The sequence below is a fragment of the Rhabdochromatium marinum genome, assembly GCF_016583795.1.
Classification (GTDB): Bacteria; Pseudomonadota; Gammaproteobacteria; order Chromatiales; family Chromatiaceae; genus Rhabdochromatium; species Rhabdochromatium marinum.
Map to the genome: position 1 here is coordinate 1 of NZ_NRRS01000019.1, position 57671 is coordinate 57671.

The 57671-nt window shown below is 60.9% G+C and carries 45 protein-coding genes (1 of these 45 running past the window's edge); 19 read left to right on the forward strand and 26 right to left on the reverse strand.

Annotated features, from left to right (window positions below; all coding sequences use genetic code 11):
• Positions 1-452: 452 nt before the first annotated feature.
• The 4 genes from aprA to sat all read right to left on the reverse strand — a co-directional run bounded on the left by aprA (position 453) and on the right by sat (position 4970).
• Complete coding sequence (aprA, locus tag CKO36_RS07895) at positions 453-2315, reverse strand: adenylyl-sulfate reductase subunit alpha (RefSeq protein WP_200283031.1); 1863 nt, start codon at positions 2313-2315, stop codon at positions 453-455.
• Positions 2315-2797, reverse strand: coding sequence for an adenylyl-sulfate reductase subunit beta (aprB, locus tag CKO36_RS07900; protein WP_200283034.1), 483 nt, complete (start codon positions 2795-2797; stop codon positions 2315-2317). Before aprB ends, aprA begins: the two co-directional genes overlap by 1 nt.
• A 10-nt stretch (positions 2798-2807) precedes the next feature.
• Complete coding sequence (locus CKO36_RS07905; RefSeq protein ID WP_200283037.1) at positions 2808-3650, reverse strand: adenylyl-sulfate reductase; 843 nt, start codon at positions 3648-3650, stop codon at positions 2808-2810.
• A gap of 132 nt (positions 3651-3782) precedes the next feature.
• A complete protein-coding gene (gene sat, locus CKO36_RS07910; protein WP_200283041.1) occupies positions 3783-4970 on the reverse strand; it encodes a sulfate adenylyltransferase in 1188 nt (395 codons plus the stop codon).
• Positions 4971-5226: 256 nt separating this feature from the next.
• Here sat and CKO36_RS07915 point away from each other — a divergent pair, with 256 nt between their 5' ends.
• The 7 genes from CKO36_RS07915 (at position 5227) to CKO36_RS07945 (ending at position 16650) form a co-directional block, all read left to right on the forward strand.
• A complete protein-coding gene (locus tag CKO36_RS07915) occupies positions 5227-8073 on the forward strand; it encodes a valine--tRNA ligase (RefSeq protein WP_200283058.1) in 2847 nt (948 codons plus the stop codon).
• Positions 8074-8091: 18 nt separating this feature from the next.
• Positions 8092-9174, forward strand: a complete 1083-nt coding sequence (locus CKO36_RS07920; protein ID WP_200283061.1) for a diguanylate cyclase — start codon at positions 8092-8094, stop codon at positions 9172-9174.
• Positions 9175-9401: 227 nt separating this feature from the next.
• Complete coding sequence (glgB, locus tag CKO36_RS07925; RefSeq protein WP_242469459.1) at positions 9402-11684, forward strand: 1,4-alpha-glucan branching protein GlgB; 2283 nt, start codon at positions 9402-9404, stop codon at positions 11682-11684.
• A 46-nt stretch (positions 11685-11730) separates the two neighbouring features.
• A complete protein-coding gene (locus CKO36_RS07930; protein WP_242469460.1) occupies positions 11731-13704 on the forward strand; it encodes a glycogen synthase in 1974 nt (657 codons plus the stop codon).
• A 77-nt stretch (positions 13705-13781) separates the two neighbouring features.
• Positions 13782-14882 (forward strand): Re/Si-specific NAD(P)(+) transhydrogenase subunit alpha, encoded by a 1101-nt coding sequence (locus tag CKO36_RS07935; RefSeq protein ID WP_200283067.1) that lies wholly within the window; start codon positions 13782-13784, stop codon positions 14880-14882.
• A 22-nt stretch (positions 14883-14904) separates the two neighbouring features.
• Complete coding sequence (locus CKO36_RS07940) at positions 14905-15189, forward strand: proton-translocating transhydrogenase family protein (RefSeq protein WP_200283070.1); 285 nt, start codon at positions 14905-14907, stop codon at positions 15187-15189.
• 12 nt (positions 15190-15201) lie between these two features.
• Positions 15202-16650, forward strand: coding sequence for an NAD(P)(+) transhydrogenase (Re/Si-specific) subunit beta (locus CKO36_RS07945; protein WP_242469461.1), 1449 nt, complete (start codon positions 15202-15204; stop codon positions 16648-16650).
• Between the two features lie 82 nt (positions 16651-16732).
• On the opposite strand, the gene leuB is transcribed toward CKO36_RS07945, so the two are convergent.
• From leuB to CKO36_RS07995, 10 genes are all read right to left on the reverse strand, one after another.
• Complete coding sequence (gene leuB, locus CKO36_RS07950) at positions 16733-17818, reverse strand: 3-isopropylmalate dehydrogenase (RefSeq protein ID WP_200283073.1); 1086 nt, start codon at positions 17816-17818, stop codon at positions 16733-16735.
• A 5-nt stretch (positions 17819-17823) separates the two neighbouring features.
• On the reverse strand, positions 17824-17976 hold the full coding sequence (locus tag CKO36_RS07955; protein WP_200283076.1) for a hypothetical protein: 153 nt from the start codon (positions 17974-17976) through the stop codon (positions 17824-17826).
• Positions 17977-18011: 35 nt separating this feature from the next.
• Positions 18012-18650 carry a 3-isopropylmalate dehydratase small subunit gene (gene leuD / locus CKO36_RS07960; protein WP_200283145.1) on the reverse strand — a complete coding sequence of 213 codons (639 nt, stop codon included), beginning with the start codon at positions 18648-18650 and terminating at the stop codon, positions 18012-18014.
• A gap of 9 nt (positions 18651-18659) precedes the next feature.
• Complete coding sequence (leuC, locus tag CKO36_RS07965; RefSeq protein WP_200283079.1) at positions 18660-20075, reverse strand: 3-isopropylmalate dehydratase large subunit; 1416 nt, start codon at positions 20073-20075, stop codon at positions 18660-18662.
• A 12-nt stretch (positions 20076-20087) separates the two neighbouring features.
• The gene (locus CKO36_RS07970) at positions 20088-21389 is read right to left on the reverse strand and encodes a hypothetical protein (RefSeq protein WP_200283082.1); all 1302 of its coding nucleotides are present in this window, start codon (positions 21387-21389) and stop codon (positions 20088-20090) included.
• Between the two features lie 38 nt (positions 21390-21427).
• The gene (locus CKO36_RS07975; RefSeq protein WP_200283084.1) at positions 21428-22909 is read right to left on the reverse strand and encodes a glycogen synthase; all 1482 of its coding nucleotides are present in this window, start codon (positions 22907-22909) and stop codon (positions 21428-21430) included.
• Positions 22910-22969: 60 nt separating this feature from the next.
• Positions 22970-23773 (reverse strand): hypothetical protein, encoded by an 804-nt coding sequence (locus CKO36_RS07980; RefSeq protein WP_200283085.1) that lies wholly within the window; start codon positions 23771-23773, stop codon positions 22970-22972.
• A 23-nt stretch (positions 23774-23796) separates the two neighbouring features.
• Positions 23797-24936, reverse strand: coding sequence for an MFS transporter (locus tag CKO36_RS07985; RefSeq protein WP_200283087.1), 1140 nt, complete (start codon positions 24934-24936; stop codon positions 23797-23799).
• 73 nt (positions 24937-25009) lie between these two features.
• A complete protein-coding gene (gene aroC / locus CKO36_RS07990) occupies positions 25010-26113 on the reverse strand; it encodes a chorismate synthase (protein ID WP_200283095.1) in 1104 nt (367 codons plus the stop codon).
• Positions 26114-26161: 48 nt separating this feature from the next.
• Entirely contained in the window at positions 26162-27571 is a 1410-nt protein-coding gene (locus tag CKO36_RS07995; protein WP_242469462.1) for a TolC family outer membrane protein, read from the reverse strand.
• A 194-nt stretch (positions 27572-27765) separates the two neighbouring features.
• Here CKO36_RS07995 and CKO36_RS08000 point away from each other — a divergent pair, with 194 nt between their 5' ends.
• Positions 27766-28152, forward strand: a complete 387-nt coding sequence (locus CKO36_RS08000; protein ID WP_200283097.1) for an Mth938-like domain-containing protein — start codon at positions 27766-27768, stop codon at positions 28150-28152.
• A 14-nt stretch (positions 28153-28166) separates the two neighbouring features.
• A complete protein-coding gene (locus CKO36_RS08005) occupies positions 28167-28874 on the forward strand; it encodes a hypothetical protein (RefSeq protein ID WP_200283099.1) in 708 nt (235 codons plus the stop codon).
• Here the strand turns inward: CKO36_RS08005 and CKO36_RS08010 are convergent.
• Positions 28830-30713: an RNB domain-containing ribonuclease gene (locus CKO36_RS08010; RefSeq protein ID WP_242469463.1), complete on the reverse strand. Its 1884-nt coding sequence runs from the start codon at positions 30711-30713 to the stop codon at positions 28830-28832. The genes CKO36_RS08005 and CKO36_RS08010 overlap by 45 nt on opposite strands.
• Before the next feature lie 42 nt (positions 30714-30755).
• Positions 30756-32093: a transposase gene (locus CKO36_RS08015; protein ID WP_242469464.1), complete on the reverse strand. Its 1338-nt coding sequence runs from the start codon at positions 32091-32093 to the stop codon at positions 30756-30758.
• Between the two features lie 711 nt (positions 32094-32804).
• On the opposite strand from CKO36_RS08015, the gene ygfZ reads away from it, so the two are divergent.
• Positions 32805-33881, forward strand: a complete 1077-nt coding sequence (gene ygfZ / locus CKO36_RS08020) for a CAF17-like 4Fe-4S cluster assembly/insertion protein YgfZ (protein WP_200283101.1) — start codon at positions 32805-32807, stop codon at positions 33879-33881.
• A 63-nt stretch (positions 33882-33944) separates the two neighbouring features.
• Here ygfZ and CKO36_RS08025 read toward each other — a convergent pair whose 3' ends face one another.
• Positions 33945-34556 carry a response regulator transcription factor gene (locus CKO36_RS08025; RefSeq protein WP_200283103.1) on the reverse strand — a complete coding sequence of 204 codons (612 nt, stop codon included), beginning with the start codon at positions 34554-34556 and terminating at the stop codon, positions 33945-33947.
• Positions 34557-34627: 71 nt separating this feature from the next.
• Between CKO36_RS08025 and CKO36_RS08030 the strand changes: the two genes are divergently transcribed.
• A complete protein-coding gene (locus CKO36_RS08030; RefSeq protein WP_200283106.1) occupies positions 34628-36388 on the forward strand; it encodes a methyl-accepting chemotaxis protein in 1761 nt (586 codons plus the stop codon).
• On the opposite strand, the gene CKO36_RS08035 is transcribed toward CKO36_RS08030, so the two are convergent.
• The gene (locus CKO36_RS08035) at positions 36380-38524 is read right to left on the reverse strand and encodes a hypothetical protein (protein ID WP_200283108.1); all 2145 of its coding nucleotides are present in this window, start codon (positions 38522-38524) and stop codon (positions 36380-36382) included. The genes CKO36_RS08030 and CKO36_RS08035 overlap by 9 nt on opposite strands.
• A 188-nt stretch (positions 38525-38712) precedes the next feature.
• On the opposite strand from CKO36_RS08035, the gene CKO36_RS08040 reads away from it, so the two are divergent.
• Positions 38713-40680: an amylosucrase gene (locus CKO36_RS08040; RefSeq protein WP_200283111.1), complete on the forward strand. Its 1968-nt coding sequence runs from the start codon at positions 38713-38715 to the stop codon at positions 40678-40680.
• A gap of 11 nt (positions 40681-40691) precedes the next feature.
• Here CKO36_RS08040 and trxC read toward each other — a convergent pair whose 3' ends face one another.
• The 5 genes from trxC to CKO36_RS08065 all read right to left on the reverse strand — a co-directional run bounded on the left by trxC (position 40692) and on the right by CKO36_RS08065 (position 45010).
• A complete protein-coding gene (gene trxC, locus CKO36_RS08045) occupies positions 40692-41126 on the reverse strand; it encodes a thioredoxin TrxC (RefSeq protein WP_200283113.1) in 435 nt (144 codons plus the stop codon).
• Between the two features lie 257 nt (positions 41127-41383).
• Complete coding sequence (locus CKO36_RS08050; RefSeq protein ID WP_200283153.1) at positions 41384-42301, reverse strand: efflux RND transporter periplasmic adaptor subunit; 918 nt, start codon at positions 42299-42301, stop codon at positions 41384-41386.
• Positions 42298-42507: a DUF1656 domain-containing protein gene (locus CKO36_RS08055; protein ID WP_200283115.1), complete on the reverse strand. Its 210-nt coding sequence runs from the start codon at positions 42505-42507 to the stop codon at positions 42298-42300. Before CKO36_RS08055 ends, CKO36_RS08050 begins: the two co-directional genes overlap by 4 nt.
• A complete protein-coding gene (locus tag CKO36_RS08060) occupies positions 42504-44537 on the reverse strand; it encodes an FUSC family protein (protein ID WP_200283117.1) in 2034 nt (677 codons plus the stop codon). The genes CKO36_RS08055 and CKO36_RS08060 overlap by 4 nt, the downstream gene beginning before the upstream one ends.
• A gap of 5 nt (positions 44538-44542) precedes the next feature.
• A complete protein-coding gene (locus CKO36_RS08065; protein ID WP_200283119.1) occupies positions 44543-45010 on the reverse strand; it encodes a MarR family transcriptional regulator in 468 nt (155 codons plus the stop codon).
• A 399-nt stretch (positions 45011-45409) separates the two neighbouring features.
• Here CKO36_RS08065 and CKO36_RS08070 point away from each other — a divergent pair, with 399 nt between their 5' ends.
• From CKO36_RS08070 to CKO36_RS08080, 3 genes are all read left to right on the forward strand, one after another.
• Positions 45410-45577 (forward strand): hypothetical protein, encoded by a 168-nt coding sequence (locus CKO36_RS08070; protein WP_200283121.1) that lies wholly within the window; start codon positions 45410-45412, stop codon positions 45575-45577.
• An 848-nt stretch (positions 45578-46425) separates the two neighbouring features.
• On the forward strand, positions 46426-47751 hold the full coding sequence (locus CKO36_RS08075) for a toll/interleukin-1 receptor domain-containing protein (protein ID WP_200283122.1): 1326 nt from the start codon (positions 46426-46428) through the stop codon (positions 47749-47751).
• Positions 47748-50576, forward strand: coding sequence for an nSTAND1 domain-containing NTPase (locus CKO36_RS08080; RefSeq protein ID WP_200283124.1), 2829 nt, complete (start codon positions 47748-47750; stop codon positions 50574-50576). Before CKO36_RS08075 ends, CKO36_RS08080 begins: the two co-directional genes overlap by 4 nt.
• 60 nt (positions 50577-50636) lie before the next feature.
• Here the strand turns inward: CKO36_RS08080 and CKO36_RS08085 are convergent, their stop codons facing one another.
• The 3 genes from CKO36_RS08085 to CKO36_RS08095 all read right to left on the reverse strand — a co-directional run bounded on the left by CKO36_RS08085 (position 50637) and on the right by CKO36_RS08095 (position 52605).
• The gene (locus CKO36_RS08085) at positions 50637-50975 is read right to left on the reverse strand and encodes a cation:proton antiporter domain-containing protein (RefSeq protein WP_200283156.1); all 339 of its coding nucleotides are present in this window, start codon (positions 50973-50975) and stop codon (positions 50637-50639) included.
• A gap of 359 nt (positions 50976-51334) precedes the next feature.
• Positions 51335-51886: a flavodoxin gene (locus CKO36_RS08090; protein ID WP_200283126.1), complete on the reverse strand. Its 552-nt coding sequence runs from the start codon at positions 51884-51886 to the stop codon at positions 51335-51337.
• A complete protein-coding gene (locus CKO36_RS08095) occupies positions 51883-52605 on the reverse strand; it encodes a DUF4880 domain-containing protein (protein ID WP_200283128.1) in 723 nt (240 codons plus the stop codon). The genes CKO36_RS08090 and CKO36_RS08095 overlap by 4 nt, the downstream gene beginning before the upstream one ends.
• Positions 52606-52880: 275 nt before the next feature.
• On the opposite strand from CKO36_RS08095, the gene CKO36_RS08100 reads away from it, so the two are divergent.
• The 4 genes from CKO36_RS08100 to CKO36_RS08115 form a co-directional block, all read left to right on the forward strand.
• On the forward strand, positions 52881-53063 hold the full coding sequence (locus CKO36_RS08100) for a hypothetical protein (RefSeq protein ID WP_200283131.1): 183 nt from the start codon (positions 52881-52883) through the stop codon (positions 53061-53063).
• Positions 53064-53172: 109 nt separating this feature from the next.
• Entirely contained in the window at positions 53173-54978 is a 1806-nt protein-coding gene (locus CKO36_RS08105; protein ID WP_200283133.1) for a sensor domain-containing diguanylate cyclase, read from the forward strand.
• Positions 54979-54997: 19 nt separating this feature from the next.
• Complete coding sequence (locus CKO36_RS08110; RefSeq protein WP_200283135.1) at positions 54998-57517, forward strand: FtsX-like permease family protein; 2520 nt, start codon at positions 54998-55000, stop codon at positions 57515-57517.
• Positions 57517-57671: the beginning of a lipocalin-like domain-containing protein gene (locus CKO36_RS08115; RefSeq protein ID WP_200283137.1), read on the forward strand. 1057 nt of this gene lie beyond the right edge of the window; only the first 155 of its 1212 coding nucleotides appear in the window; its start codon is at positions 57517-57519; its stop codon lies off the right edge, out of view. The genes CKO36_RS08110 and CKO36_RS08115 overlap by 1 nt, the downstream gene beginning before the upstream one ends.

Consider the following 57671-nt stretch of genomic DNA (forward strand, 5'->3'; position numbering starts at 1 on the left):
AGCCATTTCAATTCCTGCCCTTACGGGCCTAGTGACGGAGCCTTGCGGCTCGCTCCCCTCGGGAAGGTCTGCAACCGGCTCCCGCCTCACGGCAGCGATCAGAACCTTCGGCGCTTTGCCTTTCACCCGCATGATCCTGATCTTCCAGTGTCCGGAACTGAGGAAGCATTCCGGAGTGGGTCTTGGCGACCTGTTGCAAACGCAGCGGGTTTTCACCGCTTTCCCTGGTCAACCCAGCTTGTCTTCACAAGCTCCGCCCTTCAAGGCGGGGTAGTTGACAGCAAAGGTTTAAACGCACAAAAAAAGACCGACAAGGGTTGTCGATCTCTCTTTCGCCAAGGATAAAGCACCTGACACCGGCCGGAACCCCCGGATCAATCACGCAGATCAATCACGAGGATCACTCTCAATCAGGGGGTTCCGGGCCTTAGGTTAAGAACGCGCTGAATCCTCTAGGCCTCGACCAAGTGGTAACAGGGCGCCTTTTCCATGGTGTATTCACCGGTCTCGGGATCGCGACGCGAAACGGTCAGTACATGCCAGTTCTCGTCGTCCACCTTCATCGCATCACCGCGATAGTAGTAGCCCGGCCAGCGGGTTTCCTTACGGAACAGGGTGTGCTGCATCACCGCCTCGGAGGTGAGATGGCGGTGCTTGAGTTCCCAGGCCCGCAGCAGCTCGTGGATGTTCTCCGCCGCGATTTTTTCCAAATCCTCTTCGAGGATTTTCATTTTCTTCAGACCAATGTTGAGCAGCTTCTCGTTGGTCATGTAGCTGACAGTCACACCACCGCAGTACTCGTCCATCAGCTTCTGCAGACGATCGAGGCCCTGACGTGGATTGATGTAGTTCGGATTGACCGAGCCGGCGGTGATCTCATTGCGATAGACCCGGTAGTGTTCCATCGGCTTGTAGATCTCTTCGCGACGGCGATTAATCTGCTCGTCGGACACGCGAATGCCCTCAGCCTTGCCATCGTCGATGTACTTGCACGCCGCCTTGGCCGCCAGACGCCCCTCGGTAAAGGAACCGGAAGAGAAGGCGTGCGGGGTGCCGCCAGCGGCATCACCGGCCCCAAACAGCCCCTCGACCGTGGTCATACGGTTGTAGCCCCAGAAGTACTCGGGTGGGGAAATATCCTCGGGGCCGGAGCACCAAGCGCCACAGCCGGTGGCGTGGGAGCCCATGACGTAAGGCTCGGAGGTGGTCAACTCGGGATTCTCGTTCTTCGGATCCACATCGGTAGCGGCCCAAAGCACCGCCTGACCGACAGTCATGCCGAGGAAGTTGTGCCAACCAATTTCTTCCAGATGCGGATCCTGGAAGGCCTCCATGGTGACCATGTGAATCGGGCCGCGACCGGCATTGACCTCGTTGATCAGCGCATGGTTGCGCAGACAGGTCGGGATGGGGCGATGGGTGCGATGAGAGGCTTCTGGATCCAGATACTCCTTGCCAACCATTTCCTGCAATTGCGGCCACCAGTTGGACTCATACTCCTCGCCATTGCAGTTCTGAGTATAGGTCTTCAGATGCAGGAAGTAGGCACCAACCGGGCCATAGCCGTCTTTGAAACGCGCCAGCACGATGCGGTTTTCCATCTGGGTCATCTTGGCACCGGCACCGATCAGCAGACCATAAGCCGAGCCGGAGGACCAAGGCGCGTACCAGACGCGACCGGCACCTTCGCCGACCGAACGCGGCTTGTAGATGTTGGAGGCACCGCCGGCAGCCACAATCACTGCCTTGGATTTGAAGACGTGATAGTTGCCGGTGCGGACATTGAAGCCCACAGCACCCGCCACGCGGTTGGCCTTGCCTTCATCCATCAGCAGATGGGTGACGCAGATGCGGTTGAATACCTTGTCAGCCGACTTCTTGGCCGCTTCGGCGACAATCGGCTTGTAGGATTCACCATGAATCATGATCTGCCAGCGACCTTCGCGCTGATAAGCGCCGGTCTTGGGATTGCGCATCAGCGGCAGGCCCCATTCCTCGAACTGATGCACGGTGGAATCGACGTGGCGCGCCATGTCAAACAGCAGATCCTCACGTACCATGCCCATCAGGTCGATGCGCGCATAACGCACATGATCTTCCGGGTTGTTCTCGCCGAAACGAGTGCCCATGTAACAGTTAATGGCGTACAGACCCTGAGCCACGGCACCGGAGCGATCGATGTTGGCCTTCTCGGCAATGACAATCTTTTTGTTCTTGCCCCAGTAGCGTGCCTCGAACGCAGCGCCCGTGCCGCCCAGTCCGGCGCCAGCGACCAGGATGTCGATGCCGTCTTCGATAATTGTTTGATAAGCCATCAGTAGTACACCCCGTCTTTCATCTTCAGGCCATTGGATTCGAGCGTGTGCAGATCGCCATCATCAAGACGAATGTACTTGGGCTCGTTGAACAGCAGCTGGCTGTCGCGCATCTCCTGGCTGGGTTCGGACTGATCCGCAAGCTGGGGAATCTCCTGCCCCCAAGGCTTGGTGGTGATGGGCGCGAGCAGGTTCATGTCCTTCTCGCCATTGCGGAAGATAATCCGCCAGGCAATGACGCCCTTTTCCTCGTCGCGGCGCACCCGCACCGAGTGACCCAGTGGAGCAAAGTCGGCATAGCCGCGCACATCAATGGCGTTGTGCGGACAGGCCTTGACGCAGGAGTAGCACTCCCAGCACATGTTGGGTTCAATGTTGTAGGCACGGCGGACAACATCGTCAATGTGCATGATGTCCGAGGGGCAAATATCGACGCACTGGCCACAACCGTCGCAGCGAGTCATATAAACAAATGTTGGCATCTTTTTGTCCTCAGTAGTGGTTCGGCGCTTCGCGCTTGATTCCCAGACCCATGTAAGGCGGTTTCTCGCCCATGTATTCAGGAATGTCCGGATAGCGCTCTTTCACGACCGGATCGGTCAGCTCAGGTAGCTCAGGCAGTTTGTCGAGCGAGCCATCGGCCTTAGCCACTTTTTTCTGGAAAGCGGCGGCGGGCTTGAAGAACATATGCGCGAACTTGGACCACAGCACGGTGCTAAACAGGGTTGTCGAAGCTGCAATAAAGAAAAAGCAGGCGATGCCACCGATGACGCCCAGACCGAACAGTGACCAGATCAGGGCAAAGCCGGCCATCAGCAGCAGCGAGACGATGAAGATGTCAGACTGATGCACTTCGTACCACTGGTGGCCCTCGGAGCGTACATCGGCGCGAATCTTGAACCAGAACCAGTAGCCACCCACGCAGATGGACACTGCACCTGCATGCCACAGCAGTGAGGTGAGCGCCCAGGATTGCCCCTCGGCGGCTGGCAGGCCAAAAATCATTGAAGCGGTCGTCAGCACAAAGACGATAAAGCCATACATCATCATCAGATGCGATTTGCGCCGATCCGGATTTTCGAATTCGCCTGAGGACAAGACCTCGTGCTTAATGGTGCCGATAGCGATGCTCAGCTTCTCGGCGCTGCTGACCTCACGCTTGGCCAGCTTTTTAAGCGACTGGCCTTTCTCAAAAAAATACTGTGCGCTTTTTTTATGTTTAACATCGAGCAAGGTGCCGCCGATGACCAGAAGGACCATAAGAACGACATAGGCCTGCATCACGCCAGGCGGAATGATCGTCGCAAGTTCGACGAAAGGATTGCTAGTAATCATTGCTTTGTGGGTCTCCGTTAGCTGCATGCGGTTGCCGCCGCATTATTCTATTACAAATTAACGAAATGCCTATCGACCGAGATCAACTAAATGCCCTGCAAGCGTTGACATCGGCCAACCGCGACTGGGACATCAGCCCAGCGACTGATAGTAGTCCATGAGAATCTGCGCCACCTCAGGTCGGGAGAACTCCGACGGCGGGGCCTCACCCTGGCCAAGCATCTCACGCACCCGGGTGCCGGACAGCAGAACAAAGTCCTCCTTGGCGTGATCCGGCGCGTCGCGCATCATCACCACCCGATCGAGCTTCTTGGAATAGGCAGTGTGATCGGCGCGGAAGATCTCAATCGCCAGCGCATCGGCCGGAACTTCCTCATCGAAAATGCTCTGTGCATCGAAGGGACCATAGTAGTCACCCACCCCGGCATGATCCCGCCCAATAATGAAATGGGTTGCGCCCATGTTCTGGCGGAAATAAGCATGCAACACCGCCTCGCGCGGGCCGGCATAGAGCATGTCGAAACCATAGCCGGTGATCATCACGCTGTTGGGCGGGAAATACAGCTCGGCCATCTTACGAATGGACGCATCGCGCACCGGTGCCGGAATATCACCCGGTTTGAGCTTGCCCAGCAGCATGTGAATGACCACACCATCGGCCTGCACGGCTTCCATGGCCATTTTGCACAGCTCTTCGTGGGCCCGGTGCATGGGATTGCGGGTCTGGAAGGCAACGACCTTGTTCCAGCCATGCTCATGGATCTCGTTGCGAATCTCCACCGCAGTGCGGAAGGTATCCGGGAAATCAGCCTGGAAGTAGGAGAAATTCAACACCTGAATCGCTCCGGAGACCGCCAGCCGCCCCTGGCTGTTAAAGGTCTTCACCCCCGGATGCTCTGGATCGGCAGTGCGATAGACCTTGTCGGTCATCAGCGCCATCTGCTCATCCGAGACCTTCTCGATAGCGGCAACCTCCATCACCGCCAGCACCGGATGCCCTTCGACATTGGGATCGCGCAAGGCGATGCGCTCGGCTCCGGCAATAGCATCGGTGGATTCCAACAGACAGAGAATCGGCACCGGGAAGAAACGCCCATCGGTCATGGTCATGGACTCGGCGACGCTGAGCGCATCGGCCAGATTCATGAAACCCTCGAGCGGACTGAAATACCCAGCCCCCAGCATGACCGCATTGCCGGCGGTCTGGGAACTGACGACCACCGAGGGCAGCGACTCGGCCTCCTGCAGGAGGCGGTGGTGCTGCTCAGGGTCATAGACAAAACGCGGCTGAAGCTCATCGGAGCCGATGGGTTTGATCATGCGTAGCCTCCCGGGAATGGAAAGAATCTTATTTAAGGATGCTCGGAACCTGGTTCCCGATGCCAGACTCTGACAACCAGGCAACATAGCAAAAATCCGGATGATTTGGGTGGGAATTTGCCCTTGGCGGCGTACAGCCTAGCCGTTTCGTTGCATCACTCAGTCCAGCCATAGGTTCGGGCTGGCGCGTCGGTCGGTTATACTTTAGCTTTCCTGACCTCAATCGCTCAGTCCATCCGCCGGTTTTCCATTTAACATGCTCGAAAAAAACTACGACCCCCAGCACATCGAAGGCTCCTGGTACAAACGCTGGGAATCCGCCGGTTATTTTGCCCCCCGTCCTGCAAACGACGACGCCACCGGCCAGCCTTACTGCATTATGATCCCACCACCCAATGTGACCGGCAGCTTGCACATGGGGCATGGGTTTAACAACACCGTCATGGACACCCTGATCCGCTATCGGCGCATGACCGGTGAGCAAACACTGTGGCAACCTGGCACGGATCACGCCGGCATCGCCACCCAGATGGTGGTGGAGCGCCAGCTTGAAGCTGAAGGCAAGACGCGCCATGACCTGGGGCGCGACACCTTTATTGAACGGGTGTGGGATTGGAAGGGCGAATCCGGCGGGACCATTACCCGGCAGCTGCGCCGGCTCGGCTCCTCGCTCGACTGGGAACACGAGCGTTTTACCATGGACGAGGGCCTGTCCACCGCCGTGCGTGAAGTCTTCGTGCGGCTGTTCGAGGAAGGGCTGATTTATCGCGGCAAGCGGCTGGTGAACTGGGACCCGGTGCTGCACACGGCGGTATCCGATCTGGAGGTGCTGTCGGAGGAAGAATCCGGCCATATGTGGGACATCCGCTACCCGCTGACCAATGGTACCGGCAGCCTGACGGTGTCCACCACCCGCCCCGAGACCCTGCTCGGCGACTGCGCCGTGGCAGTTAATCCGGAGGACGAGCGCTACAAGCACCTAATTGGCGAGTTCGTCGAGCTGCCACTGACCGGGCGACATATTCCGGTGATTGCCGATGTACATGCCGACCCGGAGCTTGGGACCGGCTGCGTGAAAATTACCCCGGCGCATGACTTCAACGACCATCAGGTCTGGCTGCGCCATCGCGACGAGAGTGCCATTGCCGATCAGCCCCATGGCGGCCTGATCAATGTGCTGACCGCGAGCGCCGCGATCCGCGACAACACACCCGAGGAAGGCGCGCTGATTCCACCGACCTATGTCGGCCTCGACCGCTACGAAGCGCGCAAGCAAATGCTCACTGACCTGGAAACCGCCGGATTGCTAGCTGCAACTCATAATCACAAGCTGATGGTGCCGCGCGGCGATCGCTCCGGCGCGGTGATCGAGCCTTTCCTGACCGACCAATGGTATGTGCGTGTCGGGCCACTGGCGGAGCCGGCCATCCGCGCAGTCGAGGACGGGCACATTCGCTTTTACCCGGACAACTGGAAGAACACCTATTTCGAGTGGATGCGCAACATCCAGGACTGGTGCATCAGCCGCCAAATCTGGTGGGGCCATCGCATTCCGGCCTGGTACGACGCCGAGGGCAATATTTACGTCGGTCGCAACGAGGCTGAGGTCCGCGCGCGCCATGACCTGCCTGCTGCACTGGAACTGACCCAGGATCCGGACGTGCTGGACACTTGGTTCAGCTCCGCGCTCTGGCCCTTCTCCACGCTCGGCTGGCCCGAGCAGACCGAGCGCTTGCAGACCTTCTACCCCACTGCGGTGCTGATCACCGGCTTCGACATCATCTTCTTCTGGGTAGCACGGATGATTATGATGGGCATGAAGTTCATGAACGCTGTGCCCTTCCGCGATGTCTACATTCATGGCCTGGTGCGGGATGCCCAGGGCAATAAGATGTCCAAATCCAAGGGCAATGTACTGGATCCGATTGATTTGATCGACGGCATTGAGCTCGAGCCCCTGGTGGAAAAACGCACCGGCGGGCTGATGCAGACCCATATCGCCGAGAAAATCGCCCAGCAGACCCGCAAGGACTACCCGGAGGGCATCCCCAGCTTCGGCACCGATGCACTGCGCTTTACCTTTGCCGCACTCGCCTCGACCGGGCGCGACATCAAGTTCGACCTCGGACGCATTGAGGGTTATCGCAATTTTTGCAACAAGCTATGGAATGCGGCTCGCTTCATTCTGATGAACACCGAGAGCCACGACTGTGGCCGCGCCAACGAACCCATCGAGCTGACCAGCGCCGACCGCTGGATTCGCGCACGGCTGAACACCACCACCGCGCAAGTACGTGAGGCGCTGGAGGGCTATCGCCTGGATCTGGCCGCCCAGGCACTCTATGAGTTTACCTGGAACCAGTTCTGCGACTGGTATCTGGAGCTGTGCAAACCGGTGTTGAACAACCCGGAAGCCAGCGCGGCGACCAAACGCGGCACCCGCCAGACCCTGGTGCGCACCCTGGAGGCACTGCTGCGGCTGCTGCACCCCATCATGCCCTTTATCACCGAGGAGATCTGGCAGAAAGTGCATACCCTGGCCGGCCAGCCGGGCGAAACCATCATGCTGGCACCTTACCCCAGCGCGGATGCCAGCCTAGCCGCATCCGACACTGATGCTGGGGCCAGCGCCGAGATCGAATGGGTACAGGCCTTTATTTTGGGGGTGCGCCGCATCAAGGGCGAGATGAACATCCCACCGGGCAAGCCGCTGCCGGTGCTGATTGCCAACGCCAGCGCCAAGGATCGCGCGCGCTTAAGCTCCGCCCGCGCTTATCTGGATTTTCTCGCCCGCACCGAATCCATTACCCTGCTTGAGGATGAAAGCCAGGCACCCGAGGCCGCCATCGCCCTGGTTGGTGAGATGAAACTCCTGATCCCCCTGGCCGGACTGATCGACAAGGACGCGGAGCTCGCGCGCCTGGACAAGGAAATTGCCAAACTCGCAGCCGACTTACAACGCATCGGCGGCAAGCTCGAAAATCCCAACTTCCGGGACAAGGCGCCGGCGGCGGTGGTCGAGAAAGAACGCCAACGCCTGAGCGAGCAACAGGCTGCGCTGGCGCAACTGCAATCCCAGCGCGAGCGCATTGGTCAGTTGTAGACGTCTCCAAACGCCATTGTGAACCTGTCCAAGAACACCTCATCTAGCACGCAAGGCGCTCGATGCATTTCCACCATCACGGTGGTCGATTCGCTCGCCGAGATCACCCGCTATCAGGATCGGGAACTCCTCGAGCGCAGTCTGGCCATTACTCTGTCGGAACTCTTCCCGACTGAGATCTTTCGGCTGTTCCGCATCGCCATGAGCGAGCATCGCATCCGGGCGGCGCTGGCCGCCTATGCTCATGATGGCGTCATCGTCTCGGAACTGAATCAGAAACAGTACCAGCTCTCCGAGTCGCTGCTCAGCGCGGTCGCCAAAGCCATTGAAAGCCGCTCGGTGATTGAACAACCTGAGCAACGCAACGGAGTCATACACATTATATACCCGCTGTATGATAAGCACGAGGATGTCTATGGCGTGCTGCTGCAACTGACCCAAGAACCGAACTTCAACAGTCAGCGCCTGACCTATGGCCTGTTGCGCATCTACTCCAACTATCTCGCGCTGCTTGAAGATAGCCGCAGGGACCGCCTGACTAACCTGCTCAATCGCCAAACACTCGACACCGAAATCACCAAGCGGATCATCGCCTATACCCAACTCGATGAGACAGCGCAGGCCAAGCGCCGCAACGCTGACAAGGTATGCGCCTGGCTAGCGATTGTGGACGCCGACCATTTCAAGCACATCAACGACAACTGGGGACATCTCTATGGCGATGAGGTGCTGATCCTGCTTGCACGTCTGCTCGAAAAGATTTTTCGTCAGGAAGATATGATCTTCCGCTACGGTGGTGAGGAATTTGTAGTGCTCTTTCAGGCTCCTGATCGAGAGACGGCGTTTAATGTCTGCGAGCGTGCGCGGCAGACCATCGAGCAGCACGCATTCCCTGCGGTTGGCTCAGTCACCGTCAGCATCGGCACCACCGCAATTGGCACCCAGGAAGGGGTTTCCATGGTCATTGACGAAGCCGACAAAGCGCTCTACTACGCCAAGGAACATGGCCGCAACCGGGTTTGTTTTTTCACTGATCTGGTTGAGCAAGGGCTGATTGCCGCCAAAGAAGCATTCAGCAGCGGCGGCGTGGATTTTTTCTAGCTGCTCTAGCTGCACATCTCCGGAACAGGTTTCCCCGCGCTCATTGGGCGCTTGCCAAGGCGTTGGTGTCCCTGCCCGAGGGTCGCTGAAACCACCACCCGATGCGATTGGCTTTCCGCTTTGGGGCCGGTATCGCGCATAATGGGCCAAATTCATTTGCGCATGCACGGCATTGCTCCCTTGGCGACGCCTTCTCAGTGCAGCGTCCTTGCGGCAGGATTTATAGGATGCAAAACCTCGAACTGACTGATTCCCTTCGCCTTCTTCTCGATGCTCGCCAGTCCGATCCCTTCAGTGTGCTGGGCCGCCATCCCTGTGACGATGGTGTGGTGGTACGCGCATTTCTTCCCGGAGCTGACAGCGTGCGCATTGTTGAGGCCAATCAGCCGATGACGCGTATTGAGGGCACGGATCTCTTTGTCTGGTCCGGGCCGGCCAGCCTGGTGCCCGAGCGTTATCAACTGGCCTGGACTCTGCAGGACGGGGTAAGCGATCAGGCGCCCACCGGCGAACAGCAGGCGTACGACCCTTACTGCCTGCCGTATCAGTTGCCGGATTTTGATCTGCATCTGTTTGGCGAGGGCAAGCACTGGCATGCCTATCGGCTGCTGGGCGCGCGCACGCATCAGCTCGATGACATCACCGGAGTGCTGTTTTCGGTCTGGGCGCCCAATGCTGAGCGCGTCAGCGTGGTGGGCAACTTCAACGGCTGGGATGGGCGCCGCTATCCGATGCGGGTGCATGGCAACGGCGTTTGGGAGCTGTTCATTCCCGGGCTGGCCGCCGGGGAGATTTACAAGTTCGAGATCCGCGCCCGCAATGGGTCCATTGGCCTGAAGGCCGATCCTTACGGGCGTCAGTTCGAACTGCGCCCGCAAACGGCGTCCATTGTCGCGGCGCCTGACACCTTCAGCTGGCAGGATCAGGACTGGATCGAGCGACGTGCCGAACATGACTGGATGCACGCGCCCATGGCCATCTATGAGGTCCACCTGGGCTCCTGGCAGCATGGCAGCGACGGCGAATTGCTCAATTACCGGGAGCTGGCGCGCCGCTTGGTCGATCACGTCCAGGATCTGGGCTTTAACACCATTGAGCTGCTGCCGATCACCGAGCATCCCTTCGATCTGTCCTGGGGCTATCAATGCACCGGCTACTACGCGCCGACCAGCCGCTTCGGCACCCCGGACGATTTCCGCTGGTTTGTCGATCACTGCCACGCCAATGGCATCAGCGTGATTCTCGACTGGGTGCCGGCACATTTCCCCAAGGATGCCCATGCGCTGGCACGCTTTGACGGCACTGCGCTCTTTGAGCATGAAGACCCGCGTCTGGGTGAGCACCTCGACTGGTCGACGCTGATTTTCAACTTCGGGCGCAACGAGGTGAAAAACTTCCTCATCTCCAGCGCGCTCTTCTGGCTGGAGGAGTATCACATCGACGGCCTGCGGGTGGATGCGGTCGCCTCCATGCTGTATCTGGATTATTCGCGCACCGACTGGGTGCCGAACCGTCACGGCGGACGAGAGAATCTCGAAGCCATTGATTTTTTGCGTGAACTCAATGAGGTCACCCATGCGCAGGTGCCGGGCGCTTTGGTGATGGCGGAGGAATCGACCTCCTGGCCACAGGTGACCCGCCCGACCTATCTCGGCGGCCTGGGCTTTGATCTCAAGTGGAACATGGGCTGGATGAATGACACCTTACGCTATTTTAGCGAGGATCCGGTGCATCGGAAATATCATCAGGACAGCCTGACCTTCAGCATGCTCTATGCGTTCACCGAGAACTTCCTGCTGCCCTTCTCGCACGATGAGGTCACGCACGGCAAGCGCTCGCTGCTGTATCGCATGCCGGGGGATGAGTGGCAGCGTTTTGCCAATCTGCGCCTGCTCTATACTTATATGTACACTCATCCGGGTAAGAAACTGCTGTTCCAGGGCTGTGAGTTCGGCCAGGGTGAGGAATGGGACTGCACCAAGATTCTTGACTGGTATGTACTCGACTATCCGCCCCATCAAGGGATTCGCGATCAGGTGCGCGCGCTCAATCACCTCTATCTGGAGCACGCCCCGCTGCATCAACAGGATTTCGACTGGCAGGGCTTTGACTGGGTCGATTGCCACGATGCCGAGAATTCGGTGCTCATCTACCAGCGCAAGAGCGGCGGCGAGCCCAAAGACCCCGGTGCGGAGCATTTGATTGTGGCGCTTAATTTCACGCCGGTGCCGCGCGATGGCTATCGCATTGGCGTGCCCCTGCTGGGGCGTTACCGTCTGCTGTTCAACTCCGATGCACCGGAGTACGGAGGTTCGGATTATTGGGAGGCGCCCGCATCCATTCAGGCCGAGGCGATGCCCTGGATGAATCGTCCGGCCTCCCTGGTGGTCTCATTACCACCGCTGGCGGGGCTGATTCTGAAACCCGAGCCCATACTTGAGGCTGACGCCAGGGCGCCAGCGAATAAGTCTGGCGATGCGCCCGGCGATGACTCGGGTGATGACGCCTAAACAGCACGGGTTTTTTAGCGATAGTTGAGTTTTCAGGACATTAGTCATGGCAAAGAAGGCGAGCCCCAAGTCTCCAGCAACCCGTGCAACCACGGCACGCAAGGATGAAGCTGCCCCACCACCGGCAGGTGATGAGGCCAAGGCCCCGGCGGCCTCAGCGACTGCGGCCTCAACGCCGGCTGCGACTGCGAACAAGAAGACCAGATCGCGTGCCAGCGCGGCCAGTGGCGCCGCTGGTGCCGCCGATTCTGCAAGTGCCGCCAGTGCCAGTGCCGCTGCAAGCAAACCAGCGCGGGCGGGGGCGAAATCTGAGTCAAAGCCAGAACCCAAGCCGAAGCCGAAACCAGAACCGAAGTCGGAGTCAAAATCCGAGCCTAAGCCAAAATCCGAGCCGGAGCCGACACCAACACCGGAGTCGAAACCTGAGCCAAAGCCCGAGCCGGAGCCGGAGCCGGCAGAGCCAGAACCGACTTCAGCATCTGAACCGGAACCGCTACCGGAGCCCGAACCGGAACCGCCGGTGCCCCATATCCCACCGCGACCGAGCCTGTTTATCGTCCACATCACCCCCGAGATGGCGCCGGTCGCCAAAGTCGGCGGCCTGGCCGACGTGGTCTTTGGGCTGAGCCGGGAACTGGCGATTCGCGGCAATCATGTCGAGATCATCCTGCCGAAATACGACAATCTGCGCTACGATCAGATCTACGAACTGCACCAGGTGTTTGATGATCTCTGGGTGCCTTGGTACGAGGGGGCGGTTCACTGCACGGTCTATTTCGGTTTCGTGCATTCGCGCAAATGCTTTTTCATTGAGCCGCATTCGCAGGATAATTTTTTCAATCGCGGCAGTATCTACGGCTTCACTGATGACATTCTGCGCTATGCCTTCTTCTCGCGTGCAGCCATTGAGTTCCTATGGCAGTCAGGTAAGCATCCGGACATCATTCACTGCCACGACTGGCAAACTGCGCTGGTTCCGGTGTACATGTACGAGTTTTATCAGGCCATGGGCATGACGCATCCGCGCGCCTGCCTGACCATCCATAACTTCAAGCATCAAGGCGTAACTGGCCCGGAGCTGTTGCGTGCGACCGGGCTGCATCAGCCAGAACGCTTTCTGGATCACCTGCGCCTGGGCGATGCCCGTTATCCCAAGGCGCTCAATTTGCTCAAAGGTGGCGTGGTCTATTCCAACTTCGTCACCACCGTCTCGCCGCGCTACGCTTTTGAAACCAAAGATCAGGGACAAGGCTTCGGACTGGAGCCAACCTTGCATGAACACCACATGAAGTATGGCGGGGTGGTCAATGGCATTGATTATGATGTGTGGAACCCGGAGATCGATCACCACATTCCGGTGCGCTACGGTCTTGATACCCTGGATGGCAAATACGACAACAAGCGAGCACTGCGCCATCGCCTGATGTTGGCCGACAACGACAAGCCCATTGTCGCCTTTATCGGCCGACTCGATCCACAAAAGGGCCTGGAGCTGGTGCGTCATGCCATCTTCTATGCCCTGGAGCGCGGCGCTCAGTTCGTGCTGCTGGGGTCCAGCCCGGATCATGGCATCAATAACGATTTCTGGGGCCTGAAGCACATGCTGAACGACAGCCCCGATTGTCATCTCGAAATCGGCTTTGATGAGGATCTCGCGCATCTGATCTATGCCGGTGCCGACATGATGCTGGTGCCAAGCCAGTTCGAGCCCTGCGGGCTGACGCAGTTGATCAGCCTGCGCTATGGCACCATTCCGGTGGTGCGCACCATCGGTGGTCTGGCGGATACCGTATTTGACAAAGATCACTCTGACCGGCCACTGCACGAGCGCAACGGCTACCGCTTCGATAACTACGACGCCCCTGGGCTGGAGTCCGCACTCGGTCGGGCGCTGGCCTGCTACTACGGCTATCCGGAGCACTTCCGCGAGCTGATCAAGAACGCCATGCGCTGCGACTACTCCTGGAATCGCCCGGGCCAAGATTACCTGAATATCTACGATTTCATCCGTAATCGCTAGGTGCAGCCGCCTCGGGGCGGGTTGAGATCAGCCCCGGCAGCACGGATAATAGGGAAATTTTTGCAGGCATTTTGTTTATGAATATCGGAATTCCAACCGAGACACTCGCCGGTGAGCGACGGGTCGCCAGTACGCCGGAGGTGGTCAAGAAGCTCGTTGCCAAGGGTTTGACCGTACAGGTCGAGCACGGCGCCGGTTGCGCTGCCAGCTACCCGGATCAGGCCTATCAGGACGCAGGGGCCGAGCTGGTTGACGCGGGGCAGGCCTTGGCTGCCGAGCTGGTGCTGAAGGTCCGCCGCCCGAGCCAGGAAGAAGCCGAGCGGCTGCAACCCGGCACCACGCTGATCAGCCTGATCGAAAGCTGTGGCGAGGACGCGCTGACGCAATCAACAGTTGCGCGTGGCGTGCATCTGCTGGCCATGGAGCGCATTCCGCGTATCTCGCGTGCACAGTCAATGGACGCGCTCTCCTCGCAAAGCAATATCGCCGGCTATCGGGCGGTGATTGAGGCGGCCGCGCACTATGGGCGCTTTTTGCCGCCGATGATGACCGCCGCCGGTTCGGCCAAGCCGGCCCGGCTGGTAGTGCTGGGAGCTGGTGTGGCGGGCTTGCAGGCCATCGCCACCGCCCGGCGTCTGGGGGCGGATGTGCATGCCTATGATGTGCGCCCTGAAACCAAGGAACAGATCCAGTCCCTGGGCGCCAAGCCGATTGAGCTCGACATCGGCGAGGAAGGCTCCGGCGAGGGCGGCTATGCCAAAGAACTGTCCGACGCCGCGAAAGCCCGCCAGCAGCAGGCGCTGGCCGATGAACTGGCCAAGGCACAGGTCATCATCACCACAGCGCTGATTCCCTGCCGCCCAGCGCCTGAATTGATCACTGCCGAGGTGGTCGAGCGCATGCGCCCGGGTTCGGTCATCGTCGACTTGGCCGCCGCCAACGGCGGCAATTGCAAGCTGACCCAGCCGGACCAAATTGTCGAGCATCACGAAGTGCGCCTGATCGGCCACACCAACTACCCATCCATGGTCGCCGCTGACGCCAGCGCCTTCTATGCGCGCAACCTGCTTAATCTACTGGAGATCATGGTGGAGCCTGGCGACGCTGGTCCGAAGCTCAAGGACTTTGAGTCGGACGAGATTACTCAGGCGATGCGAGTCACCCTGGAAAACGCTTAAACCTCAACCGGAGCCCAACCGGATGTCCGAATCCATCCTCGCCCTTTATGTTTTTGTGCTCGCCTGCGTGATTGGCTACTACGTCATCTGGGGCGTCACGCCATCGTTACACACCCCACTGGTGGCGCTGACCAATGCCATTTCTGGCATTGTGCTAGTCGGCGCCCTGCTGGTCACCGGCGCAGAGAACGCCGGCTGGTTTGCCCAATCGGTGGGCTTTCTGGCGGTGCTGCTGGTGAGCATCAATGTCTTCGGCGGCTTTCTGGTGACCCACCGGATGCTGTCCATGTTCAAGAAAAAGAAATAAGGACGCCGCGCCATGGATTTCCTGCTGCAACTCAAACAGCTGACCGCCGGCCTGTTCACGACCGGACTGTCACATGATGGTCAGGCGCTGGCCTATCTGGTCTCGGCAATTTTGTTCATTTTTGCGCTCAAGGGGCTGACGCATCCGGCCACCGCCCGGCGTGGTAATCTCTACGGCATGCTCGGCATGCTGATCGCCATTGTCGCCACCCTGGCGGGCGCCGAGGTCATGTCCTACGGGCTGATCGCAATCGCGGTGGTCCTGGGGGCGGTGATCGGTATCGTCATCGCGCTGCGCATCCAGATGACCGCCATGCCGCAGCTGGTCGCAGCCTTGCACAGCTTCGTCGGTCTGGCGGCAGTGCTGGTGGCCATCGGCACCTTTTTGAACAAACGCGCCAGCGGTGACCTCAATACGCTGCTGATGGGCGAGCTGTCCGCCGGCATCGTCATCGGCGCCATTACCTTTACTGGCTCGGTAATCGCCTTCGGCAAGTTGCAGGGGCTGATCAGCGGCAAACCGGTCAAGTTCTTCGGCCAGCATCTGCTCAATGCGCTGATCGCCATCGCCACCATCGCGCTGGCGGTGCAATTCGCCAGCACCGGCGCCATCTGGGCGCTGATCCTGATGACCCTGCTGGCCTTTGCTCTGGGCGGCACGCTGATCATCCCTATCGGCGGCGCCGATATGCCGGTCATCATCTCCATGCTCAACAGCTACTCGGGCTGGGCGGCAGCGGCGACCGGTTTCACCCTGCACAACAATCTGCTGATCATCGTCGGAGCGCTGGTGGGCTTCTCCGGTGCCATCCTGTCGTTCATCATGTGCCGGGCGATGAACCGCAGCATCATCAATGTGGTATTTGGCGGCTTTGGCTCTGATGACAGTGGCGGTGACAGCGCCGGTGCGGTGGCGGCGCAAAAGGGCGTCAAATCTGCCTCGGTCGATGATGCGGTGTATTGGATGGAGGATGCCGGTAAGGTCATCATCGTGCCAGGTTATGGCATGGCGGTGGCGCAGGCTCAGCATGCGCTTAAGGACATGATGGAGCTGCTGCAAGCGCGCGGCGTGGAGGTGAAATTCGCCATCCATCCGGTCGCCGGGCGCATGCCGGGGCACATGAACGTGCTGTTGGCCGAAGCCGACATTCCCTATGACCAAGTCCTAGAAATGGACGAGATCAATCCCGAATTCCAGAGCGCCGACGTCGCCCTGGTAGTCGGTGCCAATGACGTGGTCAACCCAGCGGCCAAGGAAGATAGCTCCAGCCCCATCTACGGCATGCCCATTTTGGAGGCCGGCAAAGCGCGCCAAGTCTACTTCCTCAAGCGCTCCATGCGCCCCGGCTATTCCGGCGTGGATAACCTGCTGTTCTACCAAGACAACACCTCACTGATCTTCGGCGACGCCAAGGACACCATCGAAGGTATCGTCGGCGCGCTCAAAGGAGGCGGGCATTAATCGGATGCTGGTCGATCCGATGCCACCTCATATAGACAAGCTCTGAAAGCGCGTCAACGATCCAGTGGGGCCGTTCGATTTATCAACCTGAAGCGCGCAACGCCGCCACCACCGCATCACCCATGGCGGCGGTGCCAACCGTCTTGGTTCCCGGTGAGGCCAGATCGGCACTGCGCAGGCCCTGATCAAGCACGGATTCGACCGCCTGCTCGAGGCGCTCGGCCTGCTCGGGCGCGCCCAGGGAATAGCGCAGCATCATGGCCACCGACAAAATGGTGGCGAGCGGATTGGCCACGCCCTGACCGGCAATGTCGGGCGCCGAACCGTGAATGGGCTCATACATGCCCTGCCCGCTGGCATTCAGCGCCGCCGAGGGCAGCATGCCGATGGAGCCGGTGAGCATGGCGGCGCAGTCGGAGAGAATGTCACCGAACATATTGGTGGTGACCATCACATCGAACTGCTTGGGCGCGCGTACCAGTTGCATGGCGGCGTTGTCGACGTACATGTGGCTGAGGCTGACCTCGGGATAGTCCTGACCAACCTTGATCGCCACCTCACGCCACAGCTCGGTGGCCTCCAGCACATTGGCCTTATCGACTGAGCAGACCCGCTTGTTGCGCTGCATGGCGATATCGAAGGCCACCCGACAGATGCGCTCGATCTCGGATTCGCTATACACCAGGGTGTTGAAACCGCGCCGTTCGCCCGAGTCCAGCGTCTCCACCCCGCGCGGCTGGCCGAAATAAATGCCGCCGGTTAGCTCGCGAATGATCATCAGATCCAGCCCGGCGACCACCTCGGGTTTGAGCGTGGAAGCCGCCGCCAGTTGCGGGTAGAGCAGCGCTGGGCGCAGATTGGCAAACAGCCCCAAGCCGGCGCGCAGCCCGAGCAGCCCCTTCTCCGGGCGCACGGCAATGGGCAATGGCTCCCATTTCGGCCCACCCACGGCACCGAGCAGCACTGCATCGGCCGCCTTAGCCTGGTTCAAAGTGTCCTCGGGCAGGGGCGAGCCGGTGGCGTCATAGGCACAGCCGCCCACCAGGGCTTCCTGCGTCTCAACCGCGAGGCCAAAGTCATCACGCAGGCATGCAATCACTTTCACCGCCTCAGCGATGATTTCCGGGCCAATGCCGTCACCCGGCAAAATCAGAATGGTCTTGGACAAGGGATCTAGTCTCCGTTCGGTTCAGGACTCAGGCGTTGCTGAGTCTGGCATGTCAGCAAAGCGGACATCTTTATAAAAATCGGCCAGCCGCAGTTCAGCACGACATCCGGATAGTAATAGGCCACTCCGACCGGAGCGGCCACCTTCATGTCGTTCATGATTCTTCGGCAGCGAGCATGTTCAGCCTCCGTCTTCAGGCAAACAGCCAAGGCGTCTCGGTGGCGCGGCGCTGCTCATAGGCCGTGATGGCATCGGCATGTTCCAACGTCAGGGCAATGTCATCCAGGCCGTGAATCAGACAGTGATGATGGAAGGGATCAATGTTGATCTCGATCGAAGCGCGTCCCTCAGGGCTGAGCTTGAGGTTGTGCAGATCGACCGCCATGGTCAGGGGCGTATCGCCGCCGGCCAGCGCGAAGAGTTCATCGACCAGCGCCTCGTCAAGCACCACCGGTAGAATGCCATTTTTGGTGGCATTTTGATGGAAGATATCGGCAAAGCTCGGCGCAATCAGCACCCGAAAGCCATAATCAGCCAACGCCCAGGGGGCATGCTCGCGCGAGGAGCCGCAGCCGAAATTCTGCCGTGCCAGCAGGATCTTCGCTCCCTGGTAGCGCGGATCATTCAAGACAAAATCTGGATTGAGCGGCCGGTTGCTGCAATCCATGCCCGGCTCGCCATGATCATGATAGCGCCATTCATCGAACAGATAGGGACCAAAGCCGGTGCGCTGAATGGATTTCAGAAACTGCTTGGGAATGATGGCATCGGTATCGACATTGGCGCGATCGAGCGGCACCACCACGCTGGTAAAATTCTCAAAGGGTTGCATGGGCATGGCTCAAAGCTCCCGTACATCAACAAAATGACCGTGAATGGCCGCAGCCGCCGCCATTGCCGGACTGACCAGATGGGTGCGACCGCCCTGCCCTTGCCGGCCTTCGAAGTTGCGGTTGCTGGTTGAGGCACAACGCTCACCGGGCTCAAGGCGGTCGGCATTCATCGCCAGGCACATGGAACAGCCCGGGTCGCGCCATTCAAAACCGGCGGCGATGAAAATTTGATCCAGTCCCTCGGCTTCGGCCTGCTCCTTGACCAGCCCGGAGCCCGGCACCACCAATGCCTGCTTGATGGAACCGGCCACCCGTTGACCCTTGGCAACCTCGGCCGCTGCGCGCAGATCCTCAATGCGCCCATTGGTGCAGGAACCAATGAAGACCTTATCGAGCGCGATCTGCTTGATCGTCGCCCCCGGCTCCAGCCCCATGTAGGCTAGCGCATGGCGGTAGCTGCCGGCCTTGACCGGATCGGCGATCTCGGCCGGGTCTGGCACCTTTGCATCCACGGGGGCAACCATCTCGGGTGAGGTGCCCCAGGTGACCTGCGGGCGAATGCTAGCAGCATCCAGCTGCACCACTCGGTCGTACTCGGCACCGGGGTCGGAATTCAGACTCAGCCAATACTTGGCGGCGCGCTCGAAATCATCCCGACCGTTTCCATCAGGCGGCGCCAGCGGGCGACCACGCAGATACTCAATGGTTTTCTGATCAATGCCAATCAGCCCGGCACGCGCGCCGGCCTCAATGGCCATATTGCACACCGTCATGCGCCCTTCCATGCTCAGCGCCTCAATAGCATCGCCAGCGTATTCGATCACATGACCGGTGCCACCGGCGGTGCCGATTTCGCCGATGATGGCCAGCACGATGTCCTTGGCCGTCACCCCGGCTCCCAGCACTCCATCGACCCGCACCAGCATGGACTTGGACTTTTTCTGCGTCAGGCACTGGGTGGCCAGCACATGCTCGACCTCTGAGGTGCCCACCCCAAAGGACAGTGCACCAAAGGCGCCATGGGTGGAGGTATGGCTATCACCACACACAATGGTCATGCCCGGCTGGGTAAAGCCCTGCTCCGGACCGACCACATGCACAATCCCCTGGCGCAGATCGTCCATATCGAACAGCTGAACGCCAAACTCACGACAGTTGGCAATCAGAGTTTCCACCTGCACGCGCGACACCGGATCAACAATGCCCAGATGCCGATCACTGGTCGGCACATTGTGATCCGGCACCGCCAGCGTGGCTTGCGGACGACGCGGCTTGCGTCCGGCCAGCCGCAGTCCCTCAAAAGCCTGCGGTGACGTCACCTCATGCACCAGCTGATGGTCGATATACAACAGCGCAGTACCGTGCTCATCCACACGCACCACATGCGCATCCCAAATTTTGTCGTAGAGCGTCCTCGGACTCATTTTCTGCCACCCTCAACTACGGATAATCCCTGAGCATAATCGCGGGTGGCGGACAATAGCAAACCGGCCGCCCCAGCGCACGCCTGTCATGCGCAAATCAAGCGCGCCCAGGGCTGCGGGCGAGAGCCTGTAACCGTGCTCACGCAGCCAGACCGCCGCCTTGCCGGCAATCTGCGGATCCTCGGCGTTCAGCAGGACTTGCATCAGGAGCGCACAATGGTGTTTCGTGCCAATTTTGAACAAACGCGGCAGCGGCTCACTCAGGCTGAGCACCAGCACATCATTGGCATGCCCAAACACCAGCACATCATCGCCACCCGGGCGTTGCAGATCCTGGTGCTGATTGGGGCCAGCCGAGACCAAAACAGCGTGGCCCCGGGCGGTGACTGACAAGCGGTAAGGCGTTTGCCAGGGATCCTGGCGCAGGGACGCCGGCAGGAAAGGGTCCGGATCGACAAAGAGGTCACTACTGGACAGGGATTGACCCATGCGCGCATGCTGCTCAAGCACCACATCAGCCGCCATGCCGGCTGCCTGCAACGCCAACCGGTGCTGGTGCGACAGCGGTGCTGGTACCTCACCCGAGGCATCGGATGCTGTGGCCACCATCGTTGATGGCTTACCCATCTCTCCCGGCGACCAGAACTGCAACAGCAGCCCGCCCGCGCCCAGCAGGCCGCAAGCGCCAAGCCCTAGCCAAAGCCGGCGCGATGCATACCAGGCGCGGTGCGACCGTTCCGCCGGCGCCACACGCAGCGGCTCATCATCGTCATCCCAGACGTCACGCTTAGCCGGCACCGATGTGAGCGCCGATGGGTCATCCGCCAGGTTGTACTTGGCGACAATAATCCCGCACACTGGACATTCACCCATTCCCGCATAGGCGGTAAGTAATGGGTCTGTGTCTTCATGCGCCTGATAGCCACATTTGGGACACTCCGCGATGACTGGCGCAGATTCATGTTCGGGTTCACTCGCTGCCGGGATGGAACTCGCTTCGGTGACAAAAGGCGGCTCCGATGCCGGCGCAGCTGGCTGGCTGGATCTGGTGGTCGGCTGGAACTGGGACTTTAGCCTGAAAGCAGCCGAATCAACGGGGGATGCTCGACACACACCGCCTGCGTCGCGGATGCGGTCGCGTAAGCTCCAGGCTACCTCGGCGGCCAAGCCGGTCTGAAGCACCACCGGCACGCAACTGATCAACTCATCAAGTTCCTGCCTGGAAATCCCAAATAACTGAAGCAGTTGCCAACGCGCCTGTTTCGCATCCACGCCAGGCTTAATCCCGGCAAAAATGATTTGATAATCTTGCACTCACGTTCCCCCTGACCACACCCTTCCCTGAGCTTCGTTCAATCGTTAGCAATCTCAGCACTAAGTCCACGATAAATTGTCAGATACTGCCGCGCCGCCTGTTGCCATGAGCGTTCGATGCGCATGCCGTTCAAACGCAGGGCGGCAAAGTGCTCGGGATAGTGCAACCAGAGTCCCAAGGCCCGATCCAGCGCAAATTCAAGCGCCGCCGGCTCGGCAGTGTCGAAGACAAAGCCATTGCGCTGTTCCGGTGGCAGAACGCAAAAATTGGCATCGAACACTGTATCTGCCAGCCCCCCGACTCGTCGCACAATGGGCACACAGCCATAGCGCATCGCAATCATCTGGGTCAGCCCACAGGGCTCATACAGGCTTGGCACCAGCATCAGATCCGCACCGGCATAGATCAGATGCGCCAGCGCCTCATCGTAACCAAGCTCCAGATGACAATCGGGACTGCCCTGATAGTCATGGCGCAAACGCTCAAAACGCGCCTGAATCTGTGGATCCAGCGCACTACCGAGCAAAACAAACTGCCCTCCCTGAGCTAGAGTGTAGACCATGGCCTGTGCCATGAGTGCAACGCCTTTTTGTTGATCGAGGCGGCTGACGATGGCCAACAGCGGCTTGTTCGCCTCGCGCAGCCCCAGGCGCGCGCGCAAGACCTGGGTGTTGGCTGTCTTGCCCGCCAGCTGCGTGGCATCAAAGGGATGGGGGATCAAGGGGTCTTTACGTGGATTCCAGCTGACCGGATCAATGCCATTCAGCACCCCGGCAAAGCGCTGCGCTTTGTTTGTCAGCACGGTCTGCAAGCCCATACCCTGTTCGGTGCGCAGCACTTCCCAGGCATAGCGGGGCGAAACCGTAGTGACGAAGTTGGCAAAGACGATGCCACCTTGCATGAGATTGGCACGGTCCGGCGCGGCGCCATCCTGCAAGCGATCCGGTGTCATCAGGCGCGCGATATCCAGCCCCAGCGCGCTCAGCACCGCCGGATCCGTCCAGCCCTGATAGCCCAGATTGTGCAGGGAGTAACACACCCGGGTGCGCGTCACGCTGCGGCGCTCGTAATCCTCATACAGCAGCACCGGAACCAGCGCAGTCTGCCAGTCATTACAATGCAGAATATCTGGCCAAGCCTCGGCTTGATGGAAATATTCCAGTGCCGCGCGAACATAGCAGGCAAAGCGCAGCGCATCGTCCGGCTCGCCATAGATGCGGCCACGCTGAAAAAACCCGGCAGGGGAATCGGGCGCCAGCAGGCAACAGCGCAAGCCATCGACCCAGGCGTGCGAGACGCGACAGCGCAGCGGCGCACCGGCAAAGTCGAACCACAGATCATCACGCACCAACTGCCGGCCGGTGATGAGATCCGCCCTCAGGCAGTCATAATCCGGCAGCAGCACCTCAACATCCACCCCCTCGGCGATCAGCGCGCGCCCGAGTCCGTGGATAAAATCGCCCAGCCCCCCAACCTTGGCTACTGGCGCGCATTCAGCGGCGAGCAGCGCAATACGCATCGCACACCTGGACAATGGTCACTAGAGATCTCGGCGTCTGCTCAAACAAAGCCACGAATATCAGTCTTCTTCCCGCGACACCACAGGCAGTGTCGGCAACAGCCGCAACAGCGCATGGATGAGTTGCGGATCTGTGATCTTGACATCAAAGGCAAAGTGCCCACCCGGCCCCACCTGATAGGGATGCCCGCCCAGTTCAAGCGCGCTGCCGGGGGGCGCCTGACCCTGAATGCGCAGATCGCCCCACAGGGCCGTTTTGGCGCTTGCGGCGATGGAACGCAGCGGACCGCTGCCCGCCACAGGAGTCAACCCGGAGTCCTCGTCCGCGCATGCCACCTGCGGATTGGCGATGATCGGCGCGCTGGCAGCAGTCGTGGACAGCATCACCTCCGCTGATTCGCCTGTCACGCGGCTGTCCGGCGCGCGTGGCCGATCAGGTGAACGGTCAGCCAAGCTATGCGGCTCCATCGAGCCGGGCAAGGCCAGGCGATTGGAACGCGCTAGCATCAGCCAGGCGCCCTGTGGGTTGCCAAACCCAATCTCAGCCTGATACCAAGCATCGGTTTGCAAGCCGACCAAGCCCAGGCAGCCTTGCTGCACCGTGGCAACTGGCATCAGATCGCCGCCATCTTCGTCATCGCTGGTTTGGCCGACAAAGCGGCGCAAACGCACGCTAGGCGCGACTGTTTCCTCGGCGGCAATCACTCGATCCGACGCTGCCCCACCGAGTCCCGTAAGCCGCCAGCGCAATTCCAGCGCATCGGCGCGCGCCGGATAGAGCGCAAGAAAATCGCGCGTGCTGGCGATGGGAAAGGGCGCGTCAGCGTCACACTGCAACGTGGCCGGAGCTGCGCCATACCTCATGTTAACAGAACGTATAGCCACGTCTAAAACCGTCGCGACCGATCCACCCAAACCCAGGTGCACAGCCACCCCAGAGCGGCGGCCAGGGCGGCCAGGGCAAAGGTTGGTGCCGCACCCAGGGGTTCCCAGAACTGCCCGCCCAGCAGGCTGCCCGCCCCACCGCCAGCGCCAAAACTCAGGCTGTTGTACAGCGCCTGACCCCGCCCCTGAATAGCCCCCGGAAAATAATGATGCACCAGGTGAATGGACGCGGCATGAAAGGCGCCAAAGGTCGCGGCATGCAACAACTGCGCGACAACCTGCACTCCCAGCGAGGTGGCCAGCAAGCCGATCAGATTCCAGCGCAGCACTGCCAGCAGCAGACTGGCCAGCAGAATCCACCGGGCGCCAAAGCGCTCCAACAGCCAGTGCATCCGCATGAACACCAGCACTTCGGCCACCACGCCCAACGCCCAGAGCGCCCCGATGGTCGCACTCTGGTAGCCGACCGCTTCCAGGCGAATGGAATAAAAGGCATAGTAAATGCCATGACCAAACTGCATCAGAAAGCAGGTCAGCAGAAAACTGATAATCTCCGGGCGCATCAACACCGCACGCATGACGGGCGCCGGTTGCGCATGATGCGGATGCGGACAATCCGGCACCAGCCAGGCGCTGACCCCCACAGCGACAAAGAGCACCAGCACCACGCCGGGGATCACCTGGGTTCCGGCCACACCAACCCACCAGCCCAGCAGCCCGACCACCAGCACAAAGCCCACCGAGCCCCACAGCCGCACCCGGGCATACCGATTGGCCGCTGCCCCCAGGTGGTTAAAGGTGACCGACTCCATCTGCGGCAGAGCGGCGTTCCAGAAAAAACTGAACACCAGCATGACGACCGCCACCGACCACAGGGACTCGGCCCAGAAGATGCCAAGAAAGGTCACCCAGGTCAGCAGCGCAGCGCCCTGCACCAGTGGCATGCGGGTGCTCAGATGATCCGCCAGCCAGCCGCACAAAAGGGGTGCCACCAGCTTGGTCCCCATCAGGATGGCCATGAGCGCGCCAATGGCGGCAGCGGAAAACCCATGGTCTTGCAGATAGACGCCCCAAAAGGGCACCAGCGCGCCCAAGGCGCCGAAGTAAAACAGATAATAGGCCGACAGGCGCCAGTAAGGCATGAGTCAGGGCCGCGCCCCGCCGCCACACCGAGGATCGGTCACCGGATACCCGAGGGAATGCAAAGCGTTCGACTCAGCCCGGCGCCTGCCCGGGCAAGGGCGCAAGCGGCGGCACCACATGCGCATTCTGCCCGCGCTGGCGCAGCAGGTGATCGGTCAGCACCAGCGCCAGCATCGCCTCGGCAATAGGGGTGGCGCGAATGCCCACGCAGGGGTCATGCCGCCCCTTGGTCACCACCTCAGTCGCGGCGCCGCTGGTATCAACCGTGCGGCCCGGCAGCCGCAGGCTGGACGTTGGCTTGAGCGCAATGCGCGCAACAATCTCCTGGCCGGTGGAAATGCCACCCAGTACACCGCCGGCGTTGTTGCTGAGAAAACCCGCCGGGGTCATCTCATCGCGATGCTCGGTGCCCTTTTGGGTCACACTGGCAAAGCCGGCGCCAATTTCCACCCCCTTGACGGCATTAATGCTCATCAGGGCATGCGCCAGATCAGCATCCAAGCGGTCAAACACCGGCTCGCCCAGCCCCGGCGGCAGTCCCTCGGCCAGCACCGTCACCTCCGCGCCGATGGAGTTGCCTTCCTTGCGCAGCGCATCCATAAAGGCTTCCAGCTCCGGAACCAGAGCCGCATCGCCGCAAAAGAAGGGATTGGCATCCACCTGATCCCAGTCAAGCCGTTGCGGGCGCAGCGGCCCGAGTTGCGACAGATAGCCGCGCACCCGCGCACCACACAGAACTTTCAGCACCTGCTTGGCCAGCGCGCCAGCGGCCACCCGCGCAGCGGTCTCGCGCGCCGAGGAGCGACCACCGCCACGATAGTCGCGGCGACCGTATTTCATGGTGTAGCTGTAATCGGCATGCCCAGGGCGAAAGCGCGCGGCGATATCGGAATAATCCCCGGAGCGCTGATCGACATTGTCAATCAGCAGGGCAATGGGCGTGCCTGTAGTCAGCCCCTCAAACACCCCCGAGAGAATTTTAACCCGGTCCGGCTCGCGCCGCTGCGTGGTATGACGTGACTGACCGGGCGCGCGCCGATCAAGATCGACTTGCAGATCAGCCTCGCTCAGCGCAATGCCGGGCGGGCAGCCGTCAACGATACCGCCAATGGCCGCGCCATGGCTTTCGCCAAAGCTGGTAAAGACAAAACTCTTGCCGATGCTGTTGCCGGCCATCGCGCCCGCCTCCTCCGTTTACTGACTGTACCGGACGCGATCCCGGGATCAATACGCCGGCGGCTCTACCAAATCCTGCTCATTTAACCAGGCATTGCCCATAGCCAGCACCTTACGGGTCAGGGTGCTGGTGGCTTGATGCAGCAGGGTGCCGTTGATGATGTAATCGTAGCGGGCCGACAAATACTCAAACTCGGCCTGGAACAGATTGCGCTGTGCATTCAACACATCGACCTGGGTGCGAGTGCCCACTTCCAGCCCGGCCTGGGTGGACTCCAGGGCGCTGCGTGCCGAAACAATGGCGGCCTGCCGCGCCTTGACATCGCTGATGCTGGAGAGGATACCGCGAAAGGCATTATTGACCTGATTGATCACCGCGCGGCGTTGCTGATCGAAGCGATCCTGCGCGGCGCGGAAGTTGTAGCCGGCTTGGCGGGTGCGCGAAGCCACTGCCCCACCCTGGTAGATGGGAACCGTCAAATTGAGCCCGACGTAGCCGCTGTCGGTATCTGAGCCAAACTGGGCGCCGGAGCGCGACAGATCATAGCCCGCCTGTAAATCCACGCTTGGATAGTAGCCGGAGCGTTCGATCTCAATGCCTTTGCGCGCCGACTCGACCGCCTGTTGAGCAGCGATGATATTGAAATTGCGCTTCATGGCCGTTTCGGCCCAGGCCTCAATATCGTTCGGCTCCGGTGGTGCCAGCGGCAGCTTGTCACCCAGACGTGCCAGCGGCTCCGACACTGGCCCGATAATGCGCCGCAACGCCTCCCACTGGTTATCGAGATCATTTTTGGCACTAATGAGATTGGCACGCGAACGGTCATAGGCGGCCTGGCTTTCATTCACATCGGTGATGGCCACCAGCCCCACCTCGAAACGCTGCCGGGATTGTTCGAGCTGGCGCTCATCGGCCTTCACCAGTGCTTCCTGCACGCGCACTGCATCATTGGCACGCAACACATTGAAATAGGCCTGCACGGTGCGCACCATCAGATCAATGCGCGCCGCGTTGTACTGCGCTTCAGCCTGGCCAATGGTGTTATCGGCCTGGCTCAGACGCATCCAGCTCGCGCGGTTGTAAACCGACTGCGACAGATTGGCACCGACCCCTGAGGTTTGGTAGGTGTCGTTGCGATTGCCGGCACTGAACATGTTGGTGCCAGAGGCGCTGTCGGTCTTGACGTTGTTGTAGTTGACGTCTCCCGAAAGCGAAAAATTTGGCAACAGCAGTGCGCGCGCCTGGGGTTTGCTCTCGCGCGTGGCATACAGCACCTGCTCTGACTCGCGCAGGGTCGGATCGCTGTTGACCGCAAGGTCGTAGATACCAAGCAAATCCGCCGCCTGTACACTGGGCAGACTGCATAGCGCGCCAAGCAGCACCGCGCACAGAACGCGCGTGCCGGCGGCTACCGACACAGGTGTATTTGCGTGAGTCGCCTTCATAGGCTGTGACATGACAATGTGAACTCCTCAAGGAGAATCGGACCCGAGCCGGGCCGTAGCAGACCCTCGGCACGGTTGCCGTGAAGCAGAGGCCAGAGGCAAAGTGAAGCTGGGAATGATACCTTTTCCTGATCTGCCTTGCATTGACAGATTTAAGACGCTCCTGCAACGCCAGGTGCAGGCATGAATCCAAGTAATCGATTGCTATGAAATTTTCTGAAATTCTTGACCCTAACAGCCTGCGAATCGAAGCCTATGACGCCACGCACTTTTGCATCAATGGGCGCCGCTTCGAGCACGCGGTCATGCTGCTGCCAGACGCTCGGGTGCAGCCCTGGCCGCTCGGTGTTTCCAGCACGCCCAGTTCCCTGACCCTGGATGACCTAACCGCCCTACTCGACGCCCAGCCGCAGCTTATTTTACTCGGCACCGGCGCCCAGGGACGCATGCCGCCCCCTCCGCTGATTGCCGCCGGAGCCGAGCGCGGCATTGGCATCGAATGGATGCACACCGGCGCCGCCTGCCGCACCTATAATCTGCTCGCCAGTGAAGGTCGGCGCGTTGCCGCCGCTCTGCTGCTGCAAGGCAGCTGAGGCTTTTGTACCCCATGGACCGCCGCATCATCCTGACCACCTTGGCCGCCGCCATCCTGGGCATCGTCGGGCTGTGGCTACTGCTGTCACTAAATCCACCCGCCACACCCGAGGGGCCGCCGCAGCATCCCTGGGATATCGCACGCTCCCCTCAGGGTCAGGTGCAGGTCTTCGGCCTGACGCTGGGTCAGAGCCGGCTGGCGGATTTGCGCACCCGGCTGAACGCTCCGGGCAAGGTCAGCCTGTTCGTCGCACCGGACGGTCACCTCAGCGTCGAAGCCTTTTTTGATGATATTGTTCTGAGTCACATCCGCGCCGACTGGGTAGTCACCCTAGAGCTTCCCGCCGCCGAGCGCGATGCTCTCTATCAGCGCGGCCTGCGCATCAGCACCCTGGGCGATGGCACGCGCAAAGTCACCCTGGCCCCAGCAGACGCCGCCGCCTTGGACAATGCCCCAATACGCAGCCTCACCTATCTGCCTTGGAAGCGACTCGCCGCACGCGATATCGCTGGCAACTTTGGCGAACCCGCAGAGCGCAGGCGCGAAGCACATGGCATTGAGCACTGGCTCTACCCGGAACGCGGTCTTGATATTGCCCGCGACCCCGACGGTGCCGTCGTCATTCAGTACCTGAATCCGGCCGACTTTCGCGCCGCCCGCACGCGACTGCCAGCCTCAGCCCCCGCCAGCGACCCGAAAGCGCACATCCAGCTCCGGTAGGTCCACGCTGGACAACAGCAGCTCCAATTCCTCGTCCAATGGCAGCTCCTGCTTGGCGCGCAAGCGGGCTTCGAGCGCCAGCTCCGGAATTAGCGCCACTGCGCGGCGTTCCTCGCGGGCCACCACCACGGCACGGCCGCGCCAGCCGGGATTGGCGCGCAGCCAAGCGAGCTTCCAATGCAGATTGGACTGCCGCTCGGCCTTGCGCACCGCGACTCCGGCCTGTTCGGCTTGACTGGCGCGAACGCTCACCTCATCGGCCGTCAGCGGCGGCTCGCCCCGCAGGTGCGCGCGCAGCTGTTGATGCACCAGCAAATCAGCATAGCGACGCAAGGGACTGGTCGCGCGTGCATAGAGCGGCAATCCCAGTCCGAAATGCGCGCCCGGCTCAATGGCGGTGCGCGTGGGCTTAAAGAAGCGCCGATAGGCATACATGCCCGACAGGGTGCTCGGCTGCTCGATGCGATCCGGTGCCGGCTGCACGGCATAGGGAATCGCCAACCCCTGTACCTGGGCAAAACGCGCCGCCGCTTCGCCGGCCATGAGCATGGCATCAGCCACCAGCTCGCGCGCAGCCAGACGTTCAATGGACTCAATCCGCACCTGCCCATCACGCAGCCGTACCGAGACTTCCGGCAGATCGATACGTGCCGCCTGATTGGCCGCACGGCGGGCGCGAAAACGCTCGGCCAGACGCTGCATGGACGCCAGCGGCTCCTCTCCAAGCCGCTGCTCAGCCTCGGCATAGCTGAGACGCTCGACCCGCACCCAGCTGGGATGAATCTCAACATCGGTCACTTCGCCCTGCTCGGTACAACGCAAGCCAAAGGACAGCGCTGGGGAAACCTCCTGAAGCCCCACGCCCAGTGCGGCGGTGGCCGCCGCTGGCAGCATGGTCACGGCACCTTCGGGCAGATACAGGGTTGCTCCCCGAGCACGGGCTTCCAAATCCAAGGCTGAGCCCGGCGCCACCAGGGCTGCGACATCGGCCACATGCACCCACAGGCGCTCGCCATCCAGGCTGATAGCGTCATCCGGATCCTGATTGCCGGCATCGTCGATGGCATAGGCCGGCAAGGCGGTCAAATCCAGGCGCGTCTCCTCGGGCAGCTCGGGCAAGGGCAACTCAGGCGCGGTGAGCGCGACGCCGAAACGATGCGGATGCGGATTATAGGTCGGCGGCCAATGCCCGATACGCAGCAGGAACTCATGGGCCTTGGCCGGCTGCTCCGGCACCTCGAAGCACTTGAGAATGCGCGACTGTTCACTGTGCTGATAGGCCAAGCGCTCAACCTCCTGCAAGCGCTCGCCATCTTCGGGTTGCAGGGTTCGATTTTCAACCCGCGCCACAAAAGCCGCCCAGTCCTGCTCGGCACGCGCCTTGGCCTCGCGCTGCGCGCGCTCCTGGGCAATCGCCTCCGCCGAGCGCGGGCGGATCGCTTCCGGCTCGCCTTCAAACAACGGCCCTTCCTGAACCACCTGCCAGGTCGCCCAGACCGCCGCCGGCGAAGCCTCGCCACAGATCAGCTCGGCCAGATCGGCCAGCGTGGTGGTCTCGCCATCAAGCAATTCCCAGGCTTCGCTCACCGGCCCGCTGTCGCTGTGCGGATCCAGCTCCAGACCGGACTTCAGCTCCTCCAGCCGCCGCACGGGGCCAGGATGCAGCAGCCGCACATCCTTGGGGCGCACGCGTTTGCTCTGCCCGCCCTCCAGCTCAAGTTCGATTTTGTCATCGAGCGCACGCACCCGTGCCGGTCGGGTTTTGTAAAGCACGAGCGCATCGACTCGTGGACTGCCTTGATAAATGGACAAGATGTTGCTATCTGCTTCGATTTTCATACTCAAAAGTAATCATTCGACCATTCGCTCTCCGTTGATAGGTCAAGTGACCTGCAACTGGAGTCCTGGCTGGGCAGTACTCAGCCGGAGGCGTTTAGTCCGTTCCAGCAAGATCGTCTTGACCCGCTTGAACGGGGTGAACCGCTCAATGTTCGGGTCGGACAACCGCGCCAGCACGTTTCGCGCAGCGTTCTGATCGGCCTGCAACACAACCCCGTCGGAACAGTAAAATCGATCCCCTTGGCGTTTACCCAGCAGGCATCCGTTGCGGGAATCCATTTGCGATGTGTAAGCAGGATTGACCAGAGCAACCGTCGAACCTCGACGGCTTGAAACACTGTTAAGTGCTTCGGCAATAACACCTTTCGTCCAGGCCGCGAGCCGGCGATTGACGTTCTTGCCGAAGGACTTGCCCGCCATCGGGGCGGTTAAATCTTCTGCCGCGATGACGGCGGCTTTGTCGACGACCTGATGAACCGATTGGAAGACGATATTACGAATCCGCGCATGGGTCTTGTCCATCTGTCGGTCGAGTTTCTTACGGCCCAGGTTGAACTTGCAGATGTGCTCGCGCTTGCGCGGGTTGCGGGTGTTGTTGGCCAGCGCCCGCAATTTGGCGCGGCGCTGGTATTTGGCTTTGAGCCGATCCGATTGCTCGGTCAGCACTTTTCCAAGTTCCCGGCCGTGATGTTCACCATCGGAATCGACCAGCACCTCGGAGTAGCCTTTATCGACACCCAGGGTGCGCTCACCACAGTCTTGGTTGACCTCGACCTCAATGGTGTAGTGGACTTCGATCCGGTCGTCGTCTTTGATGATGAGGCGCAGGGTACCGGTCGGCTCAACGGTGGTATTGAGCGGAATAGCGATGCGCTGACCTTTCACTAAGCCGGGAATTTTGATCCAGGCGCGTCCGCCGAGTTGAAAGGTTGTGTAGTTGTCCGAGCGCACGATGATCTGGTTGTGGGTGTGATTGTGGCCACGTTTCCAGTCTTGGCGCATGATGCGGCACAAATAGGTTTCGCTGGTCCATTCGTTGCGTTTGAGCAAAGTGAACAGGCGTTTTTGCTCGGCCTTGTCCTGAGTGTGTCGCCAGACCCGTCGCCGCGCTTTGACTTTGGCCGCTTCCATGCTAGCGCTGATGTGGCTCTTGGCATCGCGCAACGTCTCTTTCCAAGCATTGGCCGAGACGGGAAAAACGCGCTTGTCCTTCAACCATTGATCGCGAATCTGTCGATCCGACAGACCAAGGCCTTGGATGGAACCAAATCGCTGCCAGACCTCAGAGCGCACTTGACCCAGTCGCCGGGCTTGCTCGCGCAAGGCGTCGATCTTGCCCGGATTGGGTTTTTTGGCGGTGAGGATTCGGGTAGCTTTCATGCTGTGGCTTCCGGGGCTTGTTCTTCGATTTGTTCGCGCAGTCTTTTTTTGTACTTGCGCAGGCCATATAAACGAATGGATAAAGAAATGAATGATCGAGAGGAGGTCTTGGGTCATTTCTTTTTCCGGCGAGAGGCTTTGCGCGTTCATGACCGTGATGGCGCAACCGTGATCCTGACAACACTTTCTTGAACCAGTCGAAACCAAAACACACGAGTCGGTTTCGGTGTGCAATGACGATTTCCGAAATTTCACCGCGTTCAACGCTTTCCATGAGTTGCAAAAAACGCTTGCGCTTGTTATTCAGACCTGATCCAACATCTTCGATGTGTCTCGCCAACAGCATGACCAGATGCCATGCAGAATTGCTCAACAGCGGCTCGCTGCGCGGCTAAATTGTTTTCTGACGGGCATAGGACACACGGCAATCAGTGACAATCCGTTTGGCTGCGGCTTTTTGTCCAATGCACTGAAGATATTGTTTATGTGTCTAGTTGATCACAGCGCGGCCAATCAGTTGGCCAAATTCTTTTGGAGAATATATTTTCTCCATAAAGAAGGAGGATAGCTTATGAATATATATTTTTCGACTATTATTTACTCCCGAACAATAACGGACACCCCAGCCGATCCCGGTGCGATCCGCTCACCATACCACATCACCCGTGCGCGACGGGCCAAAACAGATACCAACAGGCAGGAAAGAATGACATGAATACTCACTGGCAGAACTTCCTCGAATCCCAGGGCGCTAGCCTCGATACCAGCGTCGCCACCACCGCTGAGGTCCAGTTTCCCAACCAACCGCTCGAAGCCGACTGCGCGCTCTGCGCCCTGGGTTCGCTCGGCGTGATTGACATCAATGGCCGCGATGCCACGGATTTTCTGCAAGGTCAGTTCAGCAACGATCTGCGCGAACTCTCCGCTGAGCACAGCCAGCTCAGCAGCCATTGCAACGCCAAGGGGCGCATGCTGGCCAATTTCCGTGTGCTACGCCAGGGGGAGGGCTATCGCATCCTTCTGCCGCGCGAGCACATCGCCACCTTGCTGCCACGACTGAAGATGTTTGTGCTGCGCTCCCAGGTGACTTTGACCGAGCGCAGCGACGCTTTGGTGTGCATCGGCCTGCTGGGCGAGTGCCTCAGCGCGCCGCTGCAGGCCAGTTTCGGCGCCCTGCCGGAGAACGACAACAACATGGTGCGCCAGTCCGACATCCCCGACAACCTGTTGATTCGTATCCCTGGTTCCGTGCCGCGCTGGCTCTTGGTTGGCACACCGGAAATGGCTCAGACTCTCTGGCAGTCCGGCCAGGCCAGCGGCGCGGCTCAGGCCGGCAGTGACCTCTGGGCCCTGCACGACATTCGCGCCGGCCTGCCCACCCTGAGCCCAGCCACCCGCGAGCTGTTTGTCCCCCAGATGGCCAATATGCACCTGATCGACGGGGTCAGCTTCCACAAGGGCTGCTACACCGGCCAGGAAGTGGTGGCGCGCATGCAGTACCTGGGCAAACTCAAGCGGCGCATGTATCTCGGCGAAGTGCCTGGCGATGAAGCCCCCGCCCCCGGCAGCGCGCTCCATTCCGCCGGCAGCCGCTCTGAACAGGGGGCCGGCACCGTCGTCGATGCGCAACGCAACGCCCAGGGTATGTGCGAACTGCTGGCAGTTGCTGAAATCGCGGCTGTCGAGCGTGATGACCTGACCCTGGCTGCGACCGGCACCCCGATTCATTTGCATGCCCCGCCTTATGGCTGGTCGTCGGAGGCTCCCCAGGCGGCAACCGCCTCCTGACCTGCTCTGGCAGATTCTGGCAGACGCCGTCGGTCACGCCATTCGCGCTCAACTCGTTTGCACTCAACTGGTGCCAACCATGATCACCATGCGCACCAGCTCGGCCAACGAAGCCGCGTGCATCTTATCCATCACCCGCGCGCGGTGAACCTCAACCGTCTTGGCGCTTACCTGAAGCGCGGCGGCAATTTCGCGGTTGGACTGACCGTCGGTGACCATCACCATGACCTCGCGCTCGCGCGGGGTCAGTTCCTCCATGCGGGTTTTAATCTCTTCCTGCTTCTCCCGCAGGCGGCGTGCCCGACCATCGTAGTCGAGTGCTTTGCGGATACTGCTCAGCAAGGCATCATCATTAAAAGGCTTCTCGATAAAGTCCATGGCACCGGCTTTCATGGCCCGCACTGCCATGGCCACATCCCCATGGCCGGTGATCAGAATCACCGGTAGACTGTTGGCACGCCGGGCCAAATAGGTCTGCAACTCCAGCCCGCTCATGCCCGGCATGCGCACATCCAGCAACAGACAACCGCGCCAATCGGGCTGATAGGCGTGCAAAAAGGCGCTGGCCGAGTCGAAGGTGCGCACCTGTATGCCAACAGACTCGATCAACCACTGTAAGGACTCGCGCATGGCCTGATCATCATCCACAACATAAACCTGATGCTCTTCGCTCATCAATTACTCCCATTCCGATGTAAACTGCTCATCCAAAAAGAGCTCTTTTATTAACATTCCGGGGCCATCGCATGTCCACCATCACCCTGAAACGTCTGTTTGTTCTGCTAAGCCTGACCGCCGTTGTTTTAATGTCGCTGCTTGCGCTGGCCACCATTCGGCAAATGCAGGTCAACCAGCGCGTTACCGAAGCCAGCAACAATCGCTATCGCTCCTACCTGCTGGCCGATGAACTGCGACAAAGCTCCGACGACCTCACCCGCCTGGCACGCACCTATGTGGTGACAGGCGATGACAAATGGGAGCAACAGTATTTCAGGGTGCTCGACATCCGCAATGGCAAGACACCACGTCCCCAGGACTATCAGCGTATCTACTGGGACTTTCTCGCCGCCGACCAACCGCAGCCGCGCCCCAATGACCGGCGCATTGCCTTGCGTAATCTCATGGAGCAGGCGGGGTTTACCAAGGCTGAATTCGCCAAGCTCAAGGAGGCTGAAAACAACTCCAACGGCCTGGTGCATACCGAGACCGTGGCCATGAATGCCGTCAAGGGGCTCTATGAAGACGCGCAGGGCAATTTTAGCGTGCGCGGCGAACCGGATTCGGCCCGCGCGCGCGAGTTGATGCATAACCTCGATTATCATCGCGAAAAAGCCAAAATCATGACACCCGTCGATGACTTTTTCGTGCTGCTAGATGAGCGCACCCGGGACAATATGGCCGTCGCTCAACAGCAGGCCGAGCAATGGCTGACAATCCTCATCAGTCTGATTGTCGCCATACTGGCGATCTTTCTGGTTGGCCTGTGGCTCGCCTATCGGCAACTGCGCAACACCATCGGCGGCGAGCCGATCACGGTCGCACAGACTTTGCAGCGTATCGCCGCTGGCGACATCAGCCAAAGCCTGGCCAGTGCCGCCCCCGGCAGCGTCATCGCCTGCGCCGAAACCATGCGCCAGAGCCTGGTCAAGGCCATTGCCTCGGCACGCTTTACCGCCGAAACCATCAGTGCTGCCGTCACTCAGCTGCATGCCAACAGCGACGAATCCACCCACAGAGTCGGTCAGCAGGAACAGGACGCTGCCATGATCGCCGACGCCATGGCGCAGATGGTTGAAACCCTGCGTCATGTTGTACAAACCGTTCAGGAAGTCACCGAACTTACGCTGGAAGCCGACCGACAAGCCCAGGAAGGGGCCGATACCGTAGTGGCCAACACCCAATCGATCCAGCGCCTCTCGGGTGAGATCGAACAGATCGCCGACGCCATGAAAACGCTCGAAACCGACAGTCAGTCGATTTACCAGGTCGTCGATGTTATCAATGGCATCGCTGAGCAGACCAATTTGCTCGCTCTAAATGCGGCGATTGAGGCGGCACGCGCCGGTGAACAAGGGCGCGGCTTTGCCGTGGTAGCCGACGAAGTGCGCACCCTCGCCAGTCGCACCCAAAGTTCAACCCATGAAATCCGGGAGATGATCAACAAACTGCAACAAAGCGCCCAGGCCGCCAGTCAAGCCATGAATGAAGGACTGAACCAGGTGCGGGACTCAGCCGAGCAAGCGGATCGCACCCGCCAAACCTTTACAGCCATCTCCGCCTCGGTGGATACATTGGGCCGACGCATTAGTGACATGGCCAATGCTGCCGCTCAACAGGAAAACGCTGCCGAGCAAATCAATAACAACATCAATAACATCAAAGGCTCAATTCACCACTCGACCGAAGATGCACACAAGCTGACCCATGCGGCCGAGTCGCTGATGAGCTCAGTGCACAGCATGCTTAAGGACATGCGACAATTTGAGTTACCAGTGGCCTCAGGCTGAAGCTATGTCTGTGTCCGTGTCACTGAACTCCGGTGGCGCGAGCAGCAGGGAGTCGAGTGCGGCGCGCTGACTTTCGCAGCGGTGGCGCAAGGTCATTTCCGTTGCACGACTGTCTTCAAGAGCGTGTTGCAATTGCTCCGCGCCCAGTTCCAGCACACCGAGCTGGCCGCGCTGATCGGCGAGCGCCTTCTGCATTGGGGCCAGCGACCGCTCGGCGCTTTGAATGGCCCGCCGCAACTGCTTGATCTGGCGCCTGTGACGTTCAAAAGGCCCAAAGCCCCCACTGACGGGGCGCTGATCTTCCAGGATCGCCAGCTCGTCGCGTAACTGGTGCAGCCGGGGCTGCTTGACTTTCACCTCAGCCTCCAGAGTGGCCATCGACTTCTGGCTGGCGCTGATCGCCGCCTCGGTTTCAGCCAACTGGCGGGCCAGACTAAGCTGATGTTCATGCTGCACGCTCAGCTCGGCGCGATAGCTTTCCAGCTCGCTTTGCAAGGCTTGCAGCTGCTGTTCGCGCTGCTCGCGCCGGGCGGTGATTTTGGCATGGATGTGTTGCTCAGCGGCCTGGGCGAGTTGCAGTTTGTCGCGCTCGCGCTGGAGCTCGGTTTCATCGCCGATGCGCACCTGCATCTGTTCCAGACGCATGACCAGTTCACGCTCGCGCGCGGCGAGCTCTGACTCGCGCTTGCGCTGTTCAAGCGCCAGCTGATCCTCAATGCCTTCGCGGCGGCGGCTGAGCAACTCGCGCTCATGTGCCTGATCGGCCTCCATGCGCTCTAAACGGCGCTGGGCTTCAATCTCGGTGTGCTGGTTGGTCACAAAGGCTTCGGGATCCTGCTGCCACTGCTGCCAACGCCGCACGAACGCCCCGGGACTGAGGCGCCGCGTCGGGTCGTCATGATGTTGAAAGCCGGGGATATCGGCCAACCCGCCATTGAGATACTTGGGATATTGATCCTGAATGCTCTCGCTGTAATAGGCCTGCACCGCCGGCGGCTCAAACAGCTTGAGCGCCAGCAGAGCAAAGAACAAAATCCCCAGCGCGGCCTGCGCAAAGCCCTCAACGGTCTCAAAATGCGGCACCCCGTGCTCGGCGGGACTCTCACGCAGGGCGGTCAGCGCATTGGAACGAGCGGCGAAGGTGAGCTTGGGCGGCTCGGCCGGAGGCTGCTCGGCCTCAACCTCAGCGGCGATATCGGCCAGCAGCGCTTGCTGCTCAGCGCGCAGCTCCGCCACTGCATCATTGAGCGTATCGAGGCGTTCGTGCAGTGACTGGATACTGGCATCAATGGGCGCCAGCCGCTCGCTCAGCTCGGCGCGCTTGTCGGCCAGAGTTTCGGCCAGTCGATCGGCGCGGGCGCTCCACTTCTGCGCCTCGGGGCCGAAGCCTTCGCGGCGCCCGTCGCGTCCCAATACCTCATCCCCCACTCGCTGCCGCGCCTGGGCCAAATCCTGCGTCAGCACATCGATTTCGGGCTGATACTCTGCCCGCAACTGCGCACGGCGTTCGCGCTCGGCCTCAATGGCTTCGCGCGTGATCTGCAGCGGTTGTTCCAAGTCCTGAATGCGCGCCTCAAAGGTCGCTCCCTGCTGCGCGGCGCGCGCCTCGACCTGTTGCGTGAGATCGTGCGCGCGCTGATCAAAATAACGCTCAACCTGCGCCTGATGCCAGGCGGCAATATCATCGGCGCGAATCAGCTTCTCGACGAAGGGGGCCGTGACATAAAGCGAGATCGCGACAATGGCCACCCGCACCAGCAGACCGATCAGCCAGCGCAGCAGCGGTGTGACCCCCGCCAGCTTGCTGCTGCCCGCCTGAGTAGTCAGGCTGGGCTTTTCGGACATAATCAGCGAGGCGTCGATGATCCAGATCATCGCAAACATCAGCACAAACAAAAAGACCGCCACCGGTGGTCCCAGCCAGGCCGTGGCCGCCGGCACCATCGACAGACCCACCGCCCCCCAAACGAAGCCCTCAATGCAGGCCATCAGGAAAATCATGACCCGCGCCGAGCCGATCCAGGCAGCGGCCGCCGGAGTCAACAGAGAGTCTTGATAGGGCTTAAGCCGCAGATGATCGATCAGACGCATGGTGACAGCGGAGCGAGTGTAAGGTTGCGGTCGTGGAGGATTCATGCGGCGTATTGGGCGAAGCGTCGGCAAATATTTAGAAAAATGATGGTAGCAGAAGGTTCGCGCCAACATGAAGCCTGAGCACCCGGACGCAAACCCGCAAGCAAGCGCCGGGATGATTTGTATATCATGTCACCTTGGCACAAGAGACTTAGGTCAGCATCAGAGGGCGCGCACCGTTATTTCACGTTATGGAACGCAATACTCAATCCACCGATGAACAATGGCTTGCCGAGCAGGCCGAACACTCACTACGGCGCTTGCGACCGCGCCTGGAGCAGCGGTTTCAATCCTCTGTTGATGAGGCCGAATGGCAAGGGTACCTGGAGCGACTCGAACGTCACTTTCCGCGCCTGTTTCGGCATCTGTTCCGGCTCTACGGTGGCTATTATGATTTTTTCTTCCACCTCGAAAGCATCCTGTCCTCAGCCACCGAGATGTGGATGGAGCGCCCGGCTGAGCTGAAGGCACTCGATGCCATGCGCCGCGCCGATCCACACTGGTATCAGTCCAATCGCATGGTGGGCGCCATGTGCTATGTGGATCTGTTTGCCGGCAATCTCGATGCGCTACGTGAGCGTATCCCTTACTTCAGCGAGCTGGGCATCAGCTACCTGCACCTGATGCCGCTGTTCAAGGAGCCGGAGGGCGACAACGACGGCGGCTATGCCGTGAGTAGCTACCGCGAGGTCAATCCGACCCTGGGCACCATGGACGGCCTCGCCGAGCTGGCCACCGAGCTGCGCCATCATGGCATCTCCCTGACACTGGACTTTGTCTTCAACCACACCAGCGACGATCACGACTGGGCGCTGAAAGCCCTGAACGGCGACCCGCGCTATCAGGCCTATTACCGTATCTTCCCGGATCGTACTCTGCCGGATCTCTATGAGCAGCACATGCCGGAGGTGTTTGGCGAGGATCACCCCGGCGCCTTCACCTACCGCACCCGCATCAAGAAATGGGTCTGGACCACCTTCCACACCTATCAATGGGATCTCAACTACGAGAACCCGGAAGTCTTCAACCGCATGCTGGAGGAAATGCTGTTCCTCGCCAATCGCGGGGTGGAGATTCTGCGCCTGGATGCGGTGGCCTTCATCTGGAAGCGTCTGGGCACCAACTGCCAGAATCTGCCTGAGGCGCACTGGATCATTCAGGCCTTCAATGCGCTGGTGAGCATCGCCGCCCCGGCCATGGTGTTCAAGTCCGAAGCCATTGTGCATCCCGATGAGGTGCGCAGCTATGTGAGCAAGGATGAGTGCCCGCTGTCCTATAACCCGCAGCTCATGGCACTGCTATGGGAGGCGTTGGCCACCCGTGACACCCGGGTGCTGCGCCGCGCGATGGAGCACCGCTTCAGCATTCCACCGGGCTGCGCCTGGGTGAACTATGTCCGCTGCCATGACGACATCGGCTGGGCCTTTGCCGATGACGATGTCGCCGCCTGCAATTTCGATCCCGGCCCGCACCGGCGCTTCCTGACCGATTTCTACACCGGGCGCTTTACCGGTAGCTTTGCGCGCGGTGCGCCCTTTCAGGAAGACCCGGTCACGGGTGACGCCCGCGTCTCCGGCACCTGCGCTTCACTGGCCGGCATTGAGCACGCCCAGGCCATTGGCGATGAACGGGAACTGGACCTGGCGGTCCGGCGCATTTTGCTGATCCACGGCATCATCATCACCATGGGTGGCATTCCGCTGATCTATCTGGGCGATGAAATCGCCACGCTCAACGATCACCACTATGATCAGGATTCGGAAAAGGTCGGCGACTCGCGCTGGCTGCACCGCAGCACCTTCGACTGGGAACGCGCCGAGCAGCGCCGTGATCTCGAAACCGTTCCAGGTCGGGTGTACCAGGGGCTGCTGCGCCTGTTGCAGCTGCGCAGCCAAAATCAGGCCTTCGCGCGTCCGGATACCGAAATCCTCGACACTGGTAATCCGCATGTGTTTGGCTTCACCCGCAGCAACGAGCATTCCGTGGTCTTCGTGCTGGCCAACTTCTCCGAGCGCGATCAACCCCTGGAAGCCCGACGCCTGCGGCAGATGGGCATGCGCAAAACCATGGTCGATCTCTACTCCGGGCGCACCCTGATCGCCACCCAGGAACTGATGCTGGAGCCCTACCAGCTCCTGGTGCTGGCCCGACACGCCTGAGAGCCACCAAATTAGAGCGCGCTCTGTATCCAGCGCTCCAGGCTGGCCTGATCCATGGCCCCAGCACTGCGCGCGACCTCCTGGCCGCGCTTGAACACCGCCAGCGTCGGAATGCTGCGAATGCCAAAGCGCGCCGCCAGACGCTGATCCTTTTCGGTATTCACCTTCGCCAGGCGCACCCGGGGTTCAAGCCGCTTGGCGGCCTGCGCAATCACCGGCGTCATCATCTTGCACGGACCGCACCAGGGCGCCCAAAAATCCACCACCAGCGGCACACCGCTGCGCGAAGCATGGCGATCAAAGGTTTGCTCGGTCAACTCCAGCGGTCGCCCCACAAACAATTTCTCGTGACATTTCCCGCATTTCGCCTCCAACAGCGGACGGTTTGCTGGCACACGGTTGATCGCATCGCAATGCGGACAGACCAGATTCAGGGAATCAGACATGGTTTAACCTCGGTATGGTTAGAGCACTTGGCGACCGGCAGATCGCTGCCGCTCAACGCCTGACGGGCCGCCTACTCGTAAATACGTGGTCATTCTACAATATAGCGAACGGGGCCTATCCGCTGTTCTCCCGTTGGCAAAACCACGGTAACAAGACGCGGTTCAGTTTGTGCGCGCATACAGCGATCACGCGACTCGCGATAGCACAGGATCTCGCCATCGCAATAATCCGGCAGACCAAGGTAGGATTCAACAAGCTACAGCCGCGCCCCCTCCCCCGCCTTGGGCAGCACGATGACCGTCGCCGTGCGCCCGACGACCAAGCCCTCCGAGTCGCCCTTGACATCGTCCAGACTGATGCGCACCGGCACCCGCTGGGCGAGCCGCACCCAGCTGAAGGTCGGATTGACGCTGGGAAGCAGATTATCACCAGCGGCACGGTCGCGGTCCTCGATGCCCATGGCGATGCTCGCGACATGGCCCTTGAGGACGCGGCTCTCGCCCATCAATCGCACCTGCGCCGGCTGGCCGACCGAGATGCGCTGCAATTTGGTCTCCTCGAAATAGCCCTCGACCCGATAGGAGCTGGCATCGATCAAGGCGAGCACCGGTGTCCCGGCGTTGACGTAGTTGCCAACGCGCAGGCTGAGATCGGACAGCGTGCCGTCGGTCGGCGCCTTGACGGTGGTGCGTTCGAGGTCGAGTGCAGCCAGATCCCTGGCCACCTCGGCCCGCTTGAACGCGGCCTCCGACTGTGTCTGTTTGGAATGGCTGTCCTCGCGATCCTCCGTGGAAACCATCTCGCCGAGCGCCTGAGCCCGGGTCGCATCACGCGTGGCCTGCTCCAGCGCCGCTCGACGCGACATCACCTCCGCCTCCGCCTGGCGCAGGGCCAGGACATAGCGGTCACGGTCGATCTGAAACAACGGCTGTCCCTGGCGCACCCGCTGGTCGTTCGAGACGAAGACCTCCGTCACCAGCCCGGAGACGTCCGGCGCGATCTTCACGATGTCGGCGCGGACACGACCGTCCGGCGTCCAGGGTTCCACCTGATAGTGAACCCACAGCCGCTCACCGGCGAGCACCGCGAGTGCCAGCAGCGAAAGGGTCAAGGCGACGCGCCGGGCCTTCAGCAGGGATGGTTTCGAGAACAGGGATCGTTTTACTTGAGTCATAGGGACCACCGGGAGTAGAGCTCGACGACCAAGGCCCAGACGATCACGAACAACGCGACCTCCGCCAAGGCCTGGTGCCAGAAATGGCGATAGACCCCCAGCCGGACCAGGAGCCGGTTGAGGGCGAAGGTGATCACCAGCGCAATCGCACTCGTGACCAGCTCGGATCGCAGGAAGACGCCGAAGATATCGATCTCGCCGCTCAAGCCGCACCCCCGTCCCGGACCGGTTCGAAGCCCGGTGCCTCGGGAAACAGGTTGCGCCGCATTCCCACCAGGGCGCAGATGCCGCGCGCCCCACCGGGGCCGCTCACCGAATCCGTCAGCCGCTCCAGCAGCCGATCGAGCTGGCGCAGCATGCCCGTATCGGCGACGGGCTCACCCAGTGAGAGGGCCCCATAGTGCTCGCCGACCCCGCTCAGCAGGCGGTCGAGATCGGCGGCCGTCGCTGCTGGGAGGCGCCCCCTCAGTTCGCGCAGCGCCACCAGATCCATACCGACACGCAGGTCGGTGAGAATGTCAACACCCGCCAGATCGTGGCGCTTGGCGGCGGCGAGCTTGGGCGCGAGCAGACCCAGCCGATCGACCATTTTGGAGGCGACATCGACCGGGGCGTCGCGTTGCTGACCCCGCGCCAGACGTGCCAGCTGGTGCCAGGTCTGCCGAATCAGGCGCCGGGCACTGACCTCGACACTCATGGAGCGCAGGCTGCTCGTAACGAACACCGCCACGAAGACGCCGAAGAACACCGACAGATTGAGATTGAGGAATTGGGCGAAATCGCTCTGGAAATGGTCTTGAATCACGAGCACGTTCACAAGGTTGACGATGATCGAGAGGCCCGCGAATGCATACCGGGGATCCGGCATCATGGCGCCGACCACGAGCAGCATCGGTGCCAGCACCATGACCAGCATCGCAAAGCTGCTGATGGCGGGCATCAGCACGAACAGATAGAGGGCGCCCAGCGCCAGCGAGACCACCAGGAAGTCGCCGAACTTGCGGATCGCGGGCACCGGGTCGTCGAGCGCAGCGAACAGGCTGCAGGTGATCGCCGCAGTGATGGCGGCCGATTCGCCCTCGTGCCAGCCCGCGCCGATCCAGACCAGACAGCAGACCATGACCGAGATCCAGGCCGAGAGGCCGGACCTGATCGCGAGTCCATGGTCACTGTGAAGCGGGCGAGCCGCCGCATGCGCGACCTGTGCGGCCAGCGACCGGGGCAGCGGCCCCTCGGGCGCACGGACATAGGCCAGGAGCACATGGCCCTCGCTCAGCGCCTCGACCAGATCGCCCAGCCGCAACAGTACACTCAGCCGATTGAAGGCGTACCAGTCGCCCATCGCCATGTCAGCGCGTGCCCGTTCAAGCCGGTCGACCAGCACCCGAGCGCCCCCCATCGGAGCGCCGTCACTGATCCAGTCCGCCACCTCGGTGAGCAGCCGGCGCATCTCAGGGTCCAGTTCGGGCGCGATCCCGCGCAACGCCTCAAGCCGATCGGTGAGGCTCGAGAGCACCGGGATCAGGACCAGCAACCGGTCGCGCAGTAAGTGCACCACCGCCGTCGTCTCGCGCAAGTGGGAGGTATCGAACGGCAGATGCGCCGACATCGCCTGAATCTCGCTGGCGGCGCTGGCCAGCCGCACCCGATCCTGATCCAGCAGCGGCCGCTCCTCGCCGCGCAGCACATCGAGCGCCCATTGGTCGGCGCCCTCGAGCCAGGCACCCAGCCGTGCCCGCAGCGCCTCACCGACTGGACGCGGAAACCACAGGCTATGCACCAGGGTCGCGCAGCTGATGCCCAAGAGGATCTCCTGAACACGCGCCGCTGCGATATCGAAGATGCCTCCGGGATGGTTGACCGCTGGAAACCCGATCATTGCGACGGTGTAACCGGCAAGCATGAACACATAGCTGCGTGGCGAGCGGTCGAGCATTGAGATCGCCAGGCAGGCACCGACCCACAGCGACATGGCCAACGACAGGAGCACGGGCGCATGCACCAGCTTCGGGATCATGAGAACGGCCCCGACCGCTCCGAGGAAGGTCCCCAGGAACCGATAGATGGCCTTCGAGCGCACCGCCGCAGCCAGCGGCTGGCTGACGATGTAGACGGTCATGATCGACCAGTAGGGACGCTCCAGGCCGATTCGCATGGCCAGATAGAGCGCCAGCATCGCCGCCACGAAGCTCTTGATCGAGAAGAGGGCGTTCGCCCCGGTGAAAAAGCTTGGCATCTGGACTACCGCTCGCCCCTGGCGCTATCGGCACGCGCCGCCAACCCATCTTCCAGGACACCGAGCACGCGAACGGCCGTCGCCAGATCCAGGTCCGCAACCGGGGCCAACAGGGACCGACGCACGTGTTCCAGCGCCATCTCGACCTCATCGGCCAGCGAGGCGCCCGCCGCCGTCAGGTGCAAGGTCTTGGCCCGCCGATCGCATTCGTCGTCGCGGCGCTCCACCAGCCCATGACCGCAGAGCTGATCGAGCAGACGCACCAGCGAGGGGCCCTCAATTCCGATCTCCTCGGCGAGCACATTCTGGCGCATCCCACCACCGAAGCGGGCGATGTACAGCACCGGGACCGCCTGGGCATCCGAGATCCCGTAGCCTGCCAGGACGCGATTGACCTCTCTCCGATAGACGCGCGCCAGGCGCACGACCCTCGAGGTCAACAACCGTTCCAAATCCAGTCTGTCTTCGCTCACGAATATTCGATCCAAAAAAAAATAGCCTGCTAAATAATAGTTAGCATCCTATCGATATGTCAATGGTTCGAGACGACGGTTCTCAAAAATCCAGCGATCGACACGCCCGCTCGCTTGCAGATCGCGCCAGTCGGCCCGAATCCCGAGATTCACCCCAGCCGCCTCGACCAGCACTGGGAGCCGCCCTCGCCGTCCAGATCGCCCTCTTCATCAATGCCGGGCCTTGGATCCTCCTGCTCGTCTATTCGCACCTTCGCTGGCGGCGCTTCCGGGTGGGCTGAGAAACGCCATCGGCAGTAGAATGCCCCCAAGCCCTGGGCTCAGGCCGCGCAAGTCGGTCGCTGGGCTCGTGTCGCACATCGGCCGTATCTGGGTAGGCCCGCAACCGAGGAGTCAAAAATGACCGATCCGTGTGTAGCACAGCCTGAAGAACCCGAACCGACACCGACGCCCGAAGAACCCTCGATTCCCATCGGCGGTGATGACATCCAGCCACCGCCGCCCGAGTCCGAGGCTCTCGTCGAGCCTCCGCCCTCGCCCGCCGACGCCACATCCATCGAACCCTAGGCCGAGTCACCGGCCCCCAGGCCGGCCTGGCGCACCTGGCTGCGCTCGGGTTGGGGCAGGCTGGTCTCCTTCCTCGCCATCGCCTCCAGCATCCTCACCCTCGTCGCCTACTGCGAATCCAAGCTCGACGACGGCTCCATCACCAGCCATCAGTTCAGTGCCCAGCTTCGGGGCTCGGTCGAGGCAACCTATCGACGCGAGAAGGAGGTCGCCGATGCTCGCGGCGACCAACAGGCCCTCGCCCGGCATTGGGGCACCATGCTGGCGATCTTCGAAACCCTCTCAGGGCTGCTCGCCTTTAAATCAGCGAGCCAAACTCGTCCGTTGAGTGTTATAAAATGCACTTCATGATGAAAAAATGCTCGAAAATGGGCTCTTTATTAGCTTGCTTGAATATTAGAGAAGTTTGATGCGATAGCCCTGGGTGTAGGGCGGAGAGTGGGCAATGCGCAAGCGCAGGCCAAGCTGCGCGGACAAGGCGATGAGATCGTCTTTGACGCGTCAAATCCCTCAAGCTCGCGCAACGCGCCGTTAATGGTGGCCCGCCAGCCCCATCTCCAAGACCCGAGCAACATAAGCGACGCCGCCATAACCGATCATCTGGGCTCCGACCGCCGCGTAACGGCGCCAATGATTTTCCGGTAGCGAGCGACTGAAGCAACGCATCAGCCTGTTCATGCGCAGGGTCGTAACCTGGAAATTCGTTCATGATGGCCGTTCCTGCAAAGGTTTCACCGACGATCAGCACGCTCGCATCTAATAGTTTATATTTTCAATATGATGCAAGCCTTAAATAAGAATTTTTCGGGTAAAATGTTTAACTCTTTAATTAAAATTAACTAAGAACCATGGAAGCCCTCGACGACCGCGATTGGCGCCGCCTCGTTCACACCATCCAGCGCGGCACATGCATGGTCCTGCTCGGGCCGGATGCGGCGACCGACGCCGATGATCCGAACGGCCTCCCCTTGGCTCAACACCTAGCGGAGACCCTGGCCGCGAAGCTCCCGAAGGGAGCCGCGCCCCCCGATCGGGACGACCTTCCCTCAGTGGCCCAGACCTTCGAGGCGGCACGCGGGCGGATTGAGTTGGAGATGGAAGTGGAGGATTTCTGCGGCAGGTTTTCGAAACGCATCACCCCCCTGCACGAGGACCTCGCCGCCCTGCCCATTCCGGTCTACATCAACACCGCCCCAGACCCCGCCCTCGCCAACGCCCTGCGAGCAGTGGGGCGTGCTCCTCGAACAGCACATTACGACTTCAAGCGCGCCCAGGGGTTCGTCCTACCGGACCCGACCCCCGAGTACCCATGGATCTACGACCTCTACGGCAGCCTGGCTGAGCCCCAGTCCCTGGTCCTGACCGAGCGCGACCTGCTCGACTATCTGGTCAACGTGATCAAGGGTGCCCCGCCCCTGCCCGCCGCCCTGATCTCCCGCTTCCGGGATCCGGACACCAGCCTGCTTTTCGTCTGCTTCGGCTTCCGTCGCTGGCACCTGCGCATCCTGCTGCACGTGCTGCGCTCCTATGAGCCGCCCAATAACCCCAACCTTGCCCTGGAAGATGGAGCCTTCTACACGCAGCCAGATCTCCCCCAAACGGTGGTTTTCTTCGACCGAGCGCACCGCATTTGCTTCCGCCAAGCGGCCTGCGGCGGCTTCGCCGCGAAGCTGCGGGAGCGCTACCAGCCGCTGGCCGAAGAACCGGTCCCGCCCCGTTTGGAGCCGGCCGCAGATGCCCCGGTGCTCTTCCTTTCCTACACCACTGAGGACCATGCCGCAGTCGAGAGGCTGGCGGAGCGGCTACAGGCCGAGGGCTTGCGCATTTGGCTGGACCGCCAGAATCTCCGCGGCGGCGACCGCTGGGAGCAGCTGATTCCGGATGTGATCAAACGGCAAGTAGACTATGTCCTGGTGCTGCAGACGCCCCAACTCCTCGCCCGGGTGGAGAGCTACGTCTACCGGGAGATCGAGGAGTCCCTGGCTCGCCAAAGTACCTTCGCGCCTAAACTCCGATTCCTGATCCCGGTCCGCATGGAGCCCGATGCGCAGATCGACGGCTTATCCCAACTCCATTTCGTCGATCTCACCACACCCCGAGGTCTTGATGACCTGGTGGCCGCCATCCGTGAAGACTGGCAGCGTCGGGCCGGGCGCAAGGGATCCGCACCATGACAGATGCCAATACCCGGCGCGACCGCTACCCGGGGGCCCGCCCCTTCGCGGATGATCCCGTCGACCAGCGGCTATTCTTCGGCCGGCCGCAGGAGGCGGAGGAGCTCTTTCACCGCATCACCGCCGAGCCCCTCCTGGTGGTGTACGGAAAGTCCGGGCTCGGCAAAACCTCCCTGCTCCAGGCGGGGGTCTTTCCGCGCCTGCGGGAGCGGGATCTGCTGCCGGTTCCCATTCGCCTTAACCGCCCGGCGGTTACCCCGCTCGCCGCAGTGCGCGAGGCGCTCCAACAGGCCTGCCTGGCGGAGGGGATCGACTATGAGCCGGACGATGCGCCGGAGCTCTGGACGTTGTTCAAGACTGCGGTGCTGTGGCGCGGCGACGCACTCCAGACCTCTGTGCTGGTGCTGGACCAGTTCGAGGAATTCTTCACCCTGCAAGAGACTGCGGGCCGCCGTCGCTGGGCCGGAGCCTTGGGCGACCTGCTGGGGGGCCGGGTTCCAGAGCCGGTGCGCGCCCGCATCCGGGCCGGGGAGCGGCTACCCTTCGGTGAGGGTCCACCGGCGGTCAAGGTGGTCTTGAGCCTTAGGGAAGACCATTTAGGGGGTCTCGAGGAGCTCGCTGGCGAGTTGCCTGACGTGCTGGAGAGGCGCTTTCGCCTCACCGCCCTCGACCGGGACGCCGCCCGCGCCGCCATCGTAGAGCCAGGGCTCGCCCGTGGGGAGGACCTGGCCAGCCCGCCCCTGCGCTTCAGTGATGGAGCCTTGATGGAGCTGCTGGAATTCCTGGAGGGGCGCAGCGGCATCATCGAGCCCTTCCAGCTCCAGGTCCTATGCCGACACCTGGAGCAGCAGGGCGCTCACCACGCGAAGGGCACCGGCGAGATCACCATCGATCGCACGAATCTCGGTGGGCGCGAAGACATGGAGGCCGTCCTGGGCAACTTCTACCGTAATGCGATAACCGCCCTGCCGCGCAGGAGCAACCGCCAGCACGCCCGCAAGCTGTGCGAGTGGGGTCTGCTCAGCGGGGAGGGTCGCCGGTTGCTCATGGAGCAAAGTGAGATCCAGCGGCGGTTCCGGCTCGGACCAGATGCCTTGCTGCGCCTCGTGGACGCGCGCCTACTCCGTTCGGAGCCTCGTCTAGAAAGCGTTTTCTACGAACTCAGCCACGATACCCTTGCCGAGGCTGTACTCAAACACAGGCGCAGACCTTACCTCCGTTGGGCCATCGCCTTGCTTCTCCCGAGCATTATCGTGGCGGCTGGAGGCACGGTCTGGGTTACTTACAAAACGACAACCCTCATTAATGTCGAGCAAACCCGCAGTAAGCTCCAGCAGTCCGTAGAAACGAACTACGAGCGCGAATTCATGGCCGCCTCGGCGGTCAACGACAGGGCGATGCGTGAGCTCTTGCAACAGACCGCCAAGGCCCAGCGCGACTTCCAGCTCGCACGCATTGATAACCTGCTGACCGACTTCTCCGATAGTGCGTATACCGACGAGGCCACCGGCATTTACAAGGAGCTGATCCGAATCCTGCAAGAGCGAGGCACCAGCGAGGCCCTGGCCTACATGGAGCACCAGATTCCGGGCACCATGGGCAACGTCGACGGTATCGCCGAGGATGCCGAGACCCTCATTCGCACACGCTTGAACCCCCTACTGATCAGCGCCGAACTCTATCGAGTCGAGGGCAACGCCCAGGCGGCCCGCAACCTCTACGCCCAGATCCTTGAGCGCGCCTCGGACTGGCCCGCGGCCCTGCACGACAACGTAAATTTTCTGATCGAGCAGGGGGACCAGGCGGTGATCCGTGGAAGCCTGTTGGATGCAGAGCAGGACTTCCTGGAGGCTCAGGCGCGGTCGGAACACCTTCTGAAGTTGGAGCCCGATAATCCCGAATGGCAGCGCGATCTCGCGGTGAGCCTAGAACGGGTCGGCGACGTCAACTCCGCCCAGGGCGATCTCGCGGGCGCCCGGATCGCCTACGAGCAGAGCCAGGCCATCCGCGAGCGCCTCGCCGTCGCCGACCCCAGCAACGCCGGCTGGCAGCGCGACCTCGCCGAGAGCCTCGGCAAGGTGGGCGACATTGAGGCCGCCCAGGGGGATCTCGAGGGGGCGCTTAAGCGCTACGAGCAGAGTCTGGCCATCGTCAGGCGCTTGGGAGCCTCTGACCCCAACAACGCCGGCTGGCAGCGCGAACTCTCGGTGAGCCTTAATAAGGTCGGCGACATTAAGTTCGCCCAAGGGGATCTCGCTGGGGTCCTCGCCGCCTACAAGCAGAGCCAGGACATCCGCAAGCGCCTGGCCGCCGCCGACCCGAGCAACGCCGGATGGCAGCGCGATCTCTCGGTCAGCCTGGAGAAGGTCGGCGACGTCAAGGCCGCCCAGGGCGATCTCGACGGCGCGCTCGCCGCCTACCCGAGCAACGCCGGATGGCAGCGCGACCTCTCGGTCAGCCTGGAGAAGATCGGCAACGTCAAGGCCGACCAGGGCGATCTCGACGGCGCGCTCGCCGCCTACCAGCAGAGCCAGGACATCCGCGAGCGCCTGGCCGGCGCCGACCTGAGCAACGCCCGATGGCAGCGCGACCTCGCCGTGTCCCATTACAAGCTGGGTACGATCGCCGATGCTCGCGGCGACCAACAGGCCCTCGCCCGGCATTGGGGCGCCATGTTGGCGATCTTCGACACCCTTGATGAGGCCGAGCTGCACATCAGCCCGTCGGACCGAATGGAGCTGGAGACCATCCGCGCGCGTGTCGATCGGGCCGCAGCGGCCGCCCCCAAGCAAGATACGCCCCTGCCCTCATCGGGTGGCGACTGAACGGCGCGCTTGAGTGGCTGCGGTCATTCGCCTGATCAGCAGGCTTCGATTCGAATCGTCCTAACGCCCGAATCGATTGACCGGCGGATTCGCCGTCATTTCATGTGCGACGACACTCAGGATCACCGTGCAGACGACCACCATCGCGAGGAACTGGGCGTTCGGCAGGTCGCTGCCGAGCACGATGATGGCGAACACGATGCTCGCCAGTCCGCGTGGACCGAACCATCCGACGAACAGCTTGGCGCTCGGCTTGAGTCCGGTGCCCGTCAGAGACAGATAGACGGGCAGCATGCGCAGAACGGTCAGGCTGAGCACGGCATAGAGCAGCAGGGTCCAGCTGAACTGGCCGATGGCCTGACCGACGACGGCGGAGCCGATCAGGTTCCAGACAGCCAGCTGCGCCTCTTCGACACAACCGAGCTGGCCAGCGCTCTACGAGCGCATCGCTGTGGAGATCAAGCTGCACCACTATTTCGTCAAGACGCTGAAAAGCTATATGAGCCGGTGGAGTCGAAACCCTACCGCCCGGCTCGGGCGCATCCTCCAAGCCGGGTCAGGGCGGCCGCGAGGCTGAGGGCGGTGGATCGCTTGCGCGTCATCAGGGCTCTTGGTCGTCCGCCGGACATGGACATCGGCCTGGCGCGACCGCCGGTTGGCGGTCTCTCCGCAGGCGGGTGTGATCAGGAGAGGGCGGGGCCGCTCACCCATGTGGGTGAGCATCTGCCCGACGCCTGTCGAGGGTTCTATACGGCGTGCTACGCGGCCTCGGCCTGGGGCTCGCTCTCGGCGAAAGGGAAGTGTGCGCGGATGGCCTCGATCCAGGTGTCGAGACGTCCCTGGGTCTCGTCGCTCTCGTTGACGTCATCGAAGGCCAAACCCACCAATTTGCCGTCGCGCTCGGCGAAGGAGTTCTTGTAGGTGTAGCCGTCGGTGGGAATCGCGCCCACCAGGGTGGCGCCGTATTTGGTGAAGTCGTCGTACAGGGTCCCCAGCGCGCTGACGAAATGCTCACCATGATCCACGCAGTCTCCGGCACCGAACAGGGCGATGGTCTTGCCGGAGAAGTCGGGCTTGTCGACGGACATCTCGAACAGCGGATCGAGCCAGTCGGATTGCACCTCTCCGGCCCCCCAGGTTGAGCAGCCGAAGAGCAAAAAGTCATATTTCAGCATGTCGTCGACGTCATCGAAGTCTTCCTCCATGTTGTAGAGGTCGCAGATGTCTTCGCCAAGACGTTTGCCGATTTTCACCGCCATTGATTGAGTGACGCCGGAGGCGCTGCCGTAAAAAATACCAATCTTGCTCATTGGAAATCTCTCAAAGTGCGTTGTTGGAGGTGCTCTCGCACCGGTATAGGAAACTGTCGAGCCACCCGTCGCAGAAGTACGTCGAGACTCGAGTCGGCCCAGAGCGCACCGAGCCGGGCGTAAGCCAGCACGTGCTGCGGGGACTGCGAGACCCACTGGTGAAACGCGCTTGAATCGACGGGGCCGATCTCGTCGGCGGCCAGCCGCGCAAACCAGTTCAGCGCCGCCTGATGGACGATGTGGCGGCGGCCCTTCATCGAATGGGCGAATAGCCGCAGCAGGCCATGGGACTCGCCGTGCCCGTCGGCCGCCAAGCGCAGATCGTCGCTGGCACAAAACAGGAGGTGCTTGACGCGATTGGCGACGGCGGCCTCGTCGAGATGAAGCCTCTTGCCGATCTCTGCGTAGCCCAAACCGTCCAGCCGCATCCACGCCCAAACCTGTTGACTGAGCGGAGGCAAGTACTCCAGGGTTTGGCGCAACACCCTAAAATGTTGCAGCGACATCGCATCGCCCTGGTCCCGACCCAGGTCGGCACCAGCCAAGTCCATCAGTCGATAGAAGGCGAAGTTGTGGAGCGGATGCACCATCGCTGTCGGCACACTGGCCCGGCACTCATCGACCCAGACTTCAGCTTGATCCATCGGGGCGAAGTGACGCGCGGCGTCGAGAAGCACGGGGCGCTGTGCGGCAAAGAACGAGGCAATTGGCTGCGGCATGACGGCCTCATCTGGATGCGAATGTAGGGATATGTTAAAGACCTCATGCCTCAAACGCAAATGAGATTACTTCTTATTAGTATTTTAGCTGCCGAACGACAGGAGGCGCCGCTGCAGGCCGAGCCGGGCGGCAAGTCGCATCGAGACACACCCGAGTGGCCTGACCCAGGCGCAGTATTGCGCCCAGTAGGGCCTCTCGGTGACGACAAAGTGAAGGGATGGCGGCATGCTGCTACACTCACTAACCAATATTAATCAGTATGCTTTTGGTAACCATGAAGACCACCAAAGCCGTCGTCGAGCTGCAACCCGAAGGGCGCAAGACCGTCTTCAACGCCTGCACCGAACCCTGCTCGATCGAGCAAGGCTCTATCACCTACAACATCACCGACTTCGGCCGATCATCTTTGACCGTGCTGGAACAACTCAAGGACTGGACGGAAGCCAACGGACTTTAAACACCGCCAATAAAAGACCGATTACCTGATTTATCTGTTCCTGCGACAAAGCTTCCAGTGTGAAAAAATGATCTGTCGCTGTTTCTCGCCATGAGCCATGGTGTTCACAATGGGTCAAACAATCCTGCAATCGGGACAGTTCTTCGCCTTCGTCCTCTTGTTCATCATGACTTCAACAGGACTGGCAAGCCCAGCCTCGATACCCTCCTATGATGTTTCAACGACAGGTATCGCTCCTAACCCATTCCGGGTTTATGTCATTCAGGATGATTCCAAGTCATTGACGATTGACGAGATCGCATCGGGCCGTATCGAAGGCGCTCTGACATCGTCTCGATTTTACCTAAAATCCACGGAAATCAACTATTGGTTTATTTTTACTCTGGAGAACAACTCCAGTAAGTCGGTCAATCGCATTGTGCGATTTGACGAGCCCTTTACCGAGCAAGCCAGTATTTACTACCGACAGGGAGCGTCATGGCATGAGGAATCAGCCGGACTCGAGGTGCCGCTCGAAAAACGTCACATCTATAACCGGAATCCTATCTTTCTAGTAACGCTGGCCCCGGGAGAAGCCAAGACAGTCTATCTAAAGCTTCAGTCCAATTATGGCATGCTCACCATTGGTTTGTATTGCGAAAAGCCGCAAATATTCCTGAATTGGGAGCTACTGCAAACAGCCATTTACATGTTCTATTTTGGCGCTGCCAGCGCCTTGCTTATTTATAATTTGTTTTTGTTTTTTGCGCTCAATGAAAGACTCTATCTCTACTATTTTTTACATGGTTTTACGTATATTGCCTGGGTGTTGCTATATAGCGGATTTGATCTTTACCTGGGTATCGACAAAAACCTTCATTATAAACTCAACCCCATCACCAATTTCGCCCTAATATTCCTGGCTTTATTCACCAGAAGGCTACTGCAAACAAAAGTCAATTTCCCAAAAATTGACAAAATATTGATTGGAATTGCCAGCGCGGCACTCCTATTGGGCATCGCCAGTTTTTTTGATGTCCGCTACTATCAATACCTTTCGTTTCTTGGGTTATTAGCCTATCTGTTTTTTATGTTTCTGGCAGTCTATGCCATGCTGAAAGGCATCACTCTTTCCGGTTCCTACCTATTGAGTATGGGGCTCTATTTTTCCGGGATCATTTTACTTGCCTTGCTGTTAATGGATTTGATTCCCTATAGCCTGTTCACGCGGTACTTTTATATACCCGGTTCCCTGGCGGAATTGACCATTTTCTCCCTGGTATTGGCTTATCGAATCAAGTTATTGCAGAATCAGAACACACGTTTTCAGCAACAATTGATCGAAACTGAACGAGAAGCAAAAGTACGCTTGGAAGTGAAGGTGGCCGAACGCACTGAGGCACTCAAACAGGCCAACGAGGAATTGGCACGCATCGCCATGAAGGACGGCCTCACTGGCTTGGCGAATCGGCGCTTTCTCGATAAACGCTTACGCGACGAATGGCAGCGATTAAAGCGAGAGCAGGGATTGCTCGCCGTTATTTTATGCGATATCGATTATTTCAAACAGTTCAATGATCACTATGGTCATCAGGGCGGCGATGAATGCCTGGTCAAGGTGGCGCAGACGCTTCAGCACGGCCTTCAGCGTCCCGGCGATTTGGCCACACGCTATGGGGGCGAGGAATTTTTGATTTTGCTGCCAAACACGGATATCCAGGGCGCAGCCATCACCGCTGAAAGACTCCGTTCAGCCGTCGAGGCGCTGGCAATCAAACACCCAAAATCCGACACCACTTATGTCACCATGTCATTCGGCGTAGCTGCGGCGAGCCCCCATGAGGGCAAGAGCCCGGAACATCTCGTTTCAGTGGCAGACGAGGCGCTGTATCGAGCCAAGGATCAAGGCCGAAACCGGGTTGTCATCAGTAAGTGAATATTTCCAATTTTGAATCATGACCACCATCCTGCGTCATATTTTCCTCGCCAACCTGTGGCGGCGGCGCCTACCGACGGCGCTGTCGGTACTGGCAATTGCACTCGGAGTGGCGCTGGGACTGGCGGTGCAGTTGATTCATCGTGGTGCGCTGGATGAATTCGAGCGCGGTGTGCGCCTGTTGAACGGTCAAGCCGATCTGCAAGTGCTCGCCGGTGCGAGTGGCTTTGATGACAGCCTCTATGCCCGTATCGCCCAACTACCGGAGGTGGCAGCAGCCAGCCCGGTGTTGGAACTGAGCGCGCGCTTGCCGGGCAGCCGCGAGACCCTGCGCATTCTCGGCGTCGATGTACTGAGGCTCGGAGCCGTGAATCCGTCGCTGATACCGGAGCCTGCAAGCGCGGAGGACGCCCCGGATCTACTGGCAACATTGCGCGAAGACGCGCTCTTTCTGAGTCCGGCCGCCGCCAAGCGGCTCGCACTCAAGCCCGGCGACACACTGACCTTGCAAGCTGGCACCGAAGAGCGTCAGCTGCGTATCGCCGGGCGCGTACCGGCGGCTGGTGTCGGGCAGGCGTTGGCAGTGATGGATATCGCCGGGGCGCAGCTGCAGTTCTCTCGCATCGGCGTGCTGACCCGGATCGATCTGCGCCTGCGCGATGATCGACCACCGGCGCAGGCGCGCGACGCGATTGCCGCACAGCTTCCACCGGGATTGACGGTGCTACCGCCCGCGCAAGCCGCGAACGAATCCCTCGGCCTCACCCGCGCCTATCGCGTCAACTTGACCATGCTGGCCACCATTGCCCTGTTGACCGGCGGTTTTCTGGTGTTCTCGACCCAGTGGCTGGCGGTGGTGCGCCGCCGCCAGGAGCTGGCCTTTTTGCGCGCCCTGGGGCTGACGCGCGCCGAGTTGTGGCGCGGCTTACTGGCCGAAGGCGCGCTGCTCGGGCTGCTCGGCGGCTTCATCGGCGCAGTACTTGCATATTTGCTCGCCGCCCTGGCCTTTGCAGCCGTCGGTGGCGATCTCGGGGCCGGCTTTTTCCGAGGCCTGAGTCCGCAGTTGAGCTGGCAATGGCTGGCGACCCTGATCTATCTCGCTCTGGGCGTGGCCGCTGGACTGGCGGGTGCCTGGTTACCGGCGCGCGAGGCCGCGCGCACCGCTCCGGCCCAGGCGCTGAAAGCCGGCGATGAGGCCGAGGCCTATCGCGCCCGCCCGCACTGGGTGGCCACGCTCGGCAGTCTGCTGCTCGCTGCCCTGCTCTGCATCCTGCCACCGCTCTGGGGCATTCCGGTGTTCGGCTATCTGGCGGTGCTCTTGATTCTGCTCGCCGCCATTCTGGCGCTACCAGGGGTCACCCAGGTACTCGGCGGGCTGCGCTTTGGACTCGCCTTCGCCACCGGCCCGATCCCACAGCTCGCCCAAGCGCGACTCACCGCCGCGCCTGGGCAGACGGTGGTCGCCGGCGCTGGCGTGGTGGCCAGTGTTGCGCTGGCCGCGTCCATGGCGGTGATGGTCGATTCCTTCCGTGGTTCGGTTGATGATTGGCTTACGCGTATGCTGCCAGCAGACCTTTACCTGCGTGCATCAGATTCCAGCGCCAGCGGCTTTCTTGCTCCCGAGCAGATCGCCCAAGTGCGCGCCCTGCCCGGCGTGCGGGATATCTACCCGGTGCGCTTCGACAGCGTCAGACTGGAAGCTGGGGCACCGGCGATCAGCCTGATCGCCCGACGTATCGATGGCGCCGGTGGGCTGCCTCTGGTCGCGGGTCACTTACAGGTCACGGACACGGATAGACCGCCGGCCTGGATTTCCGAAGCCCTGGCCGATCAGCGCGCGCTGCACATTGGCGAGCGGTTGGAACTGCCCTTGGGCGGCGACCTGCAATCCTTCATCATCGCTGGCATCTGGCGCGACTACGCCCGACAGCATGGTTCCATCGTGATCCGCATGGACGATTACCGCGCTCTGAGCGGGGATGCGCTGACCAATGATCTGGGCCTGATGCTGACACCGAATGCCGAGCCGGAGATGTTAATGCAGGCCATTCGCGACACCTTGGGCGAGTCGGTCAGCGAGATGATTCTGCCAGGCGATCTGCGCGCCATGATCCTGACAATTTTCGACCGCACCTTTCTGGTCACCTATCTGATGGAGGGCATTGCGGTACTGATCGGGCTGTTCGGCATCGCCACCACCTTCGCGGCCCTGGCCAGCAGCCGGCGCAAGGAGTTTGGCATTCTGCGCCACCTGGGGCTGCGCCGGCGCGACATCGGGCGGCTACTCGGGCTGGAAGCGGCACTTGGCGCCTTGTTGGCCGTGATTGTCGGCCTGGTCGCTGGCGGCGGCATCGCCTGGGTGCTGATCGAGGTCATCAATCGTCAGAGCTTCCACTGGAGCATGGACTTGGCCGTGCCGGGCGGGCTGCTCGCGGTCTTTGCGAGCGCGATGGTTCTGCTCGCGGCTGGCGCAGCGCGGTTCGCCGGTGCCCAGGCGATGCGCCAGGATGCGGTGCTCGCGGTGCGGGAGGACTGGTAATGACGCGCCATCGACACCCTCGCCTGCCACACCTGCTGACAGCGCTGCTGACGACTCTGCTGACGGCTGGGATCCTGACACTGCCGGGGCTGGCAGCCGCCACGGATGTCGGCAACTTCGCGCCCGTTACCCCTGACCGAGCACTGAGCTTCCC

Bases quoted from the DNA above. Each gene is read 5' to 3' on its own strand.
- aprA (WP_200283031.1), bottom strand. From the start codon at position 2,315: ATGGCTTATCAAACAATTATCGAAGACGGCATCGACATCCTGGTCGCT.
- aprB (WP_200283034.1), bottom strand. From the start codon at position 2,797: ATGCCAACATTTGTTTATATGACTCGCTGCGACGGTTGTGGCCAGTGC.
- CKO36_RS07905 (WP_200283037.1), bottom strand. From the start codon at position 3,650: ATGATTACTAGCAATCCTTTCGTCGAACTTGCGACGATCATTCCGCCT.
- sat (WP_200283041.1), bottom strand. From the start codon at position 4,970: ATGATCAAACCCATCGGCTCCGATGAGCTTCAGCCGCGTTTTGTCTAT.
- CKO36_RS07915 (WP_200283058.1), top strand. From the start codon at position 5,227: ATGCTCGAAAAAAACTACGACCCCCAGCACATCGAAGGCTCCTGGTAC.
- glgB (WP_242469459.1), top strand. From the start codon at position 9,402: ATGCAAAACCTCGAACTGACTGATTCCCTTCGCCTTCTTCTCGATGCT.
- CKO36_RS07930 (WP_242469460.1), top strand. From the start codon at position 11,731: ATGGCAAAGAAGGCGAGCCCCAAGTCTCCAGCAACCCGTGCAACCACG.
- CKO36_RS07935 (WP_200283067.1), top strand. From the start codon at position 13,782: ATGAATATCGGAATTCCAACCGAGACACTCGCCGGTGAGCGACGGGTC.
- CKO36_RS07940 (WP_200283070.1), top strand. From the start codon at position 14,905: ATGTCCGAATCCATCCTCGCCCTTTATGTTTTTGTGCTCGCCTGCGTG.
- CKO36_RS07945 (WP_242469461.1), top strand. From the start codon at position 15,202: ATGGATTTCCTGCTGCAACTCAAACAGCTGACCGCCGGCCTGTTCACG.
- CKO36_RS07955 (WP_200283076.1), bottom strand. From the start codon at position 17,976: ATGAACGACATGAAGGTGGCCGCTCCGGTCGGAGTGGCCTATTACTAT.
- leuD (WP_200283145.1), bottom strand. From the start codon at position 18,650: ATGCAACCCTTTGAGAATTTTACCAGCGTGGTGGTGCCGCTCGATCGC.
- leuC (WP_200283079.1), bottom strand. From the start codon at position 20,075: ATGAGTCCGAGGACGCTCTACGACAAAATTTGGGATGCGCATGTGGTG.
- CKO36_RS07975 (WP_200283084.1), bottom strand. From the start codon at position 22,909: ATGCGTATTGCGCTGCTCGCCGCTGAATGCGCGCCAGTAGCCAAGGTT.
- CKO36_RS07980 (WP_200283085.1), bottom strand. From the start codon at position 23,773: ATGAGGTATGGCGCAGCTCCGGCCACGTTGCAGTGTGACGCTGACGCG.
- CKO36_RS07985 (WP_200283087.1), bottom strand. From the start codon at position 24,936: ATGCCTTACTGGCGCCTGTCGGCCTATTATCTGTTTTACTTCGGCGCC.
- aroC (WP_200283095.1), bottom strand. From the start codon at position 26,113: ATGGCCGGCAACAGCATCGGCAAGAGTTTTGTCTTTACCAGCTTTGGC.
- CKO36_RS07995 (WP_242469462.1), bottom strand. From the start codon at position 27,571: ATGTCACAGCCTATGAAGGCGACTCACGCAAATACACCTGTGTCGGTA.
- CKO36_RS08000 (WP_200283097.1), top strand. From the start codon at position 27,766: ATGAAATTTTCTGAAATTCTTGACCCTAACAGCCTGCGAATCGAAGCC.
- CKO36_RS08005 (WP_200283099.1), top strand. From the start codon at position 28,167: ATGGACCGCCGCATCATCCTGACCACCTTGGCCGCCGCCATCCTGGGC.
- CKO36_RS08010 (WP_242469463.1), bottom strand. From the start codon at position 30,713: ATGAAAATCGAAGCAGATAGCAACATCTTGTCCATTTATCAAGGCAGT.
- CKO36_RS08015 (WP_242469464.1), bottom strand. From the start codon at position 32,093: ATGAAAGCTACCCGAATCCTCACCGCCAAAAAACCCAATCCGGGCAAG.
- ygfZ (WP_200283101.1), top strand. From the start codon at position 32,805: ATGAATACTCACTGGCAGAACTTCCTCGAATCCCAGGGCGCTAGCCTC.
- CKO36_RS08025 (WP_200283103.1), bottom strand. From the start codon at position 34,556: ATGAGCGAAGAGCATCAGGTTTATGTTGTGGATGATGATCAGGCCATG.
- CKO36_RS08030 (WP_200283106.1), top strand. From the start codon at position 34,628: ATGTCCACCATCACCCTGAAACGTCTGTTTGTTCTGCTAAGCCTGACC.
- CKO36_RS08035 (WP_200283108.1), bottom strand. From the start codon at position 38,524: ATGAATCCTCCACGACCGCAACCTTACACTCGCTCCGCTGTCACCATG.
- CKO36_RS08040 (WP_200283111.1), top strand. From the start codon at position 38,713: ATGGAACGCAATACTCAATCCACCGATGAACAATGGCTTGCCGAGCAG.
- trxC (WP_200283113.1), bottom strand. From the start codon at position 41,126: ATGTCTGATTCCCTGAATCTGGTCTGTCCGCATTGCGATGCGATCAAC.
- CKO36_RS08050 (WP_200283153.1), bottom strand. From the start codon at position 42,301: ATGACTCAAGTAAAACGATCCCTGTTCTCGAAACCATCCCTGCTGAAG.
- CKO36_RS08060 (WP_200283117.1), bottom strand. From the start codon at position 44,537: ATGCCAAGCTTTTTCACCGGGGCGAACGCCCTCTTCTCGATCAAGAGC.
- CKO36_RS08070 (WP_200283121.1), top strand. From the start codon at position 45,410: ATGACCGATCCGTGTGTAGCACAGCCTGAAGAACCCGAACCGACACCG.
- CKO36_RS08075 (WP_200283122.1), top strand. From the start codon at position 46,426: ATGGAAGCCCTCGACGACCGCGATTGGCGCCGCCTCGTTCACACCATC.
- CKO36_RS08080 (WP_200283124.1), top strand. From the start codon at position 47,748: ATGACAGATGCCAATACCCGGCGCGACCGCTACCCGGGGGCCCGCCCC.
- CKO36_RS08090 (WP_200283126.1), bottom strand. From the start codon at position 51,886: ATGAGCAAGATTGGTATTTTTTACGGCAGCGCCTCCGGCGTCACTCAA.
- CKO36_RS08095 (WP_200283128.1), bottom strand. From the start codon at position 52,605: ATGCCGCAGCCAATTGCCTCGTTCTTTGCCGCACAGCGCCCCGTGCTT.
- CKO36_RS08100 (WP_200283131.1), top strand. From the start codon at position 52,881: ATGAAGACCACCAAAGCCGTCGTCGAGCTGCAACCCGAAGGGCGCAAG.
- CKO36_RS08105 (WP_200283133.1), top strand. From the start codon at position 53,173: ATGGGTCAAACAATCCTGCAATCGGGACAGTTCTTCGCCTTCGTCCTC.
- CKO36_RS08110 (WP_200283135.1), top strand. From the start codon at position 54,998: ATGACCACCATCCTGCGTCATATTTTCCTCGCCAACCTGTGGCGGCGG.